This window comes from Planosporangium mesophilum, assembly GCF_016863255.1.
GTDB lineage: Bacteria > Actinomycetota > Actinomycetes > Mycobacteriales > Micromonosporaceae > Planosporangium > Planosporangium mesophilum.
The window spans coordinates 55,256-111,917 of sequence record NZ_BOON01000018.1 but is presented as its reverse complement, the minus strand read 5'-3'; the positions used below and the strand labels follow the sequence as shown (position 1 = coordinate 111,917).

The 56,662-nt window shown below is 73.1% G+C and carries 52 protein-coding genes (2 of these 52 cut by a window edge); 35 read left to right on the top strand and 17 right to left on the bottom strand.

What is annotated here, in order from left to right:
• Nucleotides 1-917: the 5' portion of a RecB family exonuclease gene (locus tag Pme01_RS10380; RefSeq protein WP_168114495.1), read on the bottom strand. 106 nt of this gene lie to the left of the window's left edge; 917 of the gene's 1,023 nt are visible here — the first part of the coding sequence; the start codon lies at nt 915-917; its stop codon lies beyond the left edge, outside the window.
• A 286-nt stretch (nt 918-1,203) separates the two neighbouring features.
• Between Pme01_RS10380 and Pme01_RS10375 the strand changes: the two genes are divergently transcribed.
• Both Pme01_RS10375 and Pme01_RS10370 read left to right on the top strand, forming a co-directional pair.
• A complete protein-coding gene (locus Pme01_RS10375; RefSeq protein WP_239088144.1) occupies nt 1,204-2,154 on the top strand; it encodes a tRNA (adenine-N1)-methyltransferase in 951 nt (316 codons plus the stop codon).
• Complete coding sequence (locus Pme01_RS10370; RefSeq protein WP_168114494.1) at nt 2,151-2,732, top strand: hypothetical protein; 582 nt, start codon at nt 2,151-2,153, stop codon at nt 2,730-2,732. Before Pme01_RS10375 ends, Pme01_RS10370 begins: the two co-directional genes overlap by 4 nt.
• Before the next feature lie 5 nt (nt 2,733-2,737).
• On the opposite strand, the gene Pme01_RS10365 is transcribed toward Pme01_RS10370, so the two are convergent.
• Nucleotides 2,738-3,028: a ferredoxin gene (locus Pme01_RS10365; protein WP_168114493.1), complete on the bottom strand. Its 291-nt coding sequence runs from the start codon at nt 3,026-3,028 to the stop codon at nt 2,738-2,740.
• Nucleotides 3,029-3,209: 181 nt separating this feature from the next.
• Here Pme01_RS10365 and arc point away from each other — a divergent pair, with 181 nt between their 5' ends.
• From arc to prcA, 6 genes are all read left to right on the top strand, one after another.
• Entirely contained in the window at nt 3,210-4,976 is a 1,767-nt protein-coding gene (arc, locus tag Pme01_RS10360; RefSeq protein WP_168114492.1) for a proteasome ATPase, read from the top strand.
• Nucleotides 4,977-5,215: 239 nt separating this feature from the next.
• Nucleotides 5,216-6,736, top strand: coding sequence for a depupylase/deamidase Dop (dop, locus tag Pme01_RS10355; protein ID WP_168114491.1), 1,521 nt, complete (start codon nt 5,216-5,218; stop codon nt 6,734-6,736).
• Between the two features lie 70 nt (nt 6,737-6,806).
• On the top strand, nt 6,807-7,025 hold the full coding sequence (locus tag Pme01_RS10350; RefSeq protein ID WP_168114490.1) for a ubiquitin-like protein Pup: 219 nt from the start codon (nt 6,807-6,809) through the stop codon (nt 7,023-7,025).
• Between the two features lie 204 nt (nt 7,026-7,229).
• Nucleotides 7,230-7,373, top strand: a complete 144-nt coding sequence (locus Pme01_RS31740; RefSeq protein WP_168114633.1) for an endonuclease domain-containing protein — start codon at nt 7,230-7,232, stop codon at nt 7,371-7,373.
• A 10-nt stretch (nt 7,374-7,383) separates the two neighbouring features.
• A complete protein-coding gene (gene prcB, locus Pme01_RS10340) occupies nt 7,384-8,223 on the top strand; it encodes a proteasome subunit beta (RefSeq protein WP_168114489.1) in 840 nt (279 codons plus the stop codon).
• Nucleotides 8,224-8,280: 57 nt separating this feature from the next.
• Entirely contained in the window at nt 8,281-9,111 is an 831-nt protein-coding gene (gene prcA / locus Pme01_RS10335; RefSeq protein ID WP_168114488.1) for a proteasome subunit alpha, read from the top strand.
• Nucleotides 9,112-9,181: 70 nt separating this feature from the next.
• Here the strand turns inward: prcA and Pme01_RS10330 are convergent, their stop codons facing one another.
• The 3 genes from Pme01_RS10330 to Pme01_RS10320 are packed head-to-tail and all read right to left on the bottom strand — an operon-like array spanning nt 9,182 to nt 11,350.
• Complete coding sequence (locus tag Pme01_RS10330) at nt 9,182-9,577, bottom strand: DUF2304 domain-containing protein (protein WP_168114487.1); 396 nt, start codon at nt 9,575-9,577, stop codon at nt 9,182-9,184.
• Nucleotides 9,578-9,581: 4 nt separating this feature from the next.
• Nucleotides 9,582-10,271 (bottom strand): glycosyltransferase family 2 protein, encoded by a 690-nt coding sequence (locus tag Pme01_RS10325; protein WP_168114486.1) that lies wholly within the window; start codon nt 10,269-10,271, stop codon nt 9,582-9,584.
• A gap of 44 nt (nt 10,272-10,315) precedes the next feature.
• Entirely contained in the window at nt 10,316-11,350 is a 1,035-nt protein-coding gene (locus Pme01_RS10320) for a glycosyltransferase family 2 protein (protein ID WP_168114485.1), read from the bottom strand.
• Nucleotides 11,351-11,541: 191 nt separating this feature from the next.
• On the opposite strand from Pme01_RS10320, the gene Pme01_RS10315 reads away from it, so the two are divergent.
• The gene (locus Pme01_RS10315; protein ID WP_168114484.1) at nt 11,542-11,919 is read left to right on the top strand and encodes a GntR family transcriptional regulator; all 378 of its coding nucleotides are present in this window, start codon (nt 11,542-11,544) and stop codon (nt 11,917-11,919) included.
• Between the two features lie 36 nt (nt 11,920-11,955).
• Here the strand turns inward: Pme01_RS10315 and rfbD are convergent, their stop codons facing one another.
• Complete coding sequence (gene rfbD, locus Pme01_RS10310) at nt 11,956-12,810, bottom strand: dTDP-4-dehydrorhamnose reductase (protein ID WP_168114483.1); 855 nt, start codon at nt 12,808-12,810, stop codon at nt 11,956-11,958.
• A gap of 259 nt (nt 12,811-13,069) precedes the next feature.
• On the opposite strand from rfbD, the gene pafA reads away from it, so the two are divergent.
• From pafA to Pme01_RS10295, 3 genes are read left to right on the top strand one after another with little or no spacing between them, the layout of a single operon-like run.
• Nucleotides 13,070-14,428: a Pup--protein ligase gene (pafA, locus tag Pme01_RS10305; protein WP_168114482.1), complete on the top strand. Its 1,359-nt coding sequence runs from the start codon at nt 13,070-13,072 to the stop codon at nt 14,426-14,428.
• 24 nt (nt 14,429-14,452) lie between these two features.
• Nucleotides 14,453-15,253 carry a hypothetical protein gene (locus Pme01_RS10300; protein WP_168114481.1) on the top strand — a complete coding sequence of 267 codons (801 nt, stop codon included), beginning with the start codon at nt 14,453-14,455 and terminating at the stop codon, nt 15,251-15,253.
• A 15-nt stretch (nt 15,254-15,268) separates the two neighbouring features.
• Complete coding sequence (locus Pme01_RS10295; protein ID WP_168114480.1) at nt 15,269-16,504, top strand: multidrug effflux MFS transporter; 1,236 nt, start codon at nt 15,269-15,271, stop codon at nt 16,502-16,504.
• 124 nt (nt 16,505-16,628) lie between these two features.
• On the opposite strand, the gene Pme01_RS10290 is transcribed toward Pme01_RS10295, so the two are convergent.
• Nucleotides 16,629-17,723 carry a DUF3866 family protein gene (locus Pme01_RS10290; protein WP_168114479.1) on the bottom strand — a complete coding sequence of 365 codons (1,095 nt, stop codon included), beginning with the start codon at nt 17,721-17,723 and terminating at the stop codon, nt 16,629-16,631.
• Nucleotides 17,724-17,818: 95 nt separating this feature from the next.
• Here Pme01_RS10290 and Pme01_RS10285 point away from each other — a divergent pair, with 95 nt between their 5' ends.
• The 6 genes from Pme01_RS10285 (at nt 17,819) to Pme01_RS10260 (ending at nt 22,518) form a co-directional block, all read left to right on the top strand.
• Nucleotides 17,819-18,811 carry a helix-turn-helix transcriptional regulator gene (locus Pme01_RS10285; RefSeq protein WP_168114478.1) on the top strand — a complete coding sequence of 331 codons (993 nt, stop codon included), beginning with the start codon at nt 17,819-17,821 and terminating at the stop codon, nt 18,809-18,811.
• Between the two features lie 91 nt (nt 18,812-18,902).
• Nucleotides 18,903-19,859, top strand: coding sequence for a helix-turn-helix transcriptional regulator (locus Pme01_RS10280; RefSeq protein WP_168114477.1), 957 nt, complete (start codon nt 18,903-18,905; stop codon nt 19,857-19,859).
• Nucleotides 19,860-19,909: 50 nt separating this feature from the next.
• On the top strand, nt 19,910-20,167 hold the full coding sequence (locus tag Pme01_RS10275; RefSeq protein WP_168114476.1) for a hypothetical protein: 258 nt from the start codon (nt 19,910-19,912) through the stop codon (nt 20,165-20,167).
• Nucleotides 20,168-20,305: 138 nt separating this feature from the next.
• Entirely contained in the window at nt 20,306-20,560 is a 255-nt protein-coding gene (gene tatA, locus Pme01_RS10270) for a Sec-independent protein translocase subunit TatA (protein WP_168114475.1), read from the top strand.
• A 10-nt stretch (nt 20,561-20,570) separates the two neighbouring features.
• Nucleotides 20,571-21,548 carry a twin-arginine translocase subunit TatC gene (gene tatC, locus Pme01_RS10265; RefSeq protein WP_168114474.1) on the top strand — a complete coding sequence of 326 codons (978 nt, stop codon included), beginning with the start codon at nt 20,571-20,573 and terminating at the stop codon, nt 21,546-21,548.
• Between the two features lie 28 nt (nt 21,549-21,576).
• Nucleotides 21,577-22,518: a diacylglycerol kinase gene (locus Pme01_RS10260; RefSeq protein WP_168114473.1), complete on the top strand. Its 942-nt coding sequence runs from the start codon at nt 21,577-21,579 to the stop codon at nt 22,516-22,518.
• A 46-nt stretch (nt 22,519-22,564) separates the two neighbouring features.
• Here Pme01_RS10260 and Pme01_RS10255 read toward each other — a convergent pair whose 3' ends face one another.
• Nucleotides 22,565-23,341: an HAD family hydrolase gene (locus Pme01_RS10255; RefSeq protein ID WP_239088127.1), complete on the bottom strand. Its 777-nt coding sequence runs from the start codon at nt 23,339-23,341 to the stop codon at nt 22,565-22,567.
• Between the two features lie 92 nt (nt 23,342-23,433).
• Here Pme01_RS10255 and Pme01_RS10250 point away from each other — a divergent pair, with 92 nt between their 5' ends.
• Nucleotides 23,434-26,262: a DEAD/DEAH box helicase gene (locus Pme01_RS10250; protein WP_168114471.1), complete on the top strand. Its 2,829-nt coding sequence runs from the start codon at nt 23,434-23,436 to the stop codon at nt 26,260-26,262.
• A 405-nt stretch (nt 26,263-26,667) separates the two neighbouring features.
• Nucleotides 26,668-28,149, top strand: a complete 1,482-nt coding sequence (locus Pme01_RS10245; protein ID WP_168114470.1) for a hypothetical protein — start codon at nt 26,668-26,670, stop codon at nt 28,147-28,149.
• Between the two features lie 25 nt (nt 28,150-28,174).
• Here Pme01_RS10245 and Pme01_RS10240 read toward each other — a convergent pair whose 3' ends face one another.
• A complete protein-coding gene (locus Pme01_RS10240) occupies nt 28,175-29,098 on the bottom strand; it encodes a 5'-3' exonuclease (protein WP_203935526.1) in 924 nt (307 codons plus the stop codon).
• Between the two features lie 269 nt (nt 29,099-29,367).
• On the opposite strand from Pme01_RS10240, the gene Pme01_RS10235 reads away from it, so the two are divergent.
• Together Pme01_RS10235 and Pme01_RS10230 are read left to right on the top strand one after the other, a co-directional pair.
• Nucleotides 29,368-29,808, top strand: coding sequence for a DUF6325 family protein (locus tag Pme01_RS10235; RefSeq protein WP_168114469.1), 441 nt, complete (start codon nt 29,368-29,370; stop codon nt 29,806-29,808).
• Nucleotides 29,809-29,862: 54 nt separating this feature from the next.
• Nucleotides 29,863-30,156 carry an SHOCT domain-containing protein gene (locus Pme01_RS10230; protein ID WP_203935525.1) on the top strand — a complete coding sequence of 98 codons (294 nt, stop codon included), beginning with the start codon at nt 29,863-29,865 and terminating at the stop codon, nt 30,154-30,156.
• Nucleotides 30,157-30,227: 71 nt separating this feature from the next.
• On the opposite strand, the gene Pme01_RS10225 is transcribed toward Pme01_RS10230, so the two are convergent.
• The gene (locus Pme01_RS10225; RefSeq protein ID WP_168114468.1) at nt 30,228-30,695 is read right to left on the bottom strand and encodes a DUF7144 family membrane protein; all 468 of its coding nucleotides are present in this window, start codon (nt 30,693-30,695) and stop codon (nt 30,228-30,230) included.
• A gap of 586 nt (nt 30,696-31,281) precedes the next feature.
• Between Pme01_RS10225 and Pme01_RS10220 the strand changes: the two genes are divergently transcribed.
• Nucleotides 31,282-33,948 carry a winged helix-turn-helix domain-containing protein gene (locus Pme01_RS10220; RefSeq protein ID WP_168114467.1) on the top strand — a complete coding sequence of 889 codons (2,667 nt, stop codon included), beginning with the start codon at nt 31,282-31,284 and terminating at the stop codon, nt 33,946-33,948.
• 46 nt (nt 33,949-33,994) lie between these two features.
• Here the strand turns inward: Pme01_RS10220 and Pme01_RS10215 are convergent, their stop codons facing one another.
• The 3 genes from Pme01_RS10215 to Pme01_RS10205 form a co-directional block, all read right to left on the bottom strand.
• Nucleotides 33,995-34,852: a DUF7144 family membrane protein gene (locus Pme01_RS10215; RefSeq protein WP_168114466.1), complete on the bottom strand. Its 858-nt coding sequence runs from the start codon at nt 34,850-34,852 to the stop codon at nt 33,995-33,997.
• 393 nt (nt 34,853-35,245) lie between these two features.
• Nucleotides 35,246-36,409 (bottom strand): PP2C family protein-serine/threonine phosphatase, encoded by a 1,164-nt coding sequence (locus tag Pme01_RS10210; protein WP_168114465.1) that lies wholly within the window; start codon nt 36,407-36,409, stop codon nt 35,246-35,248.
• Between the two features lie 174 nt (nt 36,410-36,583).
• Nucleotides 36,584-39,268: a winged helix-turn-helix domain-containing protein gene (locus Pme01_RS10205; protein WP_168114464.1), complete on the bottom strand. Its 2,685-nt coding sequence runs from the start codon at nt 39,266-39,268 to the stop codon at nt 36,584-36,586.
• Nucleotides 39,269-40,165: 897 nt separating this feature from the next.
• On the opposite strand from Pme01_RS10205, the gene Pme01_RS10200 reads away from it, so the two are divergent.
• Together Pme01_RS10200 and Pme01_RS10195 are read left to right on the top strand one after the other, a co-directional pair.
• The gene (locus Pme01_RS10200; RefSeq protein WP_239088143.1) at nt 40,166-41,323 is read left to right on the top strand and encodes an acyl-CoA dehydrogenase family protein; all 1,158 of its coding nucleotides are present in this window, start codon (nt 40,166-40,168) and stop codon (nt 41,321-41,323) included.
• 48 nt (nt 41,324-41,371) lie between these two features.
• Nucleotides 41,372-41,815 carry an Lrp/AsnC family transcriptional regulator gene (locus Pme01_RS10195; RefSeq protein ID WP_168114463.1) on the top strand — a complete coding sequence of 148 codons (444 nt, stop codon included), beginning with the start codon at nt 41,372-41,374 and terminating at the stop codon, nt 41,813-41,815.
• Here Pme01_RS10195 and Pme01_RS10190 read toward each other — a convergent pair.
• Nucleotides 41,808-42,380, bottom strand: a complete 573-nt coding sequence (locus Pme01_RS10190) for a histidine phosphatase family protein (RefSeq protein WP_168114462.1) — start codon at nt 42,378-42,380, stop codon at nt 41,808-41,810. The genes Pme01_RS10195 and Pme01_RS10190 overlap by 8 nt on opposite strands.
• An 81-nt stretch (nt 42,381-42,461) precedes the next feature.
• On the opposite strand from Pme01_RS10190, the gene Pme01_RS10185 reads away from it, so the two are divergent.
• Both Pme01_RS10185 and Pme01_RS10180 read left to right on the top strand, forming a co-directional pair.
• Nucleotides 42,462-44,087: a DUF885 domain-containing protein gene (locus tag Pme01_RS10185; protein ID WP_168114461.1), complete on the top strand. Its 1,626-nt coding sequence runs from the start codon at nt 42,462-42,464 to the stop codon at nt 44,085-44,087.
• 29 nt (nt 44,088-44,116) lie between these two features.
• Nucleotides 44,117-44,689, top strand: coding sequence for a TIGR03086 family metal-binding protein (locus Pme01_RS10180; RefSeq protein ID WP_168114460.1), 573 nt, complete (start codon nt 44,117-44,119; stop codon nt 44,687-44,689).
• A 4-nt stretch (nt 44,690-44,693) separates the two neighbouring features.
• Here Pme01_RS10180 and Pme01_RS10175 read toward each other — a convergent pair whose 3' ends face one another.
• Nucleotides 44,694-45,356, bottom strand: coding sequence for a hypothetical protein (locus Pme01_RS10175; protein ID WP_168114459.1), 663 nt, complete (start codon nt 45,354-45,356; stop codon nt 44,694-44,696).
• 79 nt (nt 45,357-45,435) lie between these two features.
• Between Pme01_RS10175 and Pme01_RS10170 the strand changes: the two genes are divergently transcribed.
• Complete coding sequence (locus tag Pme01_RS10170) at nt 45,436-46,152, top strand: HAD family hydrolase (RefSeq protein WP_168114458.1); 717 nt, start codon at nt 45,436-45,438, stop codon at nt 46,150-46,152.
• Between the two features lie 317 nt (nt 46,153-46,469).
• On the opposite strand, the gene Pme01_RS10165 is transcribed toward Pme01_RS10170, so the two are convergent.
• Together Pme01_RS10165 and Pme01_RS10160 are read right to left on the bottom strand one after the other, a co-directional pair.
• Entirely contained in the window at nt 46,470-47,303 is an 834-nt protein-coding gene (locus Pme01_RS10165) for a pentapeptide repeat-containing protein (RefSeq protein ID WP_239088126.1), read from the bottom strand.
• Between the two features lie 259 nt (nt 47,304-47,562).
• On the bottom strand, nt 47,563-48,927 hold the full coding sequence (locus Pme01_RS10160) for a KamA family radical SAM protein (protein WP_168114456.1): 1,365 nt from the start codon (nt 48,925-48,927) through the stop codon (nt 47,563-47,565).
• Between the two features lie 96 nt (nt 48,928-49,023).
• Here Pme01_RS10160 and kdd point away from each other — a divergent pair, with 96 nt between their 5' ends.
• From kdd to lnt, 7 genes are all read left to right on the top strand, one after another.
• A complete protein-coding gene (kdd, locus tag Pme01_RS10155) occupies nt 49,024-50,052 on the top strand; it encodes an L-erythro-3,5-diaminohexanoate dehydrogenase (protein WP_168114455.1) in 1,029 nt (342 codons plus the stop codon).
• A 4-nt stretch (nt 50,053-50,056) separates the two neighbouring features.
• Nucleotides 50,057-51,586, top strand: coding sequence for an amidohydrolase (locus Pme01_RS10150; RefSeq protein WP_168114454.1), 1,530 nt, complete (start codon nt 50,057-50,059; stop codon nt 51,584-51,586).
• Entirely contained in the window at nt 51,583-53,175 is a 1,593-nt protein-coding gene (gene kamD / locus Pme01_RS10145; protein ID WP_168114453.1) for a lysine 5,6-aminomutase subunit alpha, read from the top strand. The genes Pme01_RS10150 and kamD overlap by 4 nt, the downstream gene beginning before the upstream one ends.
• Nucleotides 53,172-53,930, top strand: a complete 759-nt coding sequence (kamE, locus tag Pme01_RS10140; RefSeq protein ID WP_275408513.1) for a lysine 5,6-aminomutase subunit beta — start codon at nt 53,172-53,174, stop codon at nt 53,928-53,930. Before kamD ends, kamE begins: the two co-directional genes overlap by 4 nt.
• Nucleotides 53,927-54,337, top strand: coding sequence for a 3-aminobutyryl-CoA ammonia lyase (kal, locus tag Pme01_RS10135; protein ID WP_203935524.1), 411 nt, complete (start codon nt 53,927-53,929; stop codon nt 54,335-54,337). Before kamE ends, kal begins: the two co-directional genes overlap by 4 nt.
• Nucleotides 54,334-55,755, top strand: coding sequence for a glutamate mutase L (locus Pme01_RS10130; protein WP_239088125.1), 1,422 nt, complete (start codon nt 54,334-54,336; stop codon nt 55,753-55,755). The genes kal and Pme01_RS10130 overlap by 4 nt, the downstream gene beginning before the upstream one ends.
• 467 nt (nt 55,756-56,222) lie before the next feature.
• Nucleotides 56,223-56,662, top strand: partial view of an apolipoprotein N-acyltransferase gene (lnt, locus tag Pme01_RS10125; protein ID WP_373315479.1) — the 5' end (the start) only. The gene runs 1,171 nt beyond the window's last position; 440 of the gene's 1,611 nt are visible here — the first part of the coding sequence; the start codon lies at nt 56,223-56,225; its stop codon lies off the right edge, out of view.

Below are 56,662 nucleotides of genomic sequence, written 5' to 3'. Positions count from 1 at the left end.
TGGTGGGAGCACCAGCCGCAGAGGCGGCTCGGCTTGGGGCGGAAGTCACCGGTCTGCCTCGCCCGCTCGATCGCCTGCCACAGCGCCAGCAGGTTGCGCTCGAAGCGCAGCAGCTCGTCGAGGTCGGGGCTGTAGTCGCAGACCTCGGCGTCGCGCAGGTACAGCAGGCGCAGGACCCGCGGCACGACGCCGTGGATGCGCCAGAGCACCAGGGCGTAGAACTTGAGCTGGAACAGGGCGCGCGCCTCGAACGCCTCGCGCGGCGCCCCGCCGGTCTTGTAGTCGACCACCCGCAGGTCGCCGGCGGGGGAGATGTCCAGCCGGTCCACGTAGCCCCGGATGAGCAGCCGGTCGTCGACGACCGCCTCGATGAGCGTCTCGCGCTGGGCGGGCTCCAGGCGGCGCGGATCCTCCATCGTGAAGTAGCCGGACAGCAGGTCGGTGGCGGAGGCGAGGAACTCCTCCGGGGTCAGGGTCGGTGGCACGGTCGCGTCGCCGGCTGTCGCCGCCGTCGCGTCGCCGGCCGCCGCGCCGTCCCCGGGTGCCGGTGCGAACAGGCCGGCCAGGTCCTCCTGCTCAGCCAGCAGCCGCTGCCACTGCGGTGCGACCAGCTCAGCGGCGCGTTCGGGGGTGCGCTCGGACGCGGGCAGGTCGAACAGCCGTTCGAGGACGGCGTGCACGAGCGTGCCGCGCACCTGGTCGGCGGAGGGCTGCTCGGGCAGCCGGTCGATGGTACGGAACCGGAACAGCAGCGGGCAGGTCTTGAAGTCGGCCGCCCGCGACGGCGACAGCGACGGCAGCCGGGGCGGCGCCTCGGGCGCCGCCGTACTCTGCTCCGTTCCCGCCGTCGTCGCCTCCGTGTGAATGGGGGTCGACGACGTCGACTCGGAGGGGTCCCGCAGCTTCTCGACCGTCATGTGTGACAGGCTAGGGCAGCCCTGTGACGAAACCCGGCCCGCGTCGTCGGCGCGGACCGTGGCGTCGGGCACCCGCGCCGGCGGGTACCGCTACCGGACGCCCTACCGGCCGACCCTCCCGGAGACCGCCTCCCGGCTCCGGGTGAGGATGTGGTGGGAGTCCCAGGCGGCGCCGGCGCCGCGAAATCCGCTCACCCCTCGAGGAGACCCCACGGTGACCGTTCCGTACCCCGCCACGTCGACCACGCCCGGCGATGAGAACGCCGCCGGCGGCAACGCCGGCAACCTGCCGCCGGCGCGGCGGGGGCCGTTCCAGGTCGGGGACCGGGTGCAGCTCACCGACCCGAAGGGGCGGATGCACACCATCGTCCTGGAGCCGGGCAAGACGTTTCACACCCACCGCGGCGGCCTCGAGCACGACGACCTCATCGGCCGCCCCGACGGCAGCGTGGTGACGTCCGCCGGCGGTACCGCGTACCTGGCCCTGCGCCCGCTGCTGGCCGACTACGTCCTGTCCATGCCGCGCGGCGCACAGGTGATCTACCCCAAGGACGCCGCCCAGATCGTCGCGATGGGTGACGTCTTCCCCGGTGCCAAGGTGCTCGAGGCCGGTGCCGGCTCGGGGGCGTTGACCTGCTCGCTGCTGCGGGCGGTGGGGTCGACCGGGCAGGTGGTCTCGTACGAGCTGCGCCCCGAGTTCGCCGAGATCGCCCGCCGCAACGTCGAGGCGTTCTTCGGCGTCATTCCGCAAAATTGGACTCTTCGCATAGGCGACGTGGCGGACTGTGACGAGGCCGGGTTCGACCGCATAATCCTTGACATGCTGACCCCGTGGGAGGTGCTCGACATGGTCGAGCGCGGTCTCCTGCCGGGCGGCGTGCTGATCGGCTACGTGGCGACCACCCCGCAACTGTCCGAGCTGGTCGAGGCGCTGCGCGAGCGGGGCGGGTGGACCGAGCCGCGGGCCTGGGAGAGCCTGGTACGCGACTGGCACGCCGAGGGGCTCGCGGTACGCCCGGACCATCGTATGATCGCCCACACCGCGTTCCTGGTGAGCAGCCGGCGCCTCGCCCCCGGGGTGGTCGCGCCGCCCCGGCGGCGTAAGCCGAGCAAGGGCGCCGAGGCGTACGCGCTGCGCCGGGGCGCGGCCGCCGCCGGTGGCTCGGCCAACGGAGCGGCCGCCGACGCCGACCGGGCCGGGAGCGGTCGAGGGCAGGACGATCCGGAGGTGACATGACCCGGCCCAGCTTCGGTGGCGAGATCCCCGCCGTCTTCCCGGACTGGTCGCCCTACCAGGACCTGGAGTCGGCGGCCCGGGCCTACCTGCGCGACCCCGAAATCGCCCTGGAGGCGCTGTCCGGCGTGCTGCGCGGTGCCAGCGTGCTGGGCTTCACCCTGGAGCGCTTCGTCAACGAGGTCAACGGGGTGTGGCAGGAGGTCGTCGTCTGCGACGGGACCCGGCTGGTGCTGTGGCACGGTGAGGACGTGCCGCCCGGCGACGGGCCGCCGGGCTCGATGACGTCGTCGGTACGCGTGGTGGCGCTGTCGGCGGTGACCGAGGTGGGCTGCCGCCAGCGTCTGACCCGTACCGCGACCGGGGCCGTCCGGGTCGACAGCATCGACGTCTACCTGCTGCTCACGTCGCTGGACGAGGCCGGCGGGCCGGCGACCGAGGAGGCCACCACGCCGACGACGATGCGCCACGACGCCCTGCGCTTCGGCAAGACGCTTGACGACGGCGGCGCCGGGCAGATCAGCCGGCTCGAGGAGTTCGCCCGGCTGGTCTCCTCGCTGGTCGGCCGCCCGATGATCTGAAGCGGTCAGTCCTCCGCGGAGGGGCCGGCCACCGGCGCGCCGTCACTGGCGCGCTGTACGTGGATGCAGTCGCCGGGGCACTCCTTGGCCGCGTCGATCACCTCGAGGCGCAGGTGGGCCGGAACACCGACGCGGCTGCCCTCGGCGAGTTGAAGGTCGCCCGACTCGTCCTTGACGTAGGCGAGGCCGTCGACATCGAACTCGAAGACCTCCGGCGCGTACTGGACGCACAGCCCGTCACCGGTACAGAGGTTCTGGTCCACCCAGACCTGCAGTTCATCGGTATCGACAGTCATGTTGTCCCTCTTGTTCCTCAAGGCACGCCTGGATGTCGACGCTACCGGATCAACCACCGGGCGCCTACAGCGCGTCGCCCGGATTGGTAACACATCACGCCGTGGCGTTTGGTACGAGGCTTTGTGGGCGATCAGCAGTTAGTGTTAGAGCACGACGTTCAAAGCCCCGGGGAGGTGGGACGTGGCACGCAGCGACGACGCGGAGACGCGCGCCGCACGGTGGGAGAAGGATGCCCACGATCTCTCCAACCAGGTCGCGTTCCTGCAGGAAGAGATCGCCCTGCTGCGGCGCAAGCTGACCGAGAGTCCGCGACACGTCCGCCAGCTCGAGGAGCGGCTGGCGGCGGCTCAGGCTCAGATCGCGCGGATCACGGAGAACAACGAGCGCATGGTCGCCACGCTCAAGGAAGCGCGTGCGCAGATCATCACGCTCAAGGAGGAGGTCGACCGCCTGGCGCAGCCGCCGAGCGGGTACGGCGTATTCCTGACCAGGCATGACGACGGCACCGTGGACGTGTTCACCGGCGGGCGGAAGCTGCGGGTGGCCGTGTCCCCGACGATCGAACTGGATGAGTTGCGGCGGGGCCAGGAGGTCCTGCTCAACGACGCCCTCAACGTGGTCGACGCGTTCGGCTTCGAGCGCAGCGGCGAGGTCGTCATGCTGAAGGAGGTTCTCGAGGGGGGCGACCGCGCCCTGGTGATCTCCCACGCTGACGAGGAGCGCATCGTGCTGCTCGCCGACACGCTCGTCGATGAGCCGCTGCGCGCCGGCGACTCGCTCATGATCGAGCCCCGGTCGGCGTACGCGTACGAGCGGATCCCCAAGAGCGAGGTCGAGGAGCTCGTGCTGGAGGAGGTCCCGGATGTCGACTACACCGACATCGGCGGCCTGTCCCGGCAGATCGAGCAGATCCGTGACGCGGTGGAGCTGCCGTTCCTGCACGCCGACCTGTTCCGCGAGCACCAGCTGCGCCCGCCGAAGGGCGTCCTGCTGTACGGCCCGCCCGGCTGCGGCAAGACCCTCATCGCCAAGGCGGTGGCCAACTCGCTGGCCAAGAAGATCGCCGAGAAGCGTGGCGAGGAGAAGCGGGCCAGCTACTTCCTCAACATCAAGGGCCCGGAGCTGCTCAACAAGTACGTCGGCGAGACCGAGCGGCACATCCGGCTGATCTTCCAGCGAGCCCGGGAGAAGGCCGGCGAGGGTACCCCGGTGATCGTGTTCTTCGACGAGATGGACTCCGTCTTCCGCACCCGCGGCTCCGGGGTCTCCTCCGATGTGGAGAATACGATCGTCCCGCAGCTGCTCAGCGAGATCGACGGCGTCGAGGGGCTGGAGAACGTCATCGTCATCGGCGCCTCCAACCGGGAAGACATGATCGACCCGGCGATCCTGCGGCCGGGTCGGCTCGACGTCAAGATCAAGATTGAGCGCCCGGACGCCGAGGCGGCCAAGGACATCTTCAGCAAGTACATCCTCACCGGCCTGCCGTTGCACTCCGACGACCTGGCCGAGCACGGCGGGTCCACCGAGGCGACGGTGGCGGCGATGATCGACGCCGTGGTCATGCGGATGTACTCCGAGACCGAAGAGAACCGGTTCCTCGAGGTCACCTACGCCAACGGTGACAAGGAGGTCCTGTACTTCAAGGACTTCAACTCGGGCGCCATGATTCAGAACATCGTCGACCGCGGCAAGAAGATGGCCATCAAGGACTTCCTGTCCAACGGACAGAAGGGACTGCGCCTGCAGCACCTACTGGACGCCTGCGTCGACGAGTTCCGTGAGAACGAGGATCTGCCCAACACGACCAACCCCGATGACTGGGCTCGGATCTCCGGCAAGAAGGGCGAGCGGATCGTGTACATCCGCACGCTCGTCTCCGGCGGCAAGGGCGCGGAATCGGGGCGGTCGATAGAGACCGCTACCAACACCGGTCAGTACCTGTAGCGCCGAGGCGTACGGGGCGTCCGCGACCGGCGGGCGCCCCGTTGGCGTTGGAGGGCCGGGGTCGTCGGTGCCTCCCCGGGGTGCCGCGGCGCCGGTCGGTCAGGCTGATGCGCAGCACGTCCGGTCACCGATTCGGGACAGGGCGCCGTAGGCTCGTTGCAGGGGAGCGGGCGACGACCGGGGCGTACGCCCCGGGCAATGCGAGGGAGCGGCATGAGCGAGCGTAGCGAGGCGACGCGATGAGCGTGCGGCGGGTCATGGGCACCGAGATCGAGTACGGCGTGTCGGTACCGGGGCAGCCCGGCGCCAACCCGATGGTCACGTCGTCGCAGGTGGTCAACGCCTACGGCGCGCGGCCCGAGTTGACCCGGGGCGGCCGGGCCCGCTGGGACTACGAGGAGGAGTCACCGCTGCGGGACGCCCGTGGCTTCAGCTACTCCGGTGCCCTGTACGACCCGGCCGAGGCCCTCGCCGACGAGGACCTGGGCCTGGCCAACGTGATACTGACCAACGGCGCCCGCCTGTACGTCGACCACGCCCACCCGGAGTACTCGACCCCGGAGGTCACCAACCCGCGTGACGCGGTGCTGTGGGACAAGGCGGGGGAGCGGGTGATGGCCGAGGCGTCCCGCCGGGCGGCCACCATCCCCGGCGCGCACCCGATCCACCTGTACAAGAACAACACCGACAACAAGGGCGCCAGCTACGGCGCGCACGAGAACTACCTGATGCGCCGGTCGACGCCGTTCGCCGACATCGTGATGCACCTGACCCCCTTCTTCGTCACCCGCCAGATCGTGTGCGGCGCGGGACGGGTCGGCATCGGCCAGGACGGCAACACGCCCGGCTTCCAGATCTCCCAGCGCGCCGACTTCTTCGAGGTCGAGGTCGGCCTGGAGACCACCCTCAAGCGGCCCATCATCAACACCCGCGACGAGCCGCATGCCGACGCCGACAAGTACCGCCGGCTGCACGTCATCATCGGCGACGCCAACCTGTCCGAGATCTCCACGTACCTGAAGGTCGGCACCACCTCGCTGGTGCTGTCGATGATCGAGGAGAAGGCGCTCCCCGGCGATCTGGGGATCGCCGACCCGGTCAGTGAGCTCAAGGCGGTCAGTCACGACCCGTCGTTGAAGCACCTGGTCCGCATGCGCGACGGACGCCGGCTGACCGCGCTGGACATCCAGTGGGCGTTCTACGAGCGGGCCCGGGCGTTCGCCGAGGCCCGCCGAGGCGAGGACGAGACCGAAGAGATGACCTTCGACGTGCTGGACCGCTGGGAGAGCATCCTGGACCGGCTCGGCCGCGATCCCGGGCTGTGCGCCGATGAGCTGGACTGGGTGGCCAAGCTGCGCCTGCTGGACGGGTACCGGGAGCGGGAGTCGCTCGGCTGGGCATCGCACAAGCTGCAACTGGTCGACCTGCAGTACTCCGACGTGCGGCTGGAGAAGGGGCTCTACCACCGCCTGGTCGCGCGCGGGTCGATGAAGACCCTGTTCGGCGAGGACGAGGTACGCCGGGCGATGGTCGAACCGCCAGGCGACACCCGCGCCTACTTCCGTGGCCGCTGCCTGGCCCAGTACGCGTCCGAGGTGGTCGCGGCCAGCTGGGACTCGGTCATCTTCGATGTGGGACGGGAGTCGCTGGTGCGGGTACCGATGATGGAGCCCGAGCGGGGGACCCGCAAGCACGTGGGCGCTCTGTTCGACCGCTGCGCCAGCGCCAAGGATCTGCTCGAGGCGATCACTTCCGGGTAACGTCGGAGGATCGCGGTACGTTGGCACGCACAAGAGAGCACGCACCGGCAGTGTGCGGAGGAGGGCCCGCATGGCAACTCGTGAACCCGGCGGACAGTCGCAGTCCGGCCGTTCCCGCCGTGAAGAAGACATAGACCAGGCGCCTGCCCCCGAGGCCAATGCCGAGGTGACGGAGCGCCACGAGAAGCTGAGCGAGGACGTCGACGACCTGCTCGACGAGATCGACTCGGTCCTCGAGGAGAACGCGGAGGAGTTCGTCCGGGGCTACGTCCAAAAGGGCGGAGAGTAATCCGCCCGTCCGGTCCGAGGGGGCCGGGCGGACCCGGCGCCGGTCAGCGGTGAGCCCCCCGTCACCGCGGGCAGTGCCATGACCAGTGCGGTGACGCGGCAGCCGACCGGCTGCCGCGGCGCCCGCGGGTACCACCGTCAGACGTCGCTACGCCTCGGCCAGAAGTTTGAGGTGCTTCTGGGCGAGTAGGGCGGCGTCTGTGCGATCCGCGGCACGCTCTACCCCGATCATGTTGACCACGATCATCTGTTCGGTAACGTACGTGGCATTCTCTGCTTCAGCCGTGACGACGGTCTGGGTCAGGTCGGTGACGACCTCCAGCACCCGAGCACGGCGATCAGATACTGAAAGGAACCACGTGGCAGCGGGCTTCGATCCTTCCGGGCGCTTCCCGGCCGTGTTCACCAGGCCGGGATCGTCGTCGTTCAGCGAGTTCCTGAGCACCGCCGCGCCGGACCTGCTGCCCGGCCGGCGCCCGCTGCCCGCCGGCCACTCCGCCGACGTCTCGCCGCACGCGACCACGATCGTCGCGATCATCTGTGCAGAGGGCGTAGTGATGGCCGGTGACCGCCGGGCCACCATGGGCAACCTCATCGCGAGCCGCGACATCGAGAAGGTCTTTGCCGCGGACGCGTACTCGCTCGTCGGCATCGCGGGTACGGCCGGCGTCGGCATCGAGTTGATGCGGCTGTTCCAGGTCGAACTCGAGCACTACGAGAAGATCGAGGGCGCGATGCTCTCGCTGCACGGCAAGGCCAACCGGCTGGCGACGATGATCCGCAACAACCTCGGGGCGGCCCTGCAGGGCCTGGCCGTCGTCCCGCTGTTCGCCGGCTTCGACGTGGACGCCGAGGACCCCGCCCACGCCGGGCGCATCTTCAGCTTCGACATCGCCGGTGGGGTCTACGAGGAGAAGGGCTACGACGCCATCGGCTCGGGCTCGATCTTCGCGAAGTCGGCGCTCAAGAAGCGGTACCGTGCCGGCGTCAGCCTCGACGACGGGGTCCGCCTGGCGATGGAGGCGCTGTACGACGCCGCCGACGACGACACCGCCACCGGCGGCCCCGACCTGACCCGGCGCATCTTCCCGGTCGTGATGACCGCGACCGCGGACGGTTCGCGGCGGCTGACCGACGAGGAGGCGGCCGCGGTGGCAGAGGAAGTGGTCCGCGCCCGGATGGAGAACCCGGGCGGCTGACGCCCGCCCACGCAGTCCGCAAGTCGACGATCGCCGTAGAAGGAGACACGAGCCGCCGTGGCCATGCAGTTCTACGCCTCACCCGAGCAGATCATGCGGGACCGCTCGGAGTACGCCCGCAAGGGCATCGCCCGTGGTCGCAGCGTGGTCGTGCTCACCTACGAGGGCGGGGTGCTGTTCGTCGCCGAGAACGTGTCGACCGCCCTGCACAAGGTCAGCGAGATCTACGATCGGATCGGGTTCGCCGCGGTCGGGCGGTTCAACGAGTTCGAGAACCTGCGCGCCGCCGGGATCCGCCACGCCGACCTGCGCGGCTACTCGTACGACCGGCGGGACGTGACCGCGCGATCCCTGGCCAACGCGTACGCCCAGACGCTGGGCGCCATCTTCACCGAGCAGTCCAAGCCGTTCGAGGTGGAGATCTGCGTCGCCGAGGTCGGCAGCCGGCCGGAGCGCGACGAACTGTACCGGCTCACCTACGACGGGTCGGTGTACGACGAGTCGGGCTCCGGCACGATCGCGATGGGCGGGCAGGCGGACTCGATCCTCCAGGTACTGGGGGCCCGCCACCGCTCTGACATGACGCTGCACGACGCCGCGCGGCTGGCGGTGGAGGCGCTGGGCAGCGTCGGCGGCGAGGGCGGCCAGCCGCGCCAGATCGACGCCGGCCAGCTCGAGGTCGCCGTGCTCGACCGGCGCCGGCCGGGGCGTACCTTCCGGCGGATCACCGGCGCCGCGCTCGCCCCGCTGCTGGCCCCTGCCGAGGACGGTGGCGTCGGGGACGCCGACAAGGCCGCCGGAGACGAGCCGACGGTCGCGGAGCCGGGCACGTCGCCGGCGGACAAGTCCCCGGGCGGGGTCGACCCGCTCGCCAACGGCGAGGGCTGACCGGCCTGCCCCGGAGTCGGACAACCCGGCGCCTGACCCGCCGCGAGCGGCGGGTCAGGCCCGGTAGGGGTCAGGCCGGCGGGTCCGCCGCGACCGGCGGGCGCGGCGGCAGCAGCCCGCGGTCGCGGTTGAGTACCTCGGCGTCGCGGATCGCGACCGCCCGCGCCAGCTCGGTGACCCGCTGCTCGCTCTCGCGTAGCCGCAGGTAGAAGTTGATGACCGCGAACACGAACGTCACGATCAACGCGTACAGCAGCAGGTCCGCGCCGCGGCCGACGCCGAAGAGGTGTGCCACCCAGGTGGTGGCCTCGGGGTACACCACCGCGACGGCGTTGAGCAGAAGGAACGCGATGAACGCCAGGCGCTTGCCGGCCTGCATGCGTACCCCGTGCTGGCCCCGTACGAACATGATGAGGAAGCCGACGACCGCCGTCAGCAGGACGGCCTGAAAGATCATGAGCTTCATGTCGTCACTTCCCGCGCCGTGACATCGAGACGTCGAACAGGATGTTGACGCCGTTGATCAGGGACTGGCCCTTGGCCCGTGAGTAGTCGGTGTAGAGGATCGTCACCGGGTACTCCACGACGCGCCAGTCGGAGCGGGCGAGGACCGAGGCGATCTCGGAGGCGTGGGCCATTCCGTTGTGCGTGATGCGCAGCCGCTCGGCCGCCCCGCGGCCGAACACCCGCAGCCCGTTGTGCGCGTCGGTGAGCTTCAGGCGGCGCGCGGTGGGGCTGAGGGCGACGACGGTGCGCAGCACCACCCGCTTGATCCACGGGACGGACGCCGCGTTCTGGAGGAAGCGGGAGCCGAGCACGACGTCGGCCTCGCCCGACCGGGCCAGCTCCAGCATCCCGACGACGTCCTCGACGCGGTGCTGCCCGTCGGCGTCGAAGGTGACGAAGTACCGGCCGCCGGTACGGGCGAGCGCGTAGCTCACCCCGGTCTGCAGCGCCGCGCCCTGCCCCATGTTGATCGGGTGGCGGACCAGGTGGGCCCGGGTACCGAGGATCTCCTGCGCGGAGGCGTCGGTGCTGCCGTCGTCGACGCACACGACGTTGGGGAACGTCGTGAGCACCTGCTCCACGACGCCGGCGATCACCTTCTCCTCGTTGTACACGGGGATGACGACCCACACGTCCGCATTGCTCCGGATCACACGCTCACCCCTCAGCCGTACGCCGGCTCATGATAGGCCGGTGGTCACACCAGCGGACGCACGAGCCGCCAGTACGCGCGCATGACCGCGTTCAGCGGTCCGACCACGGCCGGCAGGTCGATCGCGCTGGTGGACACCTGGTCGGTCAGCAGGCCCATCCACTGCCGGTCGGTGAGCGTACGCTCGCCCTGCAGCAGCCGCCGGCGGCGCCGGATGTGGCCGGCGCGCCCGAGCAGCCACCGCCAGCTCCGCAGCTTGGCCCCCAGCCACCCCTGCCTGGCCGCCAGGGCCACCATGGCGAGCTCCAGGCCGAGCAGGGCGGGCGCGAGCAGCAGCAGGGCACGCCAGCCCCACAGCGTGGCCAGGAACATCAGCCGGTTGCGCTCGATGAGGTAGAACTTGAACTCGTTGCGGGAGAACTCGTACCGGTGCACCGCCACCGCGTCGGGGACGTACACCACCCGCCGGCCGCGCCGCCACACCCGCATCGACAGCTCGGTGTCCTCGTGGTAGGCGAAGTACTCCGGGTCGAAGCCGCCGAGCTCCTCCCACAGCGCCCGCCGCATCAGCAGGCAGGCGCCGCTGGCGACGGCGACGTCGACCGGTTCGGTGCCCTCCTCCGGCTCGCCCATCCGTCCGGCCCAGGTCAGGCCGAGGATGTGGACCGGGTTGCCGGCGGAGTTGATGAGCCGGGGGTCGTCGGGCAGCCGGACACTGCCGCCCGCGATGCCGATCTCCGGGCGGGCGGCCTCGGCGGCCAGCCGGGCCAGGGTGGTCGGCTCGACGACCGCATCGCCGTTGACCAGCGCGAGGTACTCGCCCGTCGCGACCGAGGCGCCGGCGTTGCAGCCGCCCGCGAAGCCCAGGTTCTCCCCGGGGCGCACCACGCTCACGCCGGGCAGCCGCTCGAGGACCTCGACGTCGTCGGTGGTACACCCGTTGTCGACCAGCACCACGTCGCAGGCCACCTTCTCGGAGGCGAGCAGGGCCTCCACGCAGCGGCGCAGCCACGGCTCGGCCTTCCAGGCGAGGACGACGGCGCTCACCCGTGGCAGAACCGCCTCCCGGTCCGCGGTCATCCTCGGCCTCCCGTCGGTCATCCGTGCGCCGTCCGTCGGCGATCCGTGCGTGGTCCGTCGGTCGTCCGTGCCCGGCGCACGGCCAGGGTAGCGGTATCCACGACACCGACAACGTGTATTGCTACATTAAGACAAGCGTTAACACAAATCACGGGCGGCCGGACCGGTTGCCGCGCGGGAGGGGGAGGCCGATGATGATCGAGGTCGATCCGGCGTCGCCGGTTCCTCCGTACGAGCAGGTGCGCGCCCGCATCGCGGCGCTTGCCGGGGAGGGCCAGCTGGCGGCGGGTACCCGGCTGCCCACGGTCCGTCAGCTCGCCGGTGATCTCGGTCTCGCGGTCAACACCGTGGCCAGGGCCTACCGCGAACTGGAGGCGGCCGGGCTGGTCCAGACCCGGGGCCGGCACGGCACGTTCGTCACCCACCGGGCCAGCGGCGTGCCCGCCGAGGCCGAGCGGCTCGCGGCCCGGTACGCCGAACAGACCCGGCACCTGGGCCTGAGCCCGGCCCAGGCGCTGGACCTGGTGCACGCGGCGCTGGGCCACCCCGAGGTCGACCGGAAGGCCTGAGCGGCCGGGCCCGCGGTCAGCGGCGGTCAGCGGCGGTCAGCGGCGGGCGGCGAGCAGGTGTGGCAGGGCGACCTCGAGCATGTCCCGCCAGTGCGGCAGCGGCGGCAGGCCGGCGACCGCCCAGCGGTCGTGCCCGAGCACGCTGTACGCCGGCCGGCGCGCCCGGCGTACGAACTTCTCGCTCGTCGTCGGGCGGACCCGGGCGGGATCCAGCCCGGCCCCGGCGAAGACGGCGCGCGCCAGCTCGTACCAGGTGGTCTCGCCGGCCGCGGTGCCGTGGTAGACCCCGGCCGGTACGTCGTCGGCCGAGCCGATCTCCACCAGGCGCTCGGCGAGGGCGTACGACCAGGTCGGCTGGCCCCACTGATCGTTGACCACGTCGACGTGGTCGCGGTCGGCGGCCAGGCGAAGCATCGTGGCCACGAAGTTGGTCCCGTGCGCGCCGTACATCCACCCGGTGCGCACGACCAGGGCGCCCTCGGCCAGCGCAGCCTGCTCGCCGGCGAGCTTGCTCCGCCCGTACGCGTTGACCGGATCGGCCGGGGCGTCCTCGGGGTACGGCCGGACCGCGTCACCGCGGAAGACGTAGTCGGTGGACAGGTGCAGCAGCCGCGCGCCGGCGGCCCGGCTGGCCGCGGCGAGGACGCCGACCGCGGTGCCGTTGACGGCGAGCGCCCGCTCGTACGCGGTCTCGGCGCCGTCCACGTCCGTCCAGGCGGCCGCGTTGACCACGACGTCGTGACCGGGTACCGCGGCTGCGACCGCCGCCGCGTCGCACAGGTCCAGGTCGGCGTGGGTGAGGGCGGTGACGGGCAGGCCGTGGCGGCCGAGCACCTCGACGACGTCCCGGCCGAGCATGCCCGCCGCACCGGTCACCAACCAGCGCGTCACCGTCCGGCTCGTGCTTTCCAGCCGATGATCCCGGCGCCGCCGGTGACGGCGGCGGAACCGGCGTCGCCGGCACAGCCGGTCACGAGGATCCCCACGAGGCCGGGAGTCTATCGGATCACGCTCTCCGCGACGGTAGCAAAGCCGACACGCGTCCCGGACGCCGCGTCGCAACCCGCCGGCGACGAGATGAGAAAAATCGGCCTTGATCCGACCCGCCTCGCTACGGCATGAACGCGCCCTCGGCGGCTAATGTCTTTCCATGGACCGGCGCATCTTCGGACTGGAGACCGAGTACGGGGTCACCTGTACCTACCGCGGGCAGCGGCGGCTGTCCCCGGACGAGGTGGCGCGTTACCTTTTCCGTCGGGTCGTGTCGTGGGGACGTTCCAGCAACGTGTTCCTGCGCAACGGCGCGCGGCTTTACCTGGACGTCGGCTCGCATCCGGAGTACGCGACTCCGGAGTGCGACTCAGTTCCCGACCTTGTCATGCACGACCGTGCCGGCGAGCGCATCCTCGAGGGGCTGCTCGTCGACGCGGAGAAGCGCCTGCACGACGAGGGCATCGCGGGGGAGATCTACCTCTTCAAGAACAACACCGACTCGGCCGGCAACTCGTACGGCTGCCACGAGAACTTTCTCGTCAGCCGGCACGGGGAGTTCGGGCGGCTGGCCGACGTACTGATTCCCTTCCTGGTCACCCGTCAGCTCATCTGCGGCGCCGGCAAGGTGCTGCAGACGCCGCGGGGAGCCGTGTACTGCCTGTCCCAACGCGCCGAGCACATCTGGGAGGGCGTCTCGTCGGCGACCACCCGGAGCCGGCCGATCATCAACACCCGGGACGAGCCGCACGCGGACGCCGAGCGGTACCGGCGGCTGCACGTCATCGTGGGTGACTCGAACATGAACGAGGTGACGACGCTGCTCAAGGTGGGCAGCGCCGACATCGTGCTGCGGATGATCGAGGCCGGCGTGCCGGTACGCGACCTCACCCTGGAGAACCCGATCCGGGCTATCCGGGAGGTCAGCCACGACATCACCGGGCGGCGCAAGGTACGGCTCGCCAACGGCAAGGAGTGCAGCGCGCTCGACATCCAGCAGGAGTACTTCGCGCGGGCGACCGAGTTCGTCGAGCGGCGCGGCTCGGACGCCGCCACCAAGCGGGTGGTGGACCTGTGGGGCCGGGTGCTGCAGGCGGTCGAGAGCGGTGACCTGTCCGGCGTGGACCGCGAGATCGACTGGGTGACCAAGCTGCGGATGATCGAGGGGTACCAGCGCAAGCACGACCTGCCGCTGTCGCACCCCCGGGTGGCCCAGATGGACCTCGCGTACCACGACCTGCGTCGCGGTCGTGGGCTGTACGCCCTGTTGGAGAAGCGGGGTGCGGTCGACCGGGTGGCTACGGACGTGGAGATCTTCCAGGCCAAGGAGACCCCGCCGCAGACCACGCGGGCCAGGCTGCGCGGTGAGTTCATCCGGCACGCGCAGGAGCGGCGCCGCGACTTCACCGTCGACTGGGTACACCTCAAGCTCAATGACCAGGCACAACGAACGGTGCTCTGCAAGGACCCGTTCCGGGCCTACGACGAACGGGTCGACCGCCTGATCGCCAGCATGTGACCGGCCGGTAGGCTCGGCGGCGCGATGGCACCCGACGAACCAGCCGCCGAGCTGACGCCCGCGCCGCCGGCGTCCGCGCACGCGTCCTCCGTGTCCCCGCAGGCGTCGCAGCCACCTCCGGTGCCGCCTGCGGTGGCCGAGTCGCGGGTGGCGAACGAGGCTGCCGATCCGGTCGACCGGGTGCTCGCGCGGGCCCGGGCGCTGACCGCCACCCGCTCCCAGCGGGTCCGCCTCGGTCTCGGCGGCGGGGCCCTCGCGCTGCTCGCGCTGGTCGGCTTCGTCTCCTGCGAGGCGGGCGCGCCCGGCGACGCCACGGCACGCCCGGCCTTCAGCGCGGCCGCGGAGCCGCCCGACCCGGTGGCGGTGCTGACGCCGGGCCCGGCGCCTACCACCGACGGCTGTCACGGCGCCGTCACCGCGGCGCAGGCGTCGAAGGCGGCCGGCTTCCCGGTGACCGCGGCCGGCGGTGACGCCGCGGCGGCCGTCCGGGTCTACGCCCAGGCGGCACGCGGGCAGGGGCTGGATGCCACCGTCCAGCTGTGCCCGTTCTCGGGCGCCGGCGGCGACCAGGTGTACGTCATGACGATGACGTTCCCCAACACCGCACAGGCCGAGCGGATGTACGCCGGTACCGGCGCCGGACAGGTCGCGGCGAAACCGGTCACGGGCGTCGGGGACGCGGCGACCAGCGACGGGGCGCAGACGTTGCTGGCCCGGCGGGGGCGCAGCCTGGTGCTGGTCTACCTGGTCCGGCCGGCCGACCCGCGCGGCGACCACAGCGGGGCGCTGCGGGCGCTCGCGCTGGCCGCCCTCGGCAAGGCCTGAGCGGGCCCGGGCCCCATGACGACGGAGACGACGCAGACGCGGGTACGGCGGCCGGGGGTGCTGCTGGTCCTCCTCGGGACCGTGACCGGCATCGGGCCGTTCTCGATGGACATGTACCTGCCGGCGTTGCCCCACATCGGAGACGAGTTCCACGCCGGTCCGTCCGGGGTCCAGCTCACCCTCACCGCCTGCCTGGTCGGGCTGGCGGTCGGCCAGCTCCTGATCGGCCCGCTGAGCGACCGGTGGGGCCGGCGCCGCCCGGTCCTGGCCGGCCTCGGCCTGTACGCGGTGACCTCGCTGCTGTGCGCCGTGGCCCCGTCGGTCGGCGCGCTGACCGCGGCCCGGCTGGGCCAGGGCGTGGCCGGCGGCGCGGCCCTCGTGATCGTCCGCGCCGTGGTACGCGACCTGTACAGCGGCGCCGCCGCGGCGGCGTACTTCTCACGCCTCATGCTGATCTTCGGTGTCGCGCCGGTCGTCGCGCCGAGCCTGGGCGGACTGGCCCTGCGGGTCACGGGCTGGCGGGGGATCTTCGTCATCCTCGCCGCGATCGGCGCGCTGGTCCTCGCCGCCGCCGTCGTCGGGCTGCCGGAGACGCTGCCGCCGGAGCGCCGGTACGCCGGTGGGCTGGCGCAGACGCTGCGCGGCATGCGGGCGCTGCTGCGCGACCGCGGGTACGTCGGGTACGTGCTCGCGCTGGGCCTGGGCGGCGCCGGGCTGTTCGCGTACATCGCCGGCTCGTCGTACGCGCTACAGCGGGTCTACGGCGCCTCACCGCAGCTCTACGGCCTGTTGTTCGGGCTGAACGCGCTCGGGTTCGTGTTCGTCGGCCAGCTCAACGGCCGGCTGGTGCGCCGGGTGCCGCCCCGCCGCCTGCTCGCGATCGGGTTGGCCGTCCTGGTCGGCGCCGCGGTCGCGTTCCTGCTGGTGACGCGCTGGCACCAGCTGGCTGCCGCGGCGGTACCGCTGTTCGTGTTCATGTCCGTCTTCGGCCTGGTGTTCCCCAACACCACCGCGCTGGCGCTCGACCTCCACCCCGAGCGGGCCGGTGCGGCCTCGGCCCTGCTGGGTGCCGGGCAGTCGCTGTGCGGCGCGATCATCGCGCCGCTGGTCGGCCTGGCCGGTGCGGGCAGCGCGACCCCGATGGCGCTGGCGATGACGGTGTCGGCGGTCGGTGGGGGGCTCGCGTTCCTGACCGTCGCCGGCCGCGCGTACCGTGACCCGGCGCGCCGGGAGACGGTGGCGCCCAAGTAGCGCGCGACGGCGGCGCGGCACACCAGCAGCCGTGTCACCAGGTCAAGCGGTGTCACCCGGTCACAGGTCGCCGCGTCCGCGCTCGCCCGCATGTCGGTGCGGCCACCGCAGCTGGCCGGTCGGTTCAGGTACTGGGCCCGGCCGCTCGGAGCAGCGACGCGGCGTGCCGACCGGCCGCGGCGGCGGCGAGGAAGTACGTGTGGTCGGCGTCCAGGTCGCGGCCCATCGTCGACAGCTTCACCGGCAGGGCCCGCAGCGCATCGTCGAGCCCGTCCAGCGGCACCGTCACCACCCGATGGCGGTGCCGCAGCGGTTCGAGGGCCGTGTCGACGCCGAGGGCGGGGTCGACGCCGGCCGGTACCACCAGGTCGGCCGGTGCCAGGGCGACCCGGCCGTACGCGGTCAGGCTGTGGTGCGACACCCCGTAGTGGCGGGCGCGAGGGTCCGCGGCGGAGATCCGCAGCGATCCGACCGGCCGGCCCGACAGCGCGGCCACGGCGTTGACCGCCTCGCCCACGGCGACGCCGGAGAAGCCCCAGGGGGTGCCGGTACCGAGGTTGCCCGGGCCCTGCGCGACGACCGCGACGTCGGCGCGCAGGACGTGGCGGGCCGCGAGCAGGCCGGTGTGCACGTTGCTCGCCTCCAGATCGCCGCCGAAGGCCTGCCCGGCCGTGACCACGCCGGCGAGCCGGTCGGCGAGGGCGTCCAGGGTGCGGGAGAACCAGGCGGGCAGCGCGCCGCCGTCGGTCATGACGTACCCGATGCGCGCGTCCGGCCGGTCGGCGTGCACGCCGGCGATCACGGCGGGCAGCGCGGAGTGCAGGTCGGCGATCACCACCGGCATCCCGTCGACCGAGTCCGCCGACGCGAGGACGGCGCGGTGCGGCGAGTCGTCCTCGTCCGCGGCCAGTACGACCGCCTGCAGCGGCGTGTAGCGGGCCTTCACGACGTGCCCGGGCCGGTCGGCGTCCGCGGGCAGCCGGTCGGGCAGCGCGACGACCAGGGCGTACCCACCGGTACCGAGGCCCAGCGCGAGCGCGTTGAGGTTGAGCAGGACGCGGTCGCCGACCTCCGGCTCGCCGACCAGCACCGGGTAGGCCAGTGCCCGTACCCCCGCCGGGTCGCCGGGTCGGCGCGGCTCCACCGCCACGTCGAGCTCGACCGCCCCCCGCCAGCGTCGACGCAGCCCGGTCACGGTGCCACGCCGCCATCGGATCACCGTGCCACGCTAACGCACCGGTTGCTCGCACTGATGTTCGGATTCGACCCGAAGGGGACCGGCATTGAGCCGCTGACGCTGCTAGCGTCGCTAGCGTGTCGCGCAGCCGCACCGAACGCCTCGTCAACCTGGTCATCTGCCTGCTGTCCACCCGCCGCTTCCTGACCGCGGCGCAGATCGCCGCGACCGTGCCCGGCTACGAGCACGATCCGGACGATCCGCGCGATCACGAGGCGTTCCAGCGCAAGTTCGAGCGGGACAAGGCCGAGCTGCGTGATCTCGGGGTACCGCTGGAGACGGGCACCGCCAGCGTCTTCGACACCGAACCGGGCTACCGCATCGCCCCGGGTGAGTACGCCCTGCCCGACATCCACCTCGAACCCGACGAGGCGGCCGCCGTGGGTATCGCGGCGCGCACCTGGCAGCACGCCGGCCTCGCCGCCGCCGCGTCGTCCGCGCTGGCCAAGCTTCGTGCCGCCGGAATCGACGTCGACCGGCAGGCCACCCTCGGCGTAGAGCCGGTGGTCCGGGTGGACCCGGCGTTCGAGCCGCTGACCGGCGCGGTGCGCGACCGGCAGGCGGTCACCTTCGACTACCGGACGCCGTCGGACGACCAGCCCACCACCCGGCGGCTCCAGCCGTGGGGGGTGGTGTGCTGGCGTGGCCGGTGGTACGTGGTCGGGCACGACCTGGGGCGGGACGCGCCCCGCTGCTTCCGGCTCTCCCGGGTGGTCGGCGACGTGCGGCGCGTCGGCGCGCCCGCTGCGTACGAGCCGCCCGACGTCGACCTGATCAGCTACGTGGCGCGCTGGTCCGGCCCCCGGGAGCGCACCTGCCGGGCGACCGTGCTGGTCGCCGAGGGGCGGGGCGCCGGCATCCGCCGGTACGCCGAACAGGTGGTCCCGGGCGAGGACGGTGACCGGGTGGTGCTCAAGTACGCCGACGCCGAGGGGCTGGCCGCGTGGCTGGTCGGCTACGGTGCGGACGTCGTGGTGCTGGACCCGCCGGAGGTGCGCGACTTCGTGGTGAAACGGCTGCACGAGATCGCCGCGGTGCACCCGGTGGCGCAGCAGGAGGTGAGGGCATGACCGGGCGGAGCGAGGCGTCTGTGGCCGAGCGGAGCGAGGTCATCCGGAGGCTCAGTGTCGGCGCTCGCGGCGCCGAGCGGAGCGAGGCGTCGTGAGCGGGTCGGCGGACCGGCTGTCCCGGCTGCTCAACCTGGTGCCGTACCTGCTGTCCCGGCCCGGCATCGCGGTCGCCGAGGCGGCCGGCGACCTCGGGGTCACCGAGCGCCAGCTCCGCGACGATCTCGAGCTGCTCTGGGTGTGTGGCCTGCCTGGGTACGGGCCGGGTGACCTCATCGACATGGCGCTCGACGGGGACCGGGTCACGATCACCTACGACGCCGGCATCGACCGGCCGCTGCGGCTGACCCGCGACGAGGCGCTCGCCCTGGTGGTGGCCCTGCGGCTGCTCGCCGAGACGCCCGGGGTGGGGCACCGGGACGCCATCGAGCGGGCCCTTGCCAAGATCGAGAGCGCGGCCGGGGACGAGGCCGGCCCGCCGGTCACGGTGCGGCTGCCGGGCGACCCTGACCGGCTCGGCGCGCTGCGCGGCGCGGTCGAGCGTCGGTGCGCGCTGCGTATCACGTACTACACGGCCGCGCGGGACGTGACCACCGACCGGGTCGTCGACCCGATGCGGGTACTCGTCGTGGGCGACCGGGCCTACCTGGAGGCGTGGTGCCGCCGGGCCGAGGCGGTACGGCTGTTCCGGGTGGACCGCATCGACGCCTTCGCCGAGCTGGCCGAGGTGGCGGCGCCGCCATCGCGGGCGCGCCCGACCGACGTGCGCGACGGGGTCTTCCACGCCACGCCCGACCAGCCGCTGATCACGCTGCGGGTCAGCCGCGGCGCGCGGTGGATCACGGAGTACTACCCGTGTGAGGAGGTCCGTGACGAGCCCGGTGAGCACTGGTTGGTCTCGCTGCGCGCCTCGGACCTGGGGTGGGCCCGCCGGCTGGTGCTCGGACTGGGCCCCGACGTCACGGTGGTCGGGCCGCCGGAGCTGATCGAGACCGTCGGCGCCGAGGCCCGTACCGCGCTGGCAGGGTACGAGGAGCCGGTCGGGTGCTGACCGGCGCGCGTGCCGTGCGATCCGGCCCATCGACGTACTAGAGTCGGCACGTGATCTGGTTTCTCGTCGTCATCCTCGTGGCCGGCCCGCTGCTCGCCCTGGCGGTGACGGCCGTCCCGCTGGTGCGCCGGCTCGGTGAGGCGGGGATCGCGGTGCGTCGGCTGGGCCTGCGGGTGGCCGAGGCGCAGCGGCTGGTGCCGGCGGTGACCGCCCTGCAGCAGCGCGCGGAGCAGATGCAGCGCGACCTGGCGGCCGTCCAGGACAAGGCAGCCGGAGCGCGGAAGGATCGGCAGTCGACGGGCCGGTGAACACACCGCCCACCGCTTGACGATGCGGGCTTCTTGATCGAAACTTCATCGCCGGCCTCCGGGAACCGGCCTGGGGTGAGCGCGCAAACGCACGTACGATGAGCGCGACGGTGACGACAACTGCGAGGTGGCTTTCCAATGGGTGCACTACGACCGTGGCACATCGCCATTCTGGTGGTGGTCCTGATTCTGCTCTTCGGGGCGAAGCGCCTGCCTGACGCCGCCCGCGGGCTCGGCCGTTCGCTGCGCATCCTCAAGGCCGAGACCAAGGGCCTGGCAGACGACGACGTCAACGCGAAGTCCGAGGCGCAGAGCGGCCGCCAGCCCCTGACCCAGTCGGACGACGACCGGCCGAGCCACGTGGACCCGGTCGAGCGGGTTCGCGACAAGTAACCCGTACGTCGTGGCGATCACCCTCCGACGTCGAAGCAAGGCCCAGTTCGGCCGGGCCGCCGACGGCTCCATGACGCTCATGGAGCACCTGCAGGAGCTGCGCGGCCGGCTGTTCAAGGCGTCGCTCGGCGTGCTCGCCGGGTTCGCCGTCGGCTGGTTCCTGCTCGCCGGCTGGGCCCTGCGCACCATCCAGGAGCCGTACTGCGAGCTGATGGCGCGTAGCTTCATCCGCGACCACCCGGGCAAGCCGGTACCGCAGTGTCCGTTCGTGCAACTCGGCCCGACCGACGTCTTCGTCCTCCAGATGAAGATCGCGCTGTGGGTGGGGCTGATCGTGGCGGCTCCGATCTGGCTCTACCAGCTCTGGGCGTTCATCGCCCCCGGCCTGCACCGCAACGAGCGCCGCTGGGCGTACGTGTTCGTGGGTCTGGCCGCGCCGCTGTTCGCCGGCGGCGCCGTGCTCGCCTACTACATCGTGGCGACGGGTCTGGAGTTCCTGCTCCAGTTCACACCGGCGAACGTCACCACCACCCTTGAGATCACCAGGTACGTCGACTTCGTCACCAACCTGATGCTCCTGTTCGGGGCGGCGCTGGAGTTCCCGCTGGTCGTGGTGTTGTTCAACGTCACCGGCCTGGCCAGCGCCAAGCGGCTGCTGAGCTGGTGGCGAATCGCGGTGTTCCTGTTCTTCGCGTTCTCCGCGATCGCCACGCCCACGCCCGACCCGTTCGGGATGACGGCACTGGCGCTGGTGCTCACGGCGCTGTACTTCGCCGCGGTCGGGTTCGCCTTCGCCAACGACGCCCGCCGCAACCGCCGCCGCGTGGTGGAGTTCGGCAACGTCGGCGACGACGAGATCTCGCCGCTGGAGCAGGACCTGGAGCCGGTCGAGCGCGGTGAGCCGGTCGCCGGAGCGTCCCCGATCGACGCGCCCACGCCGGTCTCCCGGCCGAAACCGCTCGACACCCGGTACGACGACTTCACCTAGGCGGGGACGCCGCCGTACGCTGCCGGCCATGACCGACAGCCCAGCGCCCGTCCGTGACGTGAACGACCCCGGCCGTACCGGCGAACTCGCCGTGCTGGCCAACCCGGCAGCCGGCCGTGGACGCCTCGGCCGGCTGCTACCGGACGTCATGGCGCGGCTGGCCGCCGGTGGCGCACGGGTGCGGCTGCTGGAGGCCCCGGACGCGGTGGCCGCCGAGGGCGCCTGCCGGGAGGCGGTCGCGGGCGGCGCCGCCGCGCTGGTGGCGGTCGGCGGCGACGGCACGGTGCACACCGCGCTGCAGGCGGTGGCCGGTACGCCGGTACCACTGGGCATCGTCGCGGCCGGTACCGGCAACGACTTCGCCGCCGAGGTCGGGCTGCCGGTACGGCCCCTCGACGCGGCCGAGGCGGTCGCCGACGCGTTCGCCGCCGGCCGTACCCGCACCGTCGACCTGGCCCACATGCGCGCCGCCGACGGCCGGACCCGCTGGTACGGGGCGGTGCTGGCGGCCGGGTTCGACGCGATCGTCAACGAGCGGGCCAACGCGATGCGCTTCCCGCGCGGCCCCCGCCGGTACGACGTGGCCATCGTGGGTGAGCTGGCCCGGCTGCGGCCCCGCCGGTACACCCTGCGCCTGGACGGGGTGGCGCACACCGTCGACGCCGTCCTGGTGGCGGTGGGCAACACCGCCAGCTACGGCGGCGGCATGCGGATCTGTCCCGCCGCGGACCCGACCGACGGGCTGCTGGACGTGGTCGTGGCGGGCGCGGTCGGCCGGCTGACGCTGATGCGGATCAAGCCGAGGGTCTACGCCGGCACCCACGTCGGGCACCCGATGGTGACCACGTTCCGGGCCCGCACGGTCGAGCTGGAGGGCGAGGGGATCGTCGGATACGCCGACGGCGAGCGGGCCTTCCCGCTCCCGGTCACGATCGACTCCGTACCGGGCGCGCTGACCCTGCTCGGGTAGGGGTTCGTTGCCGATCTTGGAGATCGGCAACGGGGAGATCAGAGGATCAGATGCCGGCGAGGTCGAGCACCGCGGCGGCGCCGCCCGCCGCGCCCGGCGGGGCGGCCGGGATGATCAGCGCCCGGCAGCCGGCCCGCACCGCCCCGGCGTCGGCCGGGGTGTCGCCCACCATCAGCGTGAGCTCCGGGTCGGCGCGCAGCAGGCCGCAGGCGCGCTGGAAGATGGCCGGGTCGGGCTTGCAGTACCCGATCTCGTAGGAGAGGACGAACGCGTCGACGAGGTCGGCGAAGCCGAGCCGCTCGCAGATCGGCCGGATGTCGAAGCCGATGTTGCTGACCACCGCCACCGGGAACCCCGCGGCCCGCAGCGTCTTGAGGGTCGGCACCGTGTCGGTGTAGGCGACCCACCCGACGGGGTCGAGCAGCCGCTCGTACAGCGCCTCGGCGAGGCCCTCGATGCCGCAGTCCACGGTGGCGGCGAGGCCGGTGTAGGCCGCCCGGTGCGCGTGCTCGTACAGGTCGCGGTCGGCGTACACCTCCGCCAGCTGCGGCGGCACCCGGTACGGCGGCGGACCACCGGCCCGGCCGGCGGTGACGAGCCGGTCCGCGAGGACGGTCGCGCGTGGCCGCTCGAGGTCGACGCCGCAGGCACGGGCGGCCTGGACCACCCACGCCACCGGGTCCTCGACCTGCGCGAGGGTGCCGTGGAAGTCGAACAGCACGGCCTGGAGCGGGTCGGCGCGGAGCCGGCCGGGGCCAGGCGGGAGCGCGTGATCGGAGTGCGACTCGGGATGATCCTGAGGCGCTTCGGGACGGTCCGGCACGCCGTGCACCATACCGACCCGGCGGGGACCCGCTTCAGTGAACCATCGCCTCCGCCCGACAGCCCGTCATCTTCGTCCCCTAGCCTTAGGTTATGACCACCAGCCCCGCCGAGCGCTATGCCGCAGCCCGGCGGCGGGCCGCCGAGGTGGCCCGCTTCCCGGCACTCCACGAGTTCGCCGAGGGCCTCGGGTTCGCGCTGGACGACTTCCAGCGCGAGGCGTGCGAGGCGCTGGAGCGCGGCAGCGGCGTCCTGGTGTGCGCGCCGACGGGCGCCGGCAAGACCGTCGTCGGCGAGTTCGCCGTCCACCTCGCCCTGCGCGGCAACACGGTGGGCGCGGCGGCTGTGGGCACCGCGATCCTGCCCACCGAACCGCCCACCGAACCCGGTGGGGACGGCCGTGGGCTGATTCGCAAGTGCTTCTACACGACGCCGATCAAGGCGCTGTCCAACCAGAAGTACCACGACCTGGTGGAGCGCTACGGCGAGGAGCAGGTCGGCCTGCTCACCGGTGACAACGCGATCAACGGGGACGCCCCGGTCATCGTGATGACGACCGAGGTGCTGCGCAACATGCTGTACGCCGGCTCCGGCGCGCTGCACGGCCTGGCGTACGTGGTGATGGACGAGGTGCACTACCTCGCCGACCGGTTCCGTGGCCCGGTCTGGGAAGAGGTGATCATCCACCTGCCCGAGTCGGTCACCCTGGTCTCGCTGTCGGCCACCGTCTCCAACGCGGAGGAGTTCGCCGACTGGCTGGTCACGGTGCGCGGCCACACCGACGTGGTGGTCAGCGAGCACCGGCCGGTCCCGCTGTGGCAGCACATGCTCGTCGGCAAGCGGATGTTCGACCTCTTCCACGACCCGGAGGCGGCCGAGAAGCACGAGGTGCACCCGGAGCTGTTGCGCTACTCCCGGGAGATGGTGCGCCGGCTGGGCGAGTACGACGGCCGGGGCCGACCCGGTCGCGGCCGTCGCTGGCTGCCGCCGGCCCGTGCGGACATCATCGACCGCCTCGACCGGGAAGGCCTGCTGCCGGCGATCCAGTTCATCTTCAGCCGGGCCGGCTGCGCCGCCGCGGTGCAGCAGTGCCTGCAGGCGGGGCTGCGGCTGACCGGGCCGGACGAGCGCATCGAGATCCGCCAGCTGGTCGAGGAGCGCACCAGGCACATCCCCAGCGAGGACCTCCAGGTGCTCGGGTACTGGGAGTGGCTCGACGGGCTGGAGCGCGGGCTGGCCGCCCACCACGCCGGCATGCTCCCGGCGTTCAAGGAGGTCGTCGAGGAGCTGTTCGTACGCGGCCTGGTCAAGGCCGTCTTCGCCACCGAGACCCTGGCCCTCGGCATCAACATGCCGGCCCGCTGCGTGGTGCTCGAACGGCTGGTCAAGTACAACGGCGAGGCGCACGTCGACCTGACACCGGGGGAGTACACCCAGCTGACCGGCCGGGCCGGCCGGCGCGGCATCGACGTCGAGGGGCACGCCGTGGTGGTGTGGGCGCCCGAGGTCGATCCCCGACACGTGGCCGGGCTGGCCTCCACCCGTACCTACCCGCTCAAGTCCAGCTTCCGGCCCTCGTACAACATGGCCGTCAACCTCGTGGGCAGCGTCGGCATGACGGCCGCCCACGAGCTGCTGGAGTCGTCGTTCGCCCAGTTCCAGGCCGACCGGTCGGTGGTGGGCTTCGCCCGCCAGGTGCAGCGCAACACCGAGGCGATGCACACGTACCTCGAGGAGATGGCCTGCCACCTGGGCAACTTCGACGAGTACTTCGCGTTGCGGGTGGCGATCGCCGACCGTGAGCGCCAGCTGGCCCGCCAGGGCAAGGCACAGAAGCGCGCCGCCGCGGTCGAGTCGATCGAGCGGCTGCGCATCGGCGACGTGATCCGGGTACCGCACGGCCGTCGCGCCGGCCTCGCGGTCGTCCTCGACAACGGCAGCGCCGGGTTCGGCGAACCGCGGCCGCTCGTGCTCACCGAGGACCGCTGGGCGGGCCGGATCTCCTCGGGTGACTTCGGCGAGCCGGTCGAGCCGCTGACCCGGGTACGTGTACCCAAGCACTTCAACCACCGCTCCCCGCAGGCGCGGCGTGACCTCGCCTCGCTGCTGCGCTCGGAGGCCGGCGAGTTCGACGGCCACCGCCGGTCCCGCCGGTCGCGGAGCCAGGTCGGCGACGACGCGGAACTGGCCCGGCTGCGGGACCGGATGCGCCACCACCCCTGCCATGCCTGCCCGGAGCGGGAGGAGCACGCCCGCTGGGCGGAGCGCCGCTGGCGGCTGGCGCGGGAGAACGAGGCGCTGCAGGACAAGGTGAGCAGCCGTACCGGTTCGCTGACCCGTACCTTCGACCGCGTCTGCACCGTGCTCACCGAGCGCGGCTACCTGGTGCCGGGCGGCGAGGTGAGCCCGAACGGTCGCATGCTGGCGCGGATCTGGACCGAGGCCGACCTGCTCGTCGCGGAGTGCCTGCGCCAGGGCGTGTGGGCGCGACTGGACCCGGCCGAGCTGGCCGCGGCGGTCTCGGTGGTGCTGTACGAGTCCCGTCGGGAGACCGAGGACCGGGCCTCGGTGCCCCGCGGCGCACTGGCCGAGGCGGTCGACGACACGCTGAAGCTGTGGGCGGAGCTGGAGGCCGCCGAGTCCGCCCTCGGGCTGCAGCTCACCCGCGAGCCCGACCTCGGCTTCGTCTGGCCGATGTACCGGTGGGCGCGCGGCGAGCCGCTGTCGAAGGTGCTCGCCAGCGTCCACGGCATCGAGGGCGACATGCCGGCCGGCGACTTCGTGCGGTGGGCCCGTCAGGTGGTCGACCTGCTCGGCCAGGTCGCCGAGGCCGCCGGCGCCTCGGCGGAGATCCGCAAGACCGCGAGGCAGGCGATGGTCGCCGTCAACCACGGCGTGCTCGCGTACACCGCGATGGCCTGACGGTAGGAATCACGGCCGTCGATGACGGCGTGCCCGCCGCCGCCGCGATGGCCTGACGGTCGCCGTCGATGACGGCGGCCGGCTGGACCCGGCGCCGGGGGAGGTTCACCCCGCCAGGGTGATGAAGACGAACCCGCCCCGCTCCTACCGTTCTGGGCGTTGCGGGCGAACCGGCGATATGTCGCCGGCGCCCAGGTGCGGCAGTCCACGGGCGCGGGAAGGGGTACCTCCCCATGGGTGAGCGCTCTCTGACCACGAAGCGAGCTGGTTCGCCAGCTGAATCGACCGCGCGCGAGGACCTGCGGCCGCTGGTCGCGTCGGGGTCGGTGGCCGACGCGCGGCAGGCTGCGCCGGACCGTTTCCCGCAGACGTATCCCACCCCGTACCGGCAATGAAGGAGCGTTGATGGACCACTCACCCGCGCGGGCTGCCGTCCCGGCAGCCGCACCGGAGACCAGCGGCGATCACGCCCACTCCACGGGCGACGAGGCCGACCTGCAGACATACACCACATTCGACGGAGCGCTGCGCGGGTACGACCGGCGGCAGGTCAACAAGTACGTGACCCGCACCCAGCGGCGCATCGAGGAGCTGACCTCGGAGCTGACGACCACGCGCCGCAGCCAGCAGGTCCTCGCCACCCGCGTCGACGAGTTGGGCAAGGCGAGCGCGATGTGCACGTGCGACCCCAACAAGCCGGAGTCTGCCGTGGTCGGTGCCCGGCTGCGGCAGATCATCGAGATCGCCACCACGGAGGCGGACGACCTGCGGACCCGCACGGAGACCGAGACCCGGGCGATGCGCGAGGAGGCCGAGGCCTATCTGCGGGACGCCCGCCAGCAGGCGGAGCAGGCCACGTCGGCGCTCGAGGCCATGCTGGCGCACCGGCGGGCCGCCGAGGAGGCCGCGGTGGCCGAACGCCGCGCGGCCATCGAGAAGTGGGCCGAACGGCACGTCAGCGAGGCGCGCGAGACCGCCCGTCGGGTGATCGAACGCGCGGCGGCCGTCAGCGGTCAGGTGATCGCCTCGGCCCGTTGGCTGGTCGACGCGCTCGGCGCTCACCGGGACGCGCTCTCCGAGCAGCTCGGCGGCGTACAGCGCCGCATCGACGGACTGCCCTCGCTGGAAGCGGCCGCGGCGGTGCCCGGCGAGAACCTCACGCGCCTGCCCAAAGAGGACTTTCCTGCCCCCGACGTCAGTCGCGACGGTGCCAACCAGCCGGTACGCGCGGTCGTACGGGTGCCGACCGCGGCGGCCATGGCGGACGAGCCGCCGGCGGCCGACCGGCGGGAGGGGCGCAGTCGCGGCGGGGCCCACGCGGCCCGGCCGGCCGACGAGCCGGACACCCCCGTACCCGCTCAACCCCGAGTGCACGCGGCACCCGCCGAGCCTGCCCCGCGCGGAGCGCACGGCGCACCTGCCGAGCCCCCGGCCCGTCGCGGCGCACACGCCGCACCCGAGCCCGTCGCGCCGGACGGCGTCGTGCCGACACCGCCGGGTGGTGGTGTGCTGTTGCCACCACCGACGGGCGTCGCGGCTGTGCCGCCACCGCCGAGCGGCGGTGTCGCGGTGCCGGCTTCGCCCGGCGGCCCCGCTCTGCCGGCTCTGCCGGGCGGCGGTGTCGCGGTGCCGGCTTCGCCCGGTGGCCCCGCTCTGCCGGCTCCGCCCGGTGGCCCCGCTCTGCCGGCCCCGCCCGGTGGCCCCGCTCTGCCGGCCCCGCCCGGCCGTGGCGCGCCGCCCGCACCGTCCGGCAACGCCGTCCTACCGGGCATGCTGCCTCCAGCGCCCGCCGGCGCGTTGCCGCCGGCGCCGCCGCCCGACGCCGCGGCCCTCAACCGCACCTGGGCGCCGGTCAACCCGCGGATCGGGGGAGCGCATCGCGGCTGACCGGTCGCCGGCCGAGCGCGCGACGTCAGCGGTCGGCCGGTGGCTGCGCGGTCAGCGCGTCGACCGCGCGGCGCAGGGCTCCAGCGATGTTCCACTTCTCAGCGAGGGCGAGCAACCGCTCGCCCTCGGCGGCCACCGGCAGCCGGCCGTCGACCGGCGGCACCGCGGCCTCCCGGGCCACGCCTACCACCTCGGGCGCGACGGCCAGGTAGTCGCGGGCGGCGATCAGCTTCGTGCGCAGCCCCGGCGCGAAGCCCGACGCCGGGTCGTCGAGCGCGGCGAGGACGCCGTCAAGACTCCCGTACCGTTCGATCAGCCGGGCCGCGGTCTTCTCGCCGACGCCGGCCACCCCGGGCAGACCGTCGCTCGGGTCGCCGCGCATCGCCGCGAAGTCCGCGTACGCCGCCGCCGGCACCCCGTACTTCCCGCGGACCACCGCGTCGTCGTAGACCTCGAGCTTGGACACGCCCCGGCCGCAGTACAGCACGCTCACCGCGCGGTCGTCGTCGACCAGCTGGAACAGGTCCCGGTCGCCGGAGGCCACCTCGATCGGGCCGGGCTCGCGGGTGGCGAGCGTACCGATCACGTCGTCGGCCTCGTAGCCGGCCAGCCCGACCGCGGGTACGCCGAGCGCGTCGAGGACGTCCAGGATGATCGGTACCTGCGCCGACAGCCCGTCGGGGGTCTGCTCACCGCCGTCGGCGGCCAGCCGGTGCGCCTTGTAGCTGGCCAGCAGCGCCACCCGCCACGCCGGCCGCCAGTCGGTGTCCAGGGCGCACACCACGCGCCCGGGCTGCCGGGTACGCACCAGGGTGGCCAGCATGTCCAGGAAGCCCCGTACGGCGTTGACGGGCGTACCGTCGGGCGCGGTGACCGCCGACTCCGGGATGCCGAAGTAGGCGCGGAAGTAGAGGCTGGCCGTGTCGACGAGCAGCAGAGGTCGGCTCACGGCCGCCAGCCTAGTGACCGGCGCAGAGCCCGGCGGGCCCGACCGCCGGAAGACGCGGCCGGCACACCCCCGTCTCACCCGCCGCGGATGAACCGGGCCAGGCCCGGCGACGCCGGTCAGGGTGAGGGCGGTCCGGGCCGCCAGGTGGTCGAACGGGTGACGCATCCTCACCCGATCGAGGCCCACGATGCTTGGCAACGCCCCGGCCGACGGCCGGTGGGCGCGCGGACGTCCACGGCCGGTGGCCGCAGGAGAACAGGGAGCGGTAGATGGCGGGGATCGGTCCACTCGAGTTCCTGGTCGTGGCGTTTCCGGGCGAGGAGCTCCCGAACCGGGTCGGTTCCGTGCTGCGGGCGGTCGAAATCGGCGGTGACGTGCGGATCGTCGACGCTCTGGTGGTGACGAAGGACCGCGACGGCCACGTGCGCGGCGAGGAGCTCGCGGCGGTGGCGGTGCTCGCCGAGCTGGCCGCCGGGTACGGGTTCGACGAGGCCGGCCTCATCGACGCCGCCGACATCGACGAGGTCGGGCAGGCGCTTGACGCCGGGACCGCCGCGCTCGCCCTGCTCGTCGAGCACGGCTGGGCCCGCGGCGCCGGTGACGCGGTGCGGGAGCTGGGCGGGGAGCTGGTCGCGGCGGTGCGCATCCCCGACACGTGCGCGAGCGAGGCGCTCCGCCGCCGTGAGGGGTCCGGCCGCCCGGCCGGCTGACGACGGGTACACCGGTACGGGAGTCCGATGTAGACCACCGAGGAGAGGAGTCCCATGTCGACCCGCCGACACGGAGCGCCGCTGCTGCGCGGCGCGCTGAGCATCGGCCTGGCGCACCGCCGGGCGGAGGAGGCCGTCGCGGCACTGTCGGCGGGCTGGCTGACGCGCACCCGCCCGCAGCCGGTACCGCCGAGCCAGATCTCCACCCCGCCCTCCGTCGCGGGCGCCGGGGACGACGTGGTGGCCCAGCTCAGCCAGCTCGTCGACCTGGCCGAACGGGGCGTGTTGACGCCACAGGAGTTCGCCGCTGCGAAGGCGCGGGTACTGCGCCACGAGCAGTGGTGGTGACCCACAGCGGGTACCGGAACGGCGCCCGGGTCCAGCCCCCGGGCGCCGTAGCCGAGTCGGCGTGGCGGCCGTCAGGCCGCCGGCCGGGGCGTACCGGCACTGGCCGGTGTGGACGGTGCGGCGGCGACCGCGGGGCCGGCGGGCTGGGCCTCGGCGACCCTGTCCGGCCAGTGGACGGTCAACGCGAACAGCACCACCACATCCAGCGCGATCATGAGCAGCGACCAGACCGGGAAAGCCGCCAGCGCGGAGAGTTGGACCAGCGCGTGCAGCGCGATGAGGACCACCGCGGCGACGCGCGCCACCTCGCTGCGCGAGATCAGACCGAGGCCGACGGCGATGAGCAGCGCACCGGAGACCAGCGTCAGCACGCCCCACACGGTGAGGTTGACCACGACGAGGAGGCCCTCGTCGATGAAGCTGATCGTGCCCGTCATGAGGGCGGCCAGGCCCTCCACGATGTTGAACGCGCCGATCATCGTCAGCATGACGGTCGCGAAGCTGATCCAGCCGGACCACACGCTCGTGCGTTGGGTCATCCGCTGACCCCTCCTTCAAGGATCGCCGGATACCGGTTGCCCGGATGACACGGCCGGACTCGCCGGCGGGCCATGGCGCGTCGCGTGCGGCAGGAGCGGGCGGCGTTGTCGGCCGGTGAGCCGCCCGGCGGGTGAGTGTGCTACCTGTCGCGGCCCGCCTGGCGAGCCTTCCTCAGCGGCCACCTCCTCACCGTGTCGGTGCCAACCATGACGCCGTCGATCCTGGTGGGGGCCGGGGTGACCACACCTCACCTGTGCGGGGTGGTCGCGGCGCGTCATCGTGCCCGCGCCACGCGTAGTCCGGCCGCGGCGCGGGCGGGGGCGCCGCCGGGAGCGCATGATGGACCCCAGGGACCGAACGCCGACCGTACCGGGGACAGCGCCCGCCCGGCCCGGCATGCTTCACCTTCCCGGGGTGACGACGGATCACCTCCGCCCCCTAAAGAATTCCCGGCGTGTCACACAGCAACGGGCGGGGGGACCACCGGGTGAACGGCAGGCATCGCATTTTCGGCGTGGGGCGGTCCCACGGGCCTGCCCTCGTGGGTGAGCGGCCGGGGTACGGCGCGGCCCGGCAGGAGGCGGCATGATCTCCGAGAGCCGGCCGGAACCGACCGTCGCCGTGATCGACGGCTACGCTCCGCCCGCCGTCGAGCCGCCGCGGATGCCGCAGCCGGTGATCCCGCAGCCGCCCCCGAACCTCGTCGAGCGCACGCGCCTGTTCGAGCTGCTGGACCAGGCCGTCACCCGGCCGCTGTCCATCGTCTCCGCCCCCGCGGGCTGGGGCAAGACGACCCTGCTCGCGGCGTGGGTGCGGTCCGGACGCGCCCCCGGCCCGGTCACCTGGTTCACCGCGGAGGCCGGCCGGTCCGCCGACTTCTGGGACCGCTTCGCCGCCACACTCGGCGGCGTCGAGCCCTTCGCGCACCGGGCCGCCGACCGGCCCGGCACCCTCGACGAGATCGCCGCGGCGCTCGAGGTCCCGGGCCCGCTCGTCATCGTCGTCGTGGACGACGCGCACGAGGTGACCGACGCGCAGGTGTGGACCGAGGTGGAGGTGCTGCTCGGCCGGGCCGCCGCCCGGCTGCGGCTGGTTCTCGGCTGCCGCGCCGACCCGGCGCTGCCGCTGTACCGCTGGCGGATGAGCGGCGGGGTGACCGAGGTCCGCAGCGCCCAGCTCGCCTTCTCGCTCGCCGAGACCAGCCAGTTGCTCGCGGCCCACGACGTGCGGCTCGCCGAACCGGCGCTGGTGGGGCTGCACGCGATGACCGAGGGGTGGGCCGCCGGCCTGCGGCTGGCCGCCCTGGCCATCGCCGACCACCCGGACCCCGACAGCCTCGTGCCCGACTTCGCGGTCCACGACCGGGCCCTGGGCGAGTACCTGGTCGGCGAGGTACTGGGCAAGCTGCCCGAGGAGATGCGGGAGGTGCTGCTCGCCACCTCGGTCCTGGACCAGGTGCGCCCCGAGCTGGTACAGGCGCTGACCGGGCGTACCGACGGCGAGCGGATCCTGGCCGAGCTGGAGCTGGCCAACCTGGTGGAGATGCACGGCGCCGGCAGCCGCGGCTGGTACCGCTGCCACCCGCTGTTCGGGCTGATGCTCTACAACGAGCTGCGCCAGCACCGGCCGGAGCAGCTTCCGGACCTGCACCGGCGGGCCGCCGAGTGGTACTTCGCCCACGACATGCCCGCCGACGCGATCCGGCACGCGCTCGCCGCCGGCGAGTGGGCGCAGGCCGTCGCCGTCGTCGACTCCAGCTGGCACGAACTGGTCCCCGGTGCCCGTCTGCGTACCCTCAAGGAGGTCGTCCCCACGCCGCCGCAGCAGGTCCAGCACGATCCGCGGCTGGCGCTCGCCTTCGCCGCGGAGCGCCTGGACGCGAGCGACCCGCGCGCCACCGAGACGTTCCTGCACCTGGTGGACCGCTCCCAGCACGCGTGCGCCGACGCCGCCGTCCGCGACCGGCTACGCCCGATCCTGGCGGCGTTCCGGGTGGCGGAGGCGCACCTGTCCGGCGATCCCGACCTGGTACTGGCGACGGCGCCCGCCCTGCTGGGCGACGACGTACCGGTGTCCGAAGGGGACGGTCACCAGGTACGGGCGCTGGCCCTGGTGGCGATGGGCGGCGCGCGGCTGCACCAGGGCGACCTGCAGGCGGCCGAGGGCCCGCTGGAGGAGGGGCTGGTGCACGCCCGGCGGTCCGGGGGGGCGCAGGCGCAGATCGCCTCGCTGCGCCAGCTCGCCGCGCTGCACACCACCCGGGGCCAGCTCAACGCCGCGGTGCGGTTCGCCAAGGAGGCGGTCAGCCTGGCCGACCAGCACGGCCTGACCCAGGGCAGCGATCTGGTGTGGACGCTGCTGACCCTGGCCGACGTCTGCCACCAGCAGAACCGGATCCGTCCGGCGATGTACTACCTGGAGCGGGCGGTCAACAGCGGCGGGCTGGTCGACCCCGGCATGGTCGCCGCGGCCGCGATCATGCGGGCCCGGCTGCAGGCGGCGGCCGGCGATGTGACGGGCGCGGCGGCCGAGCTGTCGGTGGTACGCCGCCAGCTGGTGGACTGCCAGATCCCGGGCCTGCTGTGGCACTCGCTGACCCTGGCCGAAGCGGAGCTGCACGTACAGGCCGGTGAGCCGGCGGCAGCCAAGCGGCTGCTCGGCGTACCCCCGCCGGACCTGCTGTCGGTGTGGTACACGCTGGTCCAGGCGAAGGTCCACCTGGCCGAGCGGCGGCCGTCGCCGGCGGCGTCCGCGGTCGTGGCGCACCTCGAGCCGGGCGGTGGGTCTCTGCTGTGGACGATCGAGGCCAACCTGACGTACGCCCGCGCCATGCGCGCGCTCGGTGACCGGACGAAGGCCGGCCGCTCGGTGGAGCAGGCGCTGCGCCTGGCCGACGAGGAGGCCATCCGGCGGCCGTTCCTGGAGGGCGGGCACGCGGTTCGCGAGCTGCTCACCACGTACGTGCCGGCCGGCAGCAGCTACCGGGGGCTCGCCGACGACCTGGCCGGTGACCTGGCGCAGGGGGCGGCGCGGCAGAACGTCGCGGTGAGCCGGCTGCCCGAGCCGCTGACCGAGCGCGAGCTGACCGTCCTGCGGTACCTGCAGAGCATGCTCTCGGCGGCCGAGATCGCCTCGATGCTGTGCGTGTCGGTGAACACCGTGAAGACGCACATGAAGAGCATCTACCGCAAGCTCGGCGCGGGCCGGCGGCGCGAGGTCATCCAGCGGGCGCGCGAGCTGAACCTGCTGTGAGACGGGGAGGGCCCCGTCGCCGGAGCCCTCCCCGTTGCGAAGCGTTCTACCGCCCGTTCATCTCCGGCCACCGGCCGGAGATGGCTCCGATGATCGGTGTGGCGACGCCCCGCGCCGTCGCGGGCGGGACGGGCCCGGCCCGGCCGCCGTTGCTGGGGGGGACACCGCCGTCGGTACGGGCGACCGCGCCGACCATCGTGGCGGTCGCCGGCGCGGTGGTACCGGGCTTCATCGCCGCGCGGGCGGGGCCGGCCGGTGGACCCGGCGGCAGGGCCCGGGGCGTGGTCGGCTCGTCGGAGCTGCCCGCCAGCTCGGTACCCGGCAGCTCGGTGCCGGGTGCGCCCACGACGACGGCCGCCGCCATCTGGTGGCGCGGCCGGTACCCGATCCGCTCGGCCGGAGCGCGACGGTCCCGGCCGCCCACCCGGCCGAGGGAAGCCACCCCGCGGACGCGCCGGGCCGGGCTGTTACCGCTCGCGCCGGCCGCGGTGTCGCGGGTGTCCCCGCCGCGGGCCGCACTGGCGGCGGTGCCGGCCGGAGTGGCGGTCAGCGCGAAGATGATGACGACGTCGAAGGAGATCATGAGCAACGCCCAGGCGGGGAACGCGGCCAGCACGCCGAGCTGGATGAGCGCGTGCACCACCACGACGGACAAAGCGATGAGCCGCACCCGTACCGTCACCACCGACAACCAGATCCCCAGCGCCAGCAGCAGCGCACCGAGGGCCAGCGTGACCTGCGCCCAACCGGCCAGGTCCAGCAGCAGCCGGTCCGGGTCGAGCCGCACCAGCTTCCGGGCGTAGATCGCGATGAGACCTTCGACCACGTTGAACGCCCCGACGAGGGCGAGCATCGCGGCGCTGAACCTCCTCCACTCCGCCCACCCGCTGTCACTCATGGGCATGGCTGGTACCTCTCCCACACGGTTGTAGGGGAGCACCGCGAACGCGCCGGCCCGGTTGCAACCGGACCGGCGCGTTCGTACCCCCCGGACAGTAAGGTCTAGGTCAAGCGGTGTGCCGGCCGCGCGGCGATCGCGGCCGGCACACCATCGGAGGCCCGTCAGGCGGCGTGGACCCTGCGGCGAGTGCGACAACACCGGCCGCCATCGGCAAGGGTCGGTGCTGTGCGGATACCGGAGCAGGGTGGCCCGCGCGCTCGCGCCCACCGCGAACCGATGTCCGGGTCTCCACTGCCGCCATGAACGCCTCCACCCCCGGCACTCCGTCGTGCCTTGTCCATATAGAACGCCGGGGCCGGGTGAGTAACCATCACCCTGCGCGGGTGAAATTTGCCGTTACCGAGGTGCCGTCGGTTGGGCCGCCAGCATGCACGCGTCGTCGCCGGGGTTGCGCCGGTACAGCCGGTCGAGGATGGACGTCAGCCGGTCGCCGTCCGGAGCGCGCAGCCCCTCGCCGACCTGTCTGGCCAGGTCCCGGACTCCCTCGTCGATCCCGTGGCCGCGCTGCTCGATCAGGCCGTCGGTGTACATCAGCACCACGTCGCCGGGGTCCAGTCGGATCGAGGCGTGCGCGTACGTCGCGGCCGGGTCGACGCCCAGCAGCATCCCGGCCGGCTCGTACCGGGTGTCCACCCCGTCGCGCCCCGCCACCATGATCGGCGGATGACCGGCCCGAGCCCAGGTCAGTTCCCCGGTACCGGGCTGGTAGCGGGCGACCACCGCGGTCGCCGTCGCCCACCCGCCCTGCCGGCACAGCAGCATGTTGAGGTCGGCCAGCAGCTCGCCCGGCTGCTGACCGGCGACCGCGTATGCGGCGGCGGCGTGGCGCATCGCCATCATCGGCGGGGCCGCGGCGAGGCCGTGTCCGACGACGTCGCCGACGGCGAAGACCACACCGCCGTCGGCGAGCGGCACCGCGAGGTACCAGTCGCCGCCGACGTCGGCCGAGTCGTCGGCGGCGAGGTAGCGGACGGCGACCCGTACCCCGTTGACGGTGGTGACGGAGGTCGGCACCGGCAGGATCATCTGCTGCAACTGGCCGTTGATCTCCCGCTGCTGTGCCAGGGCCCGTTGCTGCGCCACAACCGTACGGTGGCTGACGAGCAGCCGGTCGCGGACCCGGTTCAGCTCGGTGAGGTCGTTGACGACCGCGTACAGGGCCTGCTGCTCGGGGTACAGCTCGAAGGTGGCGCGGACCGGCCGGGCCCGGTCCGCGGCGCGCATCAGGTACTCGACATCGACCGGCGCGCCGTCGTCGAGGAGCCGGTCGACGGCGGCCTCGAGGCGTCCCCGGTCGTCGGGTGCGGCGAGGTTGAGAAAGACCGGCAGTGCCAGCGCTCCGTCGACGCGACGCCGTCCGGTCAGCCGGTACAGCCGCTCGGACCATTCGATCCGGTCGGTTCCCAGGTACCAGGCCCCCCAGCCGAGTCCCTGGCCGGCCGTCACCGGTCCGGGGTCGGTCGCCACTGCGCCGCGCGCACCAGCGCGGATTTTCTCCATCGCACCTCCCGTGCTGCGTCCGCTGACACACCATGGTTGGCGCGGTGTGGTGAGGCCGGCTCCCCCGAACCGGGTGATGTTCAGTTGTGGTCTCTGTCCGCGCGCCGATCCACCCGGATCGGGTGAGCGCGGCCTGCCCGAATATGGCCGAGGATCGGCTCGTCGGGCGACGGGTCAGATCAGCCCCACCTCCTGGGCCCGGCGGACGGCGTCGCGGCGCCGCCCCACGCCGAGCTTGCGGTAGACGTTCTTGACATGGGTCTTCACGGTGTTGGGCGTCACGCTCAGCATCGATGCGATCTCCGGCGTCGACAGCATGCTGCGCAGGTGGCGCAGCACGATCAGCTCCCGTTCGGTGAGCGGGTCGACCCCGACGGGGCGCACCGCCGGGGCGGCGGCCCGGTCGTCGGCGGTGGCGCCGGTGAGTTCGGTGATGATGTTGGCGTAGTCGGTGCCGGTGGAGAGCTGGGCCACCAGCGCGTCGTGTACCAGCGCGGCGTTGGCCAGGAAGGGCTCGCGCAGACCCTCGGCGTTGGCCAGCGTCAGCGACCGCTCGAGGGACCGTTCGCCGGCGGCCCGGTTGCCCAGCCGGCGCAGTGCGTACGCGTGCAGCAGGCAGGCCTCGGCGGTACGCAGTGACGCCTCGCAGGCGGTCGCGTACGGGCCGACCGCCGCCGCAGCCGCCGCCGCATCCCCGCCGGCCAGGTGCAGCCGGGCGGTGACGACCGCCGTCCAGTCGGGGAGCACCCCCGACTTCGTGGCGACGGCGACGAGCCGGCCGGCCGCCCGCCCGTCCCCGAGCGCCAACCGCAGCTCGGCCTCGGTCAGCGCCAGCGCGGTCCCGAACACCGGTGGCAGGCTGTCCGACCCGATGTCGACGCCGACGGCGGCGAGCGCGTCCAGCCCCCGCGCCGGCTCTCCGCGCAGCTGGTACAGCCGGGCCCGGGCGATCGCCGCGGTCGTCCAGACGCCCGGCTCCGGCTGCTCGATGCCGGCCATGCCCTGGTCGATGTGGTACGCGGCCTCGTCGAACCGGCCGCGGGCCAGGCAGGCCCAGCCCAGGACGACCCGGGCCCAACTGATCTCGGTCGCCTGCGTGAACCCGGCGCGGGACACGGCCCCGAGCACGAGCTGGCAGCCGTGGACGGCCGCGCCGAGGCGGCCGCGGGCCAGGTCGACGAGGGCCTGCTGTCGCAGCGCGGCCACGTACCCCCGGCCGGACCCGCTGCGGCGGGCCAGCGGCAGCGCCTCCCGGAGCGCGACCTCGGCCGGCTCGAGCTGGCCCAGGGCGAACGAGGCGTCCGCCGTCGCGGTGAGCGCCATCGCCCGTACCTCGTCGAGGACGGCCGCCGGCGCCTCCCGCGCGCTGCCCAGCAGCCGGGCGGCGGCGGTCAGCGTGCGGTCGGCGTCCCAGGAGGTGCGCGCCTCGGCCAGCAGCGCGGCGTTCAGGATGGGCGTCACGGACTCGTCCAGGTGCGGGCTCTCCTCGACCCGGCGCAGGAACGCGCGCATGCCGTCGATGTCGCCGGCGTCGTGGTGGGAGACCGCGAACGCGAGGGCGAGCCTCGGGTCCGTGGCGACCGTGTCGGGGGGTGCGGGCGTGGACATGACCGGGCCGCCCTGCCCGTACCCGGTCAGCAGCTCGCGCCAGTGCCGTACCAGCAGCACGGTCGCGCCGTCCCAGTCACCGGCGGCGAGGGCGTGCCGCAGCGCCTCGGCGGGCAGGCCGTTGCGGGCGTACCAGACCGAGGCGGCGGTGTGCAGGGCCGGTATCCGATCCGGCGCCGACCGGCACAGCTCCGCGTACATCGCCCGGCGCAGCAGGCGGCGGTACCGGTACCAGCCGTGCGCCCCGCCGCAGTACACGACGAACGCGTTGGCCTGCTCCAGTTCGCCCAGCACCCGGGCGCCGTCGTGCCGTCCGGTCAGCGACTCCACCAGGCCGGGGCAGACGTAGTCCAGTACCGACGTGCACAGCAGCATCTCCCGCCGGCCGTCGTCCAGCCGGTGCAGCACCTCGCGGTCGAGGTAGTCGAGGAAGGCCCGGTCCCCGAGGCCCAGCTCGTCGACGACCCGGTCCGGCTCGCCGTGCCACGACATCGCCCGCGCCGCGAGAGTCAGGCCGGCCGCCCAGCCCTCGGTGACGCTCAACAGCTTGCGGACGGTGGCGCGGGGCACGTCGAGCTCGTGGCGGTGCAGCAGCGCGGTGGCCTCCTCGGGGGTGAACGACAGGTGCTCGGTGCGCAGCTCGGCGAGCTGCCCGGTCAGGCGCCAGCGGTACAGCGGCAGGTCCGGTTCGCTGCGGGCGAGCATCACCACGCGGAGGTTGGCGTCGCCGGAGTGCAGCAGGTGCTCGACGTTGGCCAGCGCGGTGCCGTCGGTGACCAGATGGAAGTCGTCGAGGATGAGGATCGTCGGGGGACCGGAGAGCTCCGCCGGCCGGCCGCAGACGCTGCCGCCCGTCGCGCCGTCCGCCGGTGCGTCACCCGGTACGGGCACCCCGGCACGGTTCAGTGCCTCCGCGATGTGCTGCCAGGCGCGATCCCCGTCGGCGGCGTCGAACCCCACCCACACGACCGGCCCGGCCGCCCGGTCGGCGCGGATCCAGGAGCTGAGCAGGACGCTCTTGCCCCACCCGGCCGGCGCCGCGACCAGCGTGAGCGGGTGGCGCAGCGCGAGGTCGAGCCGGTCGAGCAGGCGGGTGCGGCGTACGTGCGTGCCGGGCAGCGCCGGCGGCAGGAAGCGCGAGGCCGTACTGGGCCACTGCGGCCCGCCGTTCGGCTCCGGTTCGCCCCTGCGGGGCGCAGCGGTCCGGCGCCGGTTGGCCGGTGCGCCCGTGTCGCGGTGAACCCGGCCCACCCTGGTCGCCCCGAGGCGACGCTGTGCTGGTTCTGGGACGTGATTCGTGGAACGGCCCTCCGGACCCATTCCGACTCGTGTCGCGGATATCGGCCCCCACCTCCCCCAATGGAACTGGTTCACCACATACCCATGGTCAAGATACGGGCACTCGGTGTTCTCGGGCGGCGTTTCTTGCCCGGCTGCTTCCGCTTAAACGTCCGTTGCCCGGCGTGAATCCGCAGTGGGGAAGGCCGAGGCTTCTGTACTGCCGGAGCGGCGCCGCGTCATCTCATATTTCGGTATAGACGCCGGACTACGGGTGGTATTCGTCGAAGCCGAACCGCCATCAAATAGCCGGCTTTGTAGGGCTAAAATGCCGATCGACGATGGCGGAGAGTGACGGAGATCGAGCGTCGTCCGCCCGGGCCGTGACGGCGGCGGGGTCCGTGGGGAGTCGGAGGGCACAACCGACCGCGATTGCCTAGCCGGCCCGGTATCCGTTACTCAAAATAATCCGGTCATCCGGGGGCGGCTTACCTAGAACGTCCGGGTGGGCCCACCAGACGTGACGGACATGCCCGATAGTGACGCCGAATTCTGAGTGACGAAAGCGTGACACGCCGAGAGGGTCGCGCTTCCTTGTTGTCGATTTCTCACATGGCGATAAAGGGTCTTGCGGTATCTGTACGTTTTGTCTGCGGCGATCATCCACGGCGTGGCCTCGTCGACCCGCGGCCAGCGCGGTGCCCCGGTACGCCGACCGGGTGCCGTGGCCCACGGAAAACCAAACGACCGTTAAGCTGACGGCATGGTCAACGACCCGGCCGGTACGGCGCGCGCATCGAGGACATCGTCGTCATCACCACGGACGGCGTGCAACGGCTCAACACTCTCCCCGCGGATCTGGTGACCTCAGTGAACGTGCACTCCCACGTCGAGCGCATCCTCCCGACCGACGAGGCGTACGCGCTGCTCGAGCTGGTCCGCGAGATCGCCGACGCCGAACTGGCGCCTCGGGTCGACGACTTCGAGGCGCGCGGCGAGTTCCCCCGCGAACTGCTGCGCACCCTCGGCCGCGTCGGCCTCCTCGGCCTGCCGTACCCCGAGGAGTACGGCGGCGGGGCCCAGCCGTACGAGGTCTACCTCCAGGTTCTCGAGGAGTTGGCCCGCCGCTGGCTCGCCGTCGCGGAGGCCGTGTCGGTGCACACCCTCGCGTGTTACCCGGTCGCCGGGTACGGCTCGGACGCGCAGCGCAAACGGTTCCTGCCGGACATGCTCGGCGGCGAACTGCTCGGCGCGTACTGCCTGTCGGAGCCGGCCGGCGGCTCCGACGCGGCGGCCATGACCACCAAGGCGGTGCGCGACGGCGACGAGTACGTCGTGACCGGCACGAAGGCGTGGATCACGCACGCCGGGCAGGCCGACTTCTACAACGTCTTCTGCCGTACCGGCGGGCCCGGCGCCGGCGGGGTGTCGTGCCTGCTCGCCGACGCCGCCACCCCCGGGATCGAGCCGCAGGCCAGAGAGCGCACCATGGGCCTGCGCTCCTCGCCGGTGGCCCAGATCGCGTTCGACGGCGCGCGGGTACCGGCCGACCGGCTGCTCAGCGAGGAGAACAAGGGCTTCCGCATCGCCATGAGCGCCCTCGACGGCGGGCGGCTGGGCATCGCCGCGTGCGCGGTAGGGCTGGCGCAGGCCGCGGTGGACTACGCGGTGGCCTACGCGGGCGAGCGCGAACAGTTCGGCCGGCCGATCGCGCAGTTCCAGGGCATCGGCTTCATGCTGGCCGACATGGCCACCCAGGTCTCGGCGGCCCGGGCGCTGGTGCTCGCCGCCGCCCGGCTGCGCGACGCCGGCCGCCCGTACGGTGCGGAGGCGGCCAAGGCCAAGCTGTTCGCCACCGACGCGGCGATGCGGGTGACCACCGACGCGGTGCAGGTGCTCGGCGGGTACGGCTACGTCGCCGACCACCCGGTCGAGCGGTACATGCGGGAGGCGAAGGTGCTCCAGATCGTGGAGGGCACCAACCAGATCCAGCGGCTGGTCATCTCCCGGGCGCTGACCCGCGGCTGATGCCGGGAGCGCGCCCCGCGGGTGGGACGACGGTGTAGTTTTCCCGGCGTGGAAGAGACCGATCGGGCCATCCTCGGGGCGCTCGCCGACGACGGCCGGCAGTCGTACACCGACCTCGCCGACAAGGTCGGCCTCTCGGTGTCAGCGGTTCACCAGCGGGTACGCCGGCTCGAGCAGCGCGGGGTGATCCGCGGGTACGCCGCCCGGCTGGACCACGAGGCGCTGGGGCTGCCGCTGACCGCGTTCGTGGCGATCCGCCCCATCGACCCGTCGCAGCCCGACGACGCGCCGGACCGGCTCGCCGACCTGCCCGAGATCGAGGCCTGCTACTCGGTGGCCGGCGACGACTTCTACCTGCTGCTGGTGCGGTGCGCGAGCCCCGCCGACCTGGAGCGGCTGCTGCAGGAGATCCGCAAGGCCGCCAACGTGGCCACCCGGACCACGGTGGTGCTGTCCACCCCGTACGAGGGGCGCCCGCCACAGATCAGGTGACCGGGTTGTTCCACCGGTCGATGACGTGCTGTTCCCGCTCGAAGCCGAGGGCAGACAGCGTCGCGGTGTCCAGCCGCAGCAGCGCGCCGGCCGACGGTGGCAGCCCGATCCAGCGCGCGCCCAGCACCCGCAGCGCGTGGCCGTGCCCGACGATCGCCACATCGCCCTGTTCCAGCAGCGGCAGCACCCGCTCGATCACCCGGTCGAGGCGGGCGCCGACCTGCTCGGGCGACTCCCCACCGGGACCGCCGCCGGTCCACACCGTCCAGCCCGGGCGCGAGCGGCGGATCTCTTCCGTGGTCACGCCCTCGTACTCGCCGTAGTTCCACTCGGCCAGGTCGTCGTCCACGGCGGTGACGGTGAGCCCGGCCAGCTCGGCGGTGCGCAGGGCCCGCTGCCGGGGGCTGGCCAGCACGGCCACGAACCGCCGGCCGGCCAACGCCTGGGCCAGGGCCTTCGCGTCCTGCTCACCCTGGCCCGTGAGCGGCAGATCCGTGTACGAGGTGTGCCGGTGCGTCTTGCTCCACTCGGTCTCGCCGTGGCGGATCAGGACGATCTCTCCCATCCGCCCATCATGCCCTCGCGGGCGCCCGTGATCCCGGCGGCACGGGCCGGGACCGCGAGGGCTGCGACGTAGGGTGTGCGGATGGCTGATCCGATCTTCGCGCTCGCCGACGAGTACGTGACCGCGTCAGCGGCCCTGGACCCGGTCAGCGCGACCTTCCGCGGCATCGCCGGCCACGACGGCGCCGCGACCGACTACGGCCCCGAGGGCGTCGAGGCCCGCGCCGACCTCGTCCGTGACACCCTGCGCCGGCTGGCGTCGGCCGACGGCGGCGACCGGCTCGCCGCCGCCCACCTGCGCGAGCGCCTCGAGGCGCAGCTCGCCTGGCACGACAGCGGCGAGTGGATGCGCGACCTGGCCGCCGCGTTCGGCCGGCTGCAGAACATCCGCGAGTCCGTGGACCTGGTCCGCCGCGACGGCGAGGGCGGTTGGCGCCCGGTGGTCACGCGGCTCGCCGCAATCCCGGCGATGCTCGCGAGCTGGCGCGACAGCCTCGCACTCGGGCTGGCCGAAGGGGCGCCGGCCGCCCGCCGCCAGGCTCTGGAGACGGCGACCGCCGCCGACGTGTACGCCGCGGGCACCCACGATGCGCTGGTGGCCGGGTACGGCGACGGGCCGCTGCGGTACGACCTCGCGGCCGCGGCGACCGCCGCCCATACCGCGTACGCGCAGACCGCCGAGTACCTGCGCCGCGAGTACGCCCCGGCGGCCGCCGAGCGCGACGGCGTCGGGGCCGACCGGCACCGGGTGTTCCGACGGCTCTCGCTCGGCGCCGAGATCGATCCGCTCGAGGCGTACGAGTGGGGCTGGGCCGAGCTGCACCGCATCGAGGCCGAGCTGGCCGCCGAGGCCGGCGGCCGCCCGCTCGACGAGGTCCGGGCGGAGTTGGACGCCACGCAGTTCGTCGACGGCGCGGACGCCTACCGCGCCTGGCTGCAGGACGAGCACGACGCCGCGATCGAGCGCCTCGACGGCGTCCACTTCGACATCCACCCGGGCCTGCGCCGCGTCGAGGTGGTCCTCGCACCGGCGTCCAACGTGGCGTCGGTGTACTACACCGGGCCGAGCGAGGACCTGGTCCGCCCGGGTCGTACCTGGTGGTCGGTCGCGGGCCGGGAGCGGTTCAGCGTGTGGGAGGAGCTGACCACCGTCTTCCACGAGGGCGTACCAGGCCACCACCTGCAGATCGGCGCGATCCGCGCGGCCGGCGACCGGCTGTCGCGCTTCAGTCGCCTGTCCGGCGTCAGCGGCCACAGCGAGGGCTGGGCGCTGTATGCCGAGCGCCTCGCCGACGAGCTGGGCTGGTTCGACCGGCCGGGCACCCGGCTGGGCATGCTGATGGACTCGGCACTGCGGGCGGCGCGGGTCGTCATCGACATCGGGCTGCACCTGGACCTGCCGCTGCCTGCCGAGGAGGCGCGCCGCCACGGTCCGCGGTGGACGTTCGACGTGGCCACGGCCGTGCTGCGCGAGCGTGGCCGGTGCGCCGAGCACCGGGTACACAGCGAGGTCACCCGGTACTGCGGCTGGCCGGCCCAGGCCACCTCGTACAAGCTGGGCGAACGGGCCTGGCTGGCCGCCCGTGACGAGGCCCGGGCCCGGCAGGGTGCCGCCTTCGACCTCAGGCGCTGGCACACCGAGGCGATCGGGCTCGGACCGCTGGGGCTGGACACGTTCGCCGAGGCGCTGCGGTCGAGGGGCCGGTAGTTGTCGGTGCCGGTTGTTACCTTCCGCGCATGACTGTCGATCTGATGGAGAGAGCGGTGGCCGCGACGACGGCCACGATCCGGGGGATCCGCCCCGACCAGTACGACCTGCCCACGCCGTGCACGGAGTGGAACGTCCGGGCCCTGCTCAACCACCTGGTCGCGGCCAACCACCTGTTCAGCGCCTGGGCCGCCGGCGAGCAGCCCGACATGGGCGTGTTCGGCGTCGACCACCTCGCCGGCGGCGAGCCCGCCAAGGCGTACGAGGCGGCGACCCGCGCCGCGCTGGACGCCTTCGCCACGCCGGGTGCCACCGACCGGGCGGCGCCGCTGCCGTCGGGTGGAACCGGCCCGCGGGTCGTCGACATGTACCTGATGGAGCAGGTCCTGCACGGCTGGGACCTGGCCGCAGCCACCGGTCAGGACCGCGACCGCGATCCGGAGGTGACCCGGGCCGCCTACGACTCGTGGTACGGCCGGGTTCCGCCGGAGGTCCGCGAGCTGGGTACCGTCTTCGGCCCGGAGCAGCCGTGCCCGCCCGACGCGGCGGTCGCCGACCGGTTGGCGGCCTACCTGGGCCGGCAGGTCGGGCACCTGTGCTGAGCGGCTAGCGGGGTTGCCCCGCGGTGGCGGCGTCGAAGTGGGCGACGACCCCGCGGGCCCCATCGACCGCGGTGGCGGCCTCGTCCGTCGTCGGTACCGCCACCTCGGCCACGTGCCGCAGGTGCCGGTCCACCGCGTCGGCCAGCCGCCGCCAGCGGGTCGGCTGCGGCTCGTCGGTGTCCAGCGCGTCCCGTAACGCCTGCAGCCGGTCCAGGCCGACGCCCCGCATCTCGCCGGCGTGGGCGAGGATCCGGCCGATGACGTGGGTCAGGTCGTCGGCGTGGCCGCCGAGCCACCGCCGCAGCCGGTAGATCCGGCCGAGGTCGGGCCAGCGCTTGCGGGCCGCCTGGCGGGTGCTGCCGCTGGTCGTGCCCAGGTCGGCGAGGCTGGCGCCCAGCCACACGGCGTCGGCGGCCTCGGCGGCGGTGAAGTCGGCGGCGGCGTCCCCGATCAGCGCGGCGGCCACCTGGGCGGCGCGTACCCGTCGCAGCCGGTCGCGCCGCAGCCGGTACTCGTCGTCGGCGTCACCGGAGCGGGCGAGGGGCTCGGCGGCGGCCAGGCCGGGCTGCGCCGCCAGCCGCTGGGTCATGCGTTCCATCAGGTCCCGGGCAAGCTTGCGCAGCTCGGTGCGCTCGGCGTCGGACAGGACGTCGGCGTACGGTTCCATCGCGTCTCCTGACAACCTGTGGTTTACGACAACTGCTGGTTTACACCGTACCGCGGCGGGCGCCGGTAGGGTGGCGACCATGACCGGGGGAGTGCTCGTCCTGTGGGACGTCGACCACACGCTGGTCGACGCGGGTGGTGTCGGAGTCCGGGCGTTCCAGGCCGCCTTCCGGCAGGTGTTCGGCCGGGACGACGAGGCGACGAACCTGCCGCCGATGGCGGGACGTACCGACCGGGCGATCGCCATCGACCTCCTGCGCGCCAACGGGATCGCCGAGCCCGACCGCCACCTGGAGGAGTTCCGGACCGCGGCCGAGCTTGCTCTGCTGGAGTTGGAGGGCGACCTGCGCGCCCACGGCCGGGCGCTGCCCGGTGCGGCCGCCGCGCTCACCGCCCTGAGCCGGACGGCGGCGGTGCAGACCCTGCTCACCGGCAACATCCGTGCCTTTGCCGAGACGAAGATGCGGGTGTATGACCTGGCCCGGCATCTCGATCTCGACATCGGCGCGTACGGGTGGGCGCACGCCGTACGCGCCCGCCTGGTCGACCTGGCCCGGACGGCGGCCCGCGACCGGCACGACCGTGAGTTCGCAGGCCGGGCCACCGTGCTGGTGGGGGACACGCCCCTCGACGTGGAGGCTGCCCTGGCGAGCGGCGCCGGGGTGGTGGGCGTGGCGACCGGCCGGTACGGCCTCGACGACCTACGGACGGCGGGAGCGCACACGGTGCTGCCCGACCTCACCGACACCGGCGCGGTGCTGGCGGCGATCGAGGTGGCGGCGGGCTCCGCGCGCTAGCCGTGGGCTCCGCGCGCTAACCGTAGCGCCGCCGGGTTTCCGTGACGACGCCGAGTGGAAGACGCCGCTATCGTGCTTTGCTCTGCTGCCGAACGGGCAACAGGGGTAGCCACGCCACGGCGATGCCTATCCGGGAGCAGAGCAAAGCACGCGATCTGTGGTGATGCGATGGAACGCACGGCCGGGTTTTCCCGTCACATACCCAGTATCCTAGGATGCTCTACGCACAGTGATCCTTCGCATCGCAGTCACGGACGAGCCGGCGAAGCGGACCGGGTCCGGGAAGGGCCGTTGAGCCCGACGGATGGGGGAGTCGCCTACCAGTGGGCGGGCCGCACCAGCGTCGGCGGCAGCTTGGTGGCACCGTCGCCGTTGGCGGCGGTGAGCTGGGACTGGGTGAGGAAGAGGCTGTCACTCAGGTCGGCACCGCGAAGGTCGGCGTCACGAAGGTCGGCCCCGGTCAGGTCGGCCGACCTCAGGTCGGCACGCCGGAGGTCGGCCGCGATGAGGTAGGCCCCGCGCAGGTTTGCGCCCCGCAGATCGGCGCCTTCGAGGCCGGCCCCGATGAGATCGGCGCCCCTGTGGTTGGCCTTCCGGCCCGCGATCCCGGCCCGCACGAGCTCGCTCGCACGCAGCAGCAGCACGTTGACCTCGCCCCGGAGCGCCGCCACGTCCAGGTCCAGGAGCTCGAGGGCACTGCCGCGGCTGAGACGTTCGGTCCGCTCCAGGGCCCGGCGCAGGTCGCGGTGGACGGACCGGGCCGGCGGCATCGCCAGCGCCTCGGTCAAATACCAGAGGAGCTCGTGGAGCTGGCGCATGACGGGGAAGACCGCGAACATCTGCCGGGCGGTGTCCGGGTCGCGCCGCCAGTCCCGGCCGCGGTAGGTGACCTGGGAGACCTTCTGGCCGGCGCCGAGGCAGTCGAAGACCGTACAGCCCGAGAAGCCCCGCTGCCGGAGCTGGGAGTGGATGCCGCAGCGGGAGTCCGGCTGCAGGTTGGGGCAGGGCTGACCGGCGGCCTTGTCGATCGCGAAGTCCGTCGACGCGGCGAAGGGCAGCGCGACACAGCACAGCCCGAAGCAGCGTGCGCAGTCGGCCCGCAGGTCGGAGCGTTCCGCGTCGGTGGAGGGGGTTTCGCGGGTGCGGGACACCGGACCTCCTCTCTGCCTCACGCTGAGCAGCAGGGTCTGCTCAGCGGGTTCCATTCTCCCAGGTGGGCAGCGCGACCCCGCTGGCATCACTCAACCTAGCGTCCTAGGATGCCCAAGAGGATGTGGCTATCGCCACATCCCATCTCCACGCCGCTACGCGGCGCATTTTCGAGTTCCGCGCCGCCCGCCGGTTACGTCTCCCGCATACGAAAAGTGCCGCAGCCCGACGAGGGGCTGCGGCACTGTCACAACGCCGGCGTCAGCCGGGGACGGCCACCGCCGCCTCCTGCTTGCGCCACCATTTCCGGCCCGACTCCGAGAGGGTGTCGATCGGGTCGTAGTACGGGTACCTGCGCGCGAGAGCGTCCGCGTCGTCGGCCTCGATGGAGGTTCGGTAGTTCTTGGTCCAGTACGAGATGCCGTGCTCACGGTCGTACTCGGTGAGCATGTGGACCCAGCGCTTGCCCACGAACGGCACGTCGCACACGATCCGCGGGGTGGCGTAGCCGGGCAGGTACCCCATGATGTCGTGCTGGAGCTGCTGGGCCTGCCAGACGGAGACGCGCCAGTGCTCCGCGTTGGGGATCATGTCGCACATGTAGAAGTAGTACGGCAGGATGCCGGCCTCGCCCTGGAGCGCGAAGCACAGGTCGAGCAGGTCGGCGGAGGTGGCGTTCACGCCGCGCATCAGGACGCCCTGGTTGCGGACGTCGCGGACGCCGACCTCCAGGGCGGTCTGCGCGGCCCTCGCGACCAGCGGGGTCAGCGAGTTGGCGTGGTTGACGTGGGTGTGGATCGCGAGGTTGACGCCGCGGCGGGCGGCGGTACGGGCGAGCCGCTCCATGCCCTCGACGACGTCGGGCTGCAGCCAGTGCTGGGGGAGTCCCATCAGGGCCTTGGTGGCCAGCCGGACGTCCCGGATGGTCTCGATGTCGAGCAGCCGCATCAGGAACGACTCGAGGTTGCGCCAGGGCACGTTGGCGACGTCGCCGCCGGAGACGACCACGTCGCGGACGCCCGGGTGGGCGCGCAGGTAGGCGACCATCGCGTCGTACCGGTCGACGGGCTTGAGGGTGAGCTTGAGCTTGTCGACGGTCGGCGTGGAGTTGCCGACGAGGTCCATGCGGGTGCAGTGCCCGCAGTACTGGGGGCAGGTCGGCAGCAGCTCGGCCAGGACCTTCGTGGGGTAGCGGTGGGTGAGCCCCTCGGCGACCCACATGTCGTGCTCGTGCAGCGAGTCGCGGGTGGCGTACGGGTGGGACGGCCAGTCGGGGTTGCGGTCGGACGCGACGGGAATCATGTACCGGCGTACCGGGTCGGCGTAGAAGCTGTCGGTGTCCGGCGCCTTCGACGGCACCATGGTGTTGAGCATCTGCGGCGTGACGAGCATCGACATGGTGGCGAGGCGCTGCTGGTCGTCGGCGAGGTCGGCGTAGAACGACTCGCCTACGAGGTCGCCGAGGACCGCCCGCAGTTGCTTGATGTTCTTGACACAGTTGGTCCGCTGCCACTGGGCGGACTCCCACTGCTCGCGGGTGACGTGGCGCCAGCCGGGCAGTCGGGTCCAGTCCGGTTCCACCAACTCGCGTCGCTGGTACAGGTAGGGCTGGCCGGTCTCACTCACGGCGGCTCCTCACGGGGTCATGGAGAATCTGCGGTCAATAGATTAACCTGCCATAGGATTTCTCGTCATCACCCGAATTGAACGTAGGAGTTCCTCATGACCTCACCCGTCGGTCTGCACCGGGTGCTGGCGCCCGGCGGGGTCCTGCCACAGGCGGCGCAGCGGCTGGACAACGCCGAGCGGATCGCCTCCGACGAGGTGCGGGTACGGGTGGAGCGGCTCAACCTGGACGCGGCGAGCTTCCGGCAACTGGCGACCAAGCACGGCGGCGACGGCGCGGCGGTACGGGCCGAGGTGCTGGCGATCGTCGAGGCGCGCGGCAAGATGCACAACCCGGTGACCGGGTCGGGCGGGATGCTGATCGGCACCGTCGAGGAGGTCGGGCCGGACTCGCCGCTGGGTCTCAAGGTGGGCGACCGGATCGCCACCCTGGTCTCCCTGACCCTCACCCCGCTCAAGGTCACCGACGGGCTGTGCCGCTGGGACGGTACGGGCGAGCAGGTGCCCTGCGACGGGTACGCGATCCTGTTCGGACGGTCGATCGCGGCGGTCCTGCCCGACGACCTGGCGGGCGAACTCGCTCTCGCCGTCCTGGACGTTTGCGGCGCGCCGGCGCTCACCGACCGGGTCGTGCGTCGTTACGACCGGGCAGCCGTCGCGGTGATCGGCGGCGCTGGTAAGAGCGGCTCCCTGTCACTCGCCGCCGCACGGCGCGCCGGCGCCCGTACCGTCGGGGTCGTTCCGAACGACCGGGAGCGCGACCTGCTGACCCGGGCCGGGCTGGCCGACGCGGTGGCCCTGGCCGACGCCCGGGACCCGGTGGCGCTCAGCGAGGCCGTGAAACAGGCGCTCGGCGGGCCGGCCGACGTGACCGTGGTCTGCGTGGACGTGCCCGGCTGCGAGCACGGCGCGATCCTGTCGACCGCCGACGGCGGTACCGTGATCTTCTTCTCGATGGCGACGTCGTTCTCCGCGGCGGCGCTGGGCGCGGAGGGCCTGGCCGCGGACGTGACCATGCTGATCGGCAACGGGTACCTGCCGGGGCACGCCGAGTTCGCACTGGACCTGCTGCGCGCCGAGCCGGCCGTGCGCAACGTGTTCACGGCGCGGTTGGCGGCAGACTGAGCTCATGACCCCCTCGACGCTCTACCGCAACGGCCGGGTGTACAGCGCCTCGGTCCCGACCGCGACCGCCCTGCTCGTCACCGACGGCCGGATCGCCTGGCTGGGGTCCGACGACGACACGCCGCCCGCCGACCGGGTCGTCGACGTGGGCGGTGCGCTGGTCACCCCGGCGTTCGTCGACGCCCACGTGCACTGCACCGACACCGGGATCACGCTGCTGGGCCTGGACCTGTCCGGCGCCCGTTCCCGCGAGGATGTCCTGGACGGGGTGGCGCGGCACGCGGCGGGCCAGCCCGGTGACGCGGTCGTGCTCGGGCACGGCTGGGACGAGTCGGGCTGGGCCGACCAGCGGCCCCCGACGGTCGCGGAGCTGGACCGGGCCGGCGGCGGCCGGTCGGTGTACCTGTCGCAGGCGTCGGTCCACTCGGCGCTGGTGTCGTCACCGTTGCTGGCGCGGGTGTCGCCGGACGAGCCCGGGTACGCGGCCGACGGCTGGCTGCGCCGCGACGCCCACCACGTCGCGCGTGGGATCGCCCACGGCTCGCTCGGCCGGACACAGCGGCGACGGGCGCAGGAGGCCGCGCTGCGGCACGCGGCGAGCCTCGGCATCGCGGCGGTGCACGAGTGCGGCGGGCCGGGTACCAGCGATGAGGAGGGCTTCCAGGCGCTGCTGGCCCTGCCGGGCGAGGGCGGCCTGCCGGAGGTGTACGGGTACTGGGGTGAGCTGGGCGCGGCGGCCAAGGCCCGGGAACTGGGCGCGGTCGGGGCCGGTGGTGACCTGTACGCCGACGGTGCGCTCGGCTCGCACACCGCGCACCTGCGCTCGCCGTACCTGGACGCGGACACGTCCGGGCACGGGTACGTCACCGCGCAGCAGGTCGCCGACCACCTCGTGGACTGCGTCAACCAGGGTGTACAGGGCGGGTTCCACGCGATCGGCGACGCGGCGATCGGGACGGTCCTGGAGGGCTTCGGGAAGGCCGCCGTCGTCGTCGGGGTCGAGGCGGTGCGCGCGGGCCGGCACCGCATCGAGCACCTGGAGCTGCTCGACCGGGAGCTGATCCGGGGCCTGGTCGAGTACGGGGTGGTGGCCAGCGTGCAGCCGGCGTTCGACCGGCTGTGGGGCGGCGAGCACGGCATGTACGCCCAGCGCCTCGGGGTGGAGCGGTCGCTCGCGTCGAACCCGCTCGGCGCGCTCGCCGGCGTCGGGGTGTCGCTCGCGTTCGGCTCCGACTCGCCGGTGACGCCGCTGGACCCGTGGGGCACGCTGCGCGCCGCGATCAACCACCACAATCCGGTGTACCGGATCAGCGCCCGGACCGCGTTCGCCGCGCACACCCGGGGCGGCTGGCGGGCGGCGGGCCGGGACGCCGACGGACGACTGGCACCGGGGACGTCGGCGACGTTCGCGGTGTGGGACGCGGCCGCGCCGCTCGCCGGTGGGCTGCCGGCGCTCGGGGACGGCGATCCGCTGCCGATGTGCCGGCGCACGGTGCTGCGCGGCGAGGTGATCTACGACGTGGAGGACGCGTGACGGGAAAGCTCGACCTCGACCCGGTACTGGTACGCCGGGCGCGTGAGCTGGCGCGACGCGCCGGCGGGCCGGTCGTGGAGCTGGCCCGCGGCCACACCACCGTCTCGGTGGAGCGGGCGATGCTGCGGCTGGCCGGGGTGAGCGGCGCCGACGCCGACGGCATCCCGTGGGTCAACCGCCTGCTCGACGCGGTGGTGGCCGACGTCGGCCTGGGGCACGGGGCGGCGCTGCCCGTGTTCGACGCGCTCGCCCGCGAGGGCATCGACGACGTGAGCCTGCTGGCGCAGAAGGCGGCCGCCGGGTCGGTACGGTTCCGGGTGCCGTCGGGTCGTGACGCCACGGCGGCCCGGCGCGCTTCCCGCCGGGCGGTCGGCGCCGGCGTCAAGCGGATCGACCGGCGGCGCGCCGAACGCGACCGGCTGGTCAAGCGCCACGGCGACCCGAAGCAGCGGCCCTGGATCTACCTGATCGTCGCGACCGGCGACATCTACGAGGACATTCCGCAGGCGCAGGCGGCGGCGCGGGCCGGCGCCGACGTGATCGCGGTGATCCGGTCGACCGGCCAGTCGCTGCTGGACTACGTACCCGAGGGCGCCACCCGGGAGGGGTTCGCCGGCACGTACGCCACCCAGGAGAACTTCCGGCTGATGCGGGCCGCCCTCGACGAGTCCTCGCGGGAGCTGGGCCGCTACATCCGGCTGACCAACTACGCCTCCGGGCTGTGCATGCCGGAGATCGCCACCCTGGCCGGCCTGGAGCGGCTGGACATGATGCTCAACGACTCGATGTACGGCATCCTGTTCCGCGACATCAACCCGATCCGCACCTTCGTCGACCAGCGGTTCTCCCGCCAGATCCACGCTCGCGCCGGGATCATCATCAACACCGGCGAGGACAACTACCTGACCACCGCCGACGCGGTCGAGGCCGCGCACACGGTGACCGTGTCGCAGCTGCTCAACGAGTACTTCGCGCACGAGGCGGGGCTGGCGGACTCGCAGCTGGGGCTGGGGCACGCGTTCGAGATCAACCCGGACCTGCCGGAGTCGTTCCGGCTCGAACTGGCGCACGCGCTGCTGGCCCGCGAGCTGTTCCCGGACGCGCCGCTGAAGTGGATGCCGCCGACCCGGCACATGACCGGCGACGTGTTCCGGGGCAACCTGCTGGACGGGTTCTTCAACCTGGTCGGGGCCATGACCGGGCAGGGCATCCTGCTCGTGGGCATGATGACCGAGGCGGTGGTGACGCCGTGGCTGTCCGACCGCGACATCGCGCTTCAGAACGTGCGGTACGTGCTGAACGCCGCGGGTGGGCTGCACGAGGACTTCGTGCCGGCGCCGGGCGGGTTCATCCGGTCCCGCGCCTCGCTGGTGCTTCGTGAGGCCGTCGAGCTGCTGGAGCGCATCGTCGACGACGTCCATGCCGCCGACCCGCACGCTCCCGGCGGTGGGCTGCTGAACGCGATCGCCGACGGCACGTTCGGGATCATGAAACGCCCGGCGGACCGGGGCAAGGGCCTGGACGGGGTGGCCCGCCACGAGCCCGGCTACTACAACCCGGCCACCGAGATCCTGGAGGCCGGCCAGTGAGCGGCGGCATCATCCGTCCCTACGGGGACACCACCGGCGACGGCATGGTGCAGGTGTCGTTCACCCTGCCGGTACCGTGCGACAAGCGGGGCGAGGGCGCGGCGCTGCAGCTGGCGGCGAAGATGGGTCTGGACCCGGCGATGGTGGTGCACGCCAAGCAGATGGGCGAGGGCTTCACGTTCTTCGTCGTGTACGGGCGGGTCAACCACCTCGTGGACCTCTCGCAGGTCGTCGTGGCCGAGCGCGACTTCCCGCTGCTGTCGGCCAAGGAGGTCAACGCGCTGGTCAAGCGGCGGCTGCGGCGCAAGCTCGTGGTCGTCGGGGCCTGTATCGGTACCGACGCGCACACCGTCGGCATCGACGCGATCCTCAACGTCAAGGGAATCGCCGGGGAGAAGGGCCTGGAGTACTACCGGGAGCTGCGGGTGGTCAACCTGGGCGCCCAGGTGGCGGTGCCCGACCTGGTCGAGGCGGCGCGGGCGGAGAAGGCCGACGCGGTGCTGGTCAGCCAGGTGGTGACCCAGCGCGACGCGCATCTGCACAACACCCGGGAGATGTCGGCGGCGTTCCGGGAGGCGATGCCGGCCGACCGGCGGCCGCTGCTGGTCGTCGGCGGGCCGCGCTTCGACGAGCGGATGGCCGGCGAGCTGGGCGTCGACCGGATCTTCGGCCGGGGTACCACGCCGGCAGAGGTGGCCAGCTACCTCGTACACGCATTGATCACGAACCGACCGCAGGCGAGGAGAGCCGCGTGAGCGTTGGTCTGACCGTCACCCACCGGCGTTACGTGCCGTTCTCGCACGCCCACTACGCCGGCAACCTCGTCGACGGGGCGTACGCCCTCGGCCTGTTCGGCGATGTCGCCACCGAGGTGTGCATCCGCACCGACGGCGACGAGGGGCTGTTCGCCTCGTACTCGGACGTGCAGTTCCGCGCCCCGATCCGGGCCGGGGACGTGCTGGAGGTGTCGGCGACCGTGACCCGGATGGGTACCCGCAGCCGCACCATCGACTTCTCCTGCGTGGTCGTGTGCCGGGGGCGGCCCACGCAGCCGGCCGGGTCGGCGCAGCCGACGCAGTCCGAGTCCGCGGCCGAGGTGTGCGACCCGCCGATCGTCGCGGTGACCGCTACCGGCACCGTGGTCGTGCCCGCCACGCCGTGACCGGCGCCGTCGCGGTCCGCAACCAGCCCGCGCCGGGCACGCCGCTGGCCGTCTGCGCCGACGTCGGGTCGACCTACACCAAGGTGGCCGTGGTCGACCTGGCCGCCGGGGCGCTCGTCGCGACCGCCGCGCACCCGACCACTGTCGGCACCGATGTCCTGCACGGCCTCGACGCGGCCGTCGAGGCGCTCGCGGAGCGGCTGCCCGGCCACGACCTGTCGAACCGGTACGTGTGCTCCAGCGCCGGCGGTGGGCTGCGGCTGGCGGTCGTCGGGTACGAGGCCCTCGTCAGCGCCGAGGCGGCGCACCGGGTGGCGACCAGCGCCGGGGCGCGGGTGGTGCACGTGGCCGCCGGCCGCCTCGACGCGGCCGCCACCGCGGCGCTGCGCGCGGCGACACCCGACGTGGTGCTGCTGGTGGGCGGCACCGACGGCGGGGACGCGGAGACGGTACGGCACAACGGGGCGCGACTGGCGGCCGCGCGGCTGCGGGTACCGGTGGTCGTCGCCGGCAACGCGGACGCCCGCGACGACGTGACCGCGGCGCTGGCCGCGAAGGGCGTGCCGGTCGTCGCCACCGGCAACGTGCTGCCCCGGATCGGGGTACTGGCCCCCGGCCCGGCCCGCGCCGCGATCCGGGAGGTGTTCCTGCGTCACGTCATCGGCGGCAAGGGGCTCTCCCGGGGCCGCCGGTTCGCCGGGCTGGTCCGCGCGGCCACCCCGGACGCGGTGCTCGCCGGCGTGGAGCTGCTGGCCGGCGCCGGTGCCGGCGCGGACTCCGGTGCCGGTGCCGGCGACTTCGCCGTCGTCGACGTCGGCGGCGCCACCACCGACGTGTACTCGGTGATCACGCCGGACGCCGAGCGGACCAGCGGGCCGGCCCGCGAGGTGGCCGGGGTGCTCTGGCGCAGCCGTACCGTCGAGGGCGACCTCGGGGTGCGCTGGAGCGCGCCGGGGGTGGTGGCCGCGGCGCGGGCCGAGAAGCTCATCGCCGACGCCGAGGCGGAGACGCTGGCGGCGGCCGCCGACGCGCGGGCGGCCGAGCCGGGCATGGTCGCCGACGATCCCGCCGTCGATCTCCGCCTGGCCGGGTTGGCGGCGACGATCGCGGTCCGCCGGCACGCCCGGGGCGAGCCGGGGGCGCCGGGGGCGCCGCGCCGCGGCGGCAAGGACCTCAGCCGGGTGCGGGTGCTGATCGGGTCGGGCGGGGTGCTGCGGTACGCGCCGCCGGCCGTGTCCGGGGCGGTGTTGGGGGCGGTGCTCGCCGACCACGAGGGGGGCTGGCGGCTGCCGACGGCGGCGGTTCCGCGGGTCGATCGGTCCTACGTCCTGGCCGCGATCGGGTTGCTCGCCACCGACTTTCCGGCGGCCGCCGTCGCTGTTGGGCGACGGGAGCTGCACGGTCAGTCAGCCCCGTAGACACGCCCATCGCGACACGCCGTCCCGATGGAGGGATACCCGCTTGACCGGTTGACAGCGCCGGGGGTATTTCACGTACCGTCTTTGAGTCCTACTTCGGAAAGCGAGTGTTGTTCGCTTTGCCCCTTCGTTCGCTGGCCGTACGTTGAGCCATCTGGCATCACGTGGGCCAGGTCCAGTGGGCGGGGGTCGGCGGGGCGGCGCGAACTAGCTCGCGCTCCGGTGGACAGGGGGTTACGAACGGCCAGTAGACAACGATGAGGCGCGGGCAGCCGGTCCGCTTCTGGTCGGAACGAAGGTCGTATTCGGACCGTCTGGCCCACCGGCCGGGAGGGCCTGGGAGCACGGGGCGCGGCTACTGCCGCGCCCCGATTCCTTTTGCGCCCCCTCCGAGCTACCTCTCAGCCGCTGCGGGCACAATGGGCAACCCAGCACGATCGAGAGAGGCCCACGTGACGGCGGTAGGCATGGACGCTGCGACCCCGGCAGGCCCCGGTGCCGTCGCCCCGGCCGGACCGGTACCACGGCTGCGCCGGGCCGTCGGTGCGGCGGCGGCCGCGGTCGCCGCCGGGCTGGCGCTGCTGGTCGCCTTCCCCCCGTACGGGCTGTGGTGGCTCGCCCCGATCGGCGTGGCGCTGCTGACCGTCGCGGTCCACGGCCGGCGGGTGACCGCCGGGCTGGGGCTGGGCGCGGTGACCGGCGCGGTGTTCTTCACCCCGCTGCTGCACTGGACCAACACCCAGGTCGGCGCGGCGCCGTGGCTGCTGCTGTGCGCGCTGCAGACGCTCTACATCGCCGCGCTGGGTGCCGGGCTGGCCGCGGTCCGGCCGCTGGTACGCCGCTGGCCGGCCCTGCTGGCGCCGGTGACCGCCGTGCTGTGGGTGGCGCAGGAGGCGCTGCGCGACCG

Excerpts from the sequence above, each read along its gene's own strand:
- Pme01_RS10370 (WP_168114494.1), top strand. The coding sequence starts at position 2,151 with ATGACCCGGCCCAGCTTCGGTGGCGAGATCCCCGCCGTCTTCCCGGAC.
- Pme01_RS10365 (WP_168114493.1), bottom strand. The coding sequence starts at position 3,028 with ATGACTGTCGATACCGATGAACTGCAGGTCTGGGTGGACCAGAACCTC.
- dop (WP_168114491.1), top strand. The coding sequence starts at position 5,216 with ATGAGCGTGCGGCGGGTCATGGGCACCGAGATCGAGTACGGCGTGTCG.
- Pme01_RS10350 (WP_168114490.1), top strand. The coding sequence starts at position 6,807 with ATGGCAACTCGTGAACCCGGCGGACAGTCGCAGTCCGGCCGTTCCCGC.
- Pme01_RS10330 (WP_168114487.1), bottom strand. The coding sequence starts at position 9,577 with ATGAAGCTCATGATCTTTCAGGCCGTCCTGCTGACGGCGGTCGTCGGC.
- Pme01_RS10320 (WP_168114485.1), bottom strand. The coding sequence starts at position 11,350 with ATGACCGCGGACCGGGAGGCGGTTCTGCCACGGGTGAGCGCCGTCGTC.
- Pme01_RS10315 (WP_168114484.1), top strand. The coding sequence starts at position 11,542 with ATGATGATCGAGGTCGATCCGGCGTCGCCGGTTCCTCCGTACGAGCAG.
- pafA (WP_168114482.1), top strand. The coding sequence starts at position 13,070 with ATGGACCGGCGCATCTTCGGACTGGAGACCGAGTACGGGGTCACCTGT.
- Pme01_RS10300 (WP_168114481.1), top strand. The coding sequence starts at position 14,453 with ATGGCACCCGACGAACCAGCCGCCGAGCTGACGCCCGCGCCGCCGGCG.
- Pme01_RS10295 (WP_168114480.1), top strand. The coding sequence starts at position 15,269 with ATGACGACGGAGACGACGCAGACGCGGGTACGGCGGCCGGGGGTGCTG.
- tatA (WP_168114475.1), top strand. The coding sequence starts at position 20,306 with ATGGGTGCACTACGACCGTGGCACATCGCCATTCTGGTGGTGGTCCTG.
- Pme01_RS10260 (WP_168114473.1), top strand. The coding sequence starts at position 21,577 with ATGACCGACAGCCCAGCGCCCGTCCGTGACGTGAACGACCCCGGCCGT.
- Pme01_RS10250 (WP_168114471.1), top strand. The coding sequence starts at position 23,434 with ATGACCACCAGCCCCGCCGAGCGCTATGCCGCAGCCCGGCGGCGGGCC.
- Pme01_RS10245 (WP_168114470.1), top strand. The coding sequence starts at position 26,668 with ATGGACCACTCACCCGCGCGGGCTGCCGTCCCGGCAGCCGCACCGGAG.
- Pme01_RS10235 (WP_168114469.1), top strand. The coding sequence starts at position 29,368 with ATGGCGGGGATCGGTCCACTCGAGTTCCTGGTCGTGGCGTTTCCGGGC.
- Pme01_RS10230 (WP_203935525.1), top strand. The coding sequence starts at position 29,863 with ATGTCGACCCGCCGACACGGAGCGCCGCTGCTGCGCGGCGCGCTGAGC.
- Pme01_RS10225 (WP_168114468.1), bottom strand. The coding sequence starts at position 30,695 with ATGACCCAACGCACGAGCGTGTGGTCCGGCTGGATCAGCTTCGCGACC.
- Pme01_RS10220 (WP_168114467.1), top strand. The coding sequence starts at position 31,282 with ATGATCTCCGAGAGCCGGCCGGAACCGACCGTCGCCGTGATCGACGGC.
- Pme01_RS10215 (WP_168114466.1), bottom strand. The coding sequence starts at position 34,852 with ATGCCCATGAGTGACAGCGGGTGGGCGGAGTGGAGGAGGTTCAGCGCC.
- Pme01_RS10210 (WP_168114465.1), bottom strand. The coding sequence starts at position 36,409 with ATGGAGAAAATCCGCGCTGGTGCGCGCGGCGCAGTGGCGACCGACCCC.
- Pme01_RS10190 (WP_168114462.1), bottom strand. The coding sequence starts at position 42,380 with ATGGGAGAGATCGTCCTGATCCGCCACGGCGAGACCGAGTGGAGCAAG.
- Pme01_RS10185 (WP_168114461.1), top strand. The coding sequence starts at position 42,462 with ATGGCTGATCCGATCTTCGCGCTCGCCGACGAGTACGTGACCGCGTCA.
- Pme01_RS10180 (WP_168114460.1), top strand. The coding sequence starts at position 44,117 with ATGACTGTCGATCTGATGGAGAGAGCGGTGGCCGCGACGACGGCCACG.
- Pme01_RS10175 (WP_168114459.1), bottom strand. The coding sequence starts at position 45,356 with ATGGAACCGTACGCCGACGTCCTGTCCGACGCCGAGCGCACCGAGCTG.
- Pme01_RS10170 (WP_168114458.1), top strand. The coding sequence starts at position 45,436 with ATGACCGGGGGAGTGCTCGTCCTGTGGGACGTCGACCACACGCTGGTC.
- kdd (WP_168114455.1), top strand. The coding sequence starts at position 49,024 with ATGACCTCACCCGTCGGTCTGCACCGGGTGCTGGCGCCCGGCGGGGTC.
- Pme01_RS10150 (WP_168114454.1), top strand. The coding sequence starts at position 50,057 with ATGACCCCCTCGACGCTCTACCGCAACGGCCGGGTGTACAGCGCCTCG.